This is a genomic window from Achromobacter sp. JCM 18799 (assembly GCF_055395645.1).
Genome location: NZ_AP043866.1, coordinates 1,119,929 through 1,174,410 on the forward strand (window position 1 = coordinate 1,119,929; position 54,482 = coordinate 1,174,410).

General features: G+C 67.7%; 53 protein-coding genes (2 of these 53 running past the window's edge). 31 read left to right on the forward strand and 22 right to left on the reverse strand.

All coding sequences use genetic code 11. The annotated features are described in order from the left end of the window. Positions 1–1,072 carry the 3' portion of an FUSC family protein gene (locus ACZ5YA_RS05350; RefSeq protein WP_118932435.1) on the forward strand. The gene continues 1,055 nt to the left of window position 1, outside the view, so only the last 1,072 of its 2,127 coding nucleotides appear in the window; its start codon lies off the left edge, out of view; it ends in the stop codon at positions 1,070–1,072. Positions 1,073–1,185: 113 nt separating this feature from the next. Continuing rightward, positions 1,186–2,019 (forward strand): universal stress protein, encoded by an 834-nt coding sequence (locus ACZ5YA_RS05355; RefSeq protein ID WP_464092834.1) that lies wholly within the window; start codon positions 1,186–1,188, stop codon positions 2,017–2,019. 10 nt (positions 2,020–2,029) lie between these two features. Here the strand turns inward: ACZ5YA_RS05355 and ACZ5YA_RS05360 are convergent, their stop codons facing one another. The 3 genes from ACZ5YA_RS05360 to ACZ5YA_RS05370 all read right to left on the reverse strand — a co-directional run bounded on the left by ACZ5YA_RS05360 (position 2,030) and on the right by ACZ5YA_RS05370 (position 3,504). Further along, positions 2,030–2,971 (reverse strand): 2-hydroxyacid dehydrogenase, encoded by a 942-nt coding sequence (locus tag ACZ5YA_RS05360; RefSeq protein WP_306632639.1) that lies wholly within the window; start codon positions 2,969–2,971, stop codon positions 2,030–2,032. A 164-nt stretch (positions 2,972–3,135) separates the two neighbouring features. Continuing rightward, positions 3,136–3,288: a DUF3309 family protein gene (locus ACZ5YA_RS05365; protein WP_013393887.1), complete on the reverse strand. Its 153-nt coding sequence runs from the start codon at positions 3,286–3,288 to the stop codon at positions 3,136–3,138. Positions 3,289–3,336: 48 nt separating this feature from the next. Next, complete coding sequence (locus tag ACZ5YA_RS05370) at positions 3,337–3,504, reverse strand: hypothetical protein (protein WP_013393888.1); 168 nt, start codon at positions 3,502–3,504, stop codon at positions 3,337–3,339. Between the two features lie 124 nt (positions 3,505–3,628). Here ACZ5YA_RS05370 and ACZ5YA_RS05375 point away from each other — a divergent pair, with 124 nt between their 5' ends. After that, complete coding sequence (locus tag ACZ5YA_RS05375; protein WP_464092164.1) at positions 3,629–4,699, forward strand: DNA topoisomerase IB; 1,071 nt, start codon at positions 3,629–3,631, stop codon at positions 4,697–4,699. Here ACZ5YA_RS05375 and ACZ5YA_RS05380 read toward each other — a convergent pair. Continuing rightward, complete coding sequence (locus tag ACZ5YA_RS05380; protein WP_118932438.1) at positions 4,685–4,936, reverse strand: hypothetical protein; 252 nt, start codon at positions 4,934–4,936, stop codon at positions 4,685–4,687. The genes ACZ5YA_RS05375 and ACZ5YA_RS05380 overlap by 15 nt on opposite strands. 161 nt (positions 4,937–5,097) lie before the next feature. Here ACZ5YA_RS05380 and ACZ5YA_RS05385 point away from each other — a divergent pair, with 161 nt between their 5' ends. The 3 genes from ACZ5YA_RS05385 to ACZ5YA_RS05395 all read left to right on the forward strand — a co-directional run bounded on the left by ACZ5YA_RS05385 (position 5,098) and on the right by ACZ5YA_RS05395 (position 6,817). Further along, positions 5,098–5,427: a four-helix bundle copper-binding protein gene (locus ACZ5YA_RS05385; protein WP_059376006.1), complete on the forward strand. Its 330-nt coding sequence runs from the start codon at positions 5,098–5,100 to the stop codon at positions 5,425–5,427. Between the two features lie 77 nt (positions 5,428–5,504). Further along, positions 5,505–5,846, forward strand: coding sequence for an ElaB/YgaM/YqjD family protein (locus ACZ5YA_RS05390; RefSeq protein ID WP_054454257.1), 342 nt, complete (start codon positions 5,505–5,507; stop codon positions 5,844–5,846). Positions 5,847–5,929: 83 nt separating this feature from the next. Continuing rightward, positions 5,930–6,817, forward strand: coding sequence for an SDR family oxidoreductase (locus ACZ5YA_RS05395; RefSeq protein ID WP_464092165.1), 888 nt, complete (start codon positions 5,930–5,932; stop codon positions 6,815–6,817). Positions 6,818–6,832: 15 nt separating this feature from the next. Here ACZ5YA_RS05395 and ACZ5YA_RS05400 read toward each other — a convergent pair whose 3' ends face one another. Further along, on the reverse strand, positions 6,833–7,453 hold the full coding sequence (locus ACZ5YA_RS05400) for a DUF4142 domain-containing protein (RefSeq protein ID WP_059376001.1): 621 nt from the start codon (positions 7,451–7,453) through the stop codon (positions 6,833–6,835). Between the two features lie 16 nt (positions 7,454–7,469). Further along, entirely contained in the window at positions 7,470–8,060 is a 591-nt protein-coding gene (locus ACZ5YA_RS05405; RefSeq protein ID WP_059376000.1) for a hypothetical protein, read from the reverse strand. Between the two features lie 317 nt (positions 8,061–8,377). On the opposite strand from ACZ5YA_RS05405, the gene ACZ5YA_RS05410 reads away from it, so the two are divergent. Then, positions 8,378–8,545, forward strand: coding sequence for a hypothetical protein (locus ACZ5YA_RS05410; RefSeq protein ID WP_464092166.1), 168 nt, complete (start codon positions 8,378–8,380; stop codon positions 8,543–8,545). 15 nt (positions 8,546–8,560) lie between these two features. On the opposite strand, the gene ACZ5YA_RS05415 is transcribed toward ACZ5YA_RS05410, so the two are convergent. Then, on the reverse strand, positions 8,561–8,794 hold the full coding sequence (locus ACZ5YA_RS05415; RefSeq protein ID WP_059375995.1) for a hypothetical protein: 234 nt from the start codon (positions 8,792–8,794) through the stop codon (positions 8,561–8,563). A gap of 166 nt (positions 8,795–8,960) precedes the next feature. Between ACZ5YA_RS05415 and ACZ5YA_RS05420 the strand changes: the two genes are divergently transcribed. After that, on the forward strand, positions 8,961–9,344 hold the full coding sequence (locus ACZ5YA_RS05420; protein ID WP_059375993.1) for a hypothetical protein: 384 nt from the start codon (positions 8,961–8,963) through the stop codon (positions 9,342–9,344). 2 nt (positions 9,345–9,346) lie between these two features. Here ACZ5YA_RS05420 and ACZ5YA_RS05425 read toward each other — a convergent pair whose 3' ends face one another. Beyond that, positions 9,347–10,717, reverse strand: a complete 1,371-nt coding sequence (locus ACZ5YA_RS05425) for a sigma-54-dependent transcriptional regulator (RefSeq protein ID WP_118932440.1) — start codon at positions 10,715–10,717, stop codon at positions 9,347–9,349. A 273-nt stretch (positions 10,718–10,990) separates the two neighbouring features. Between ACZ5YA_RS05425 and ACZ5YA_RS05430 the strand changes: the two genes are divergently transcribed. Then, a complete protein-coding gene (locus ACZ5YA_RS05430; protein WP_165867826.1) occupies positions 10,991–11,893 on the forward strand; it encodes a sigma-54 interaction domain-containing protein in 903 nt (300 codons plus the stop codon). Between the two features lie 184 nt (positions 11,894–12,077). After that, positions 12,078–13,517: an RNA polymerase factor sigma-54 gene (locus ACZ5YA_RS05435; protein ID WP_444861181.1), complete on the forward strand. Its 1,440-nt coding sequence runs from the start codon at positions 12,078–12,080 to the stop codon at positions 13,515–13,517. 11 nt (positions 13,518–13,528) lie between these two features. On the opposite strand, the gene ACZ5YA_RS05440 is transcribed toward ACZ5YA_RS05435, so the two are convergent. From ACZ5YA_RS05440 to ACZ5YA_RS05450, 3 genes are all read right to left on the reverse strand, one after another. After that, on the reverse strand, positions 13,529–16,537 hold the full coding sequence (locus ACZ5YA_RS05440) for a GAF domain-containing protein (RefSeq protein ID WP_059375986.1): 3,009 nt from the start codon (positions 16,535–16,537) through the stop codon (positions 13,529–13,531). 84 nt (positions 16,538–16,621) lie between these two features. Next, positions 16,622–17,332 (reverse strand): DUF2325 domain-containing protein, encoded by a 711-nt coding sequence (locus ACZ5YA_RS05445; protein ID WP_464092167.1) that lies wholly within the window; start codon positions 17,330–17,332, stop codon positions 16,622–16,624. An 82-nt stretch (positions 17,333–17,414) separates the two neighbouring features. Further along, positions 17,415–18,722, reverse strand: a complete 1,308-nt coding sequence (locus ACZ5YA_RS05450; protein ID WP_118932445.1) for an MFS transporter — start codon at positions 18,720–18,722, stop codon at positions 17,415–17,417. A 104-nt stretch (positions 18,723–18,826) separates the two neighbouring features. On the opposite strand from ACZ5YA_RS05450, the gene ACZ5YA_RS05455 reads away from it, so the two are divergent. Continuing rightward, positions 18,827–19,717, forward strand: a complete 891-nt coding sequence (locus tag ACZ5YA_RS05455; protein ID WP_118932446.1) for a LysR family transcriptional regulator — start codon at positions 18,827–18,829, stop codon at positions 19,715–19,717. Positions 19,718–19,862: 145 nt separating this feature from the next. Continuing rightward, positions 19,863–21,518 carry a mucoidy inhibitor MuiA family protein gene (locus ACZ5YA_RS05460; protein WP_464092168.1) on the forward strand — a complete coding sequence of 552 codons (1,656 nt, stop codon included), beginning with the start codon at positions 19,863–19,865 and terminating at the stop codon, positions 21,516–21,518. A 5-nt stretch (positions 21,519–21,523) separates the two neighbouring features. Here the strand turns inward: ACZ5YA_RS05460 and ACZ5YA_RS05465 are convergent, their stop codons facing one another. Next, a complete protein-coding gene (locus ACZ5YA_RS05465) occupies positions 21,524–22,834 on the reverse strand; it encodes a ferredoxin reductase family protein (RefSeq protein WP_118932448.1) in 1,311 nt (436 codons plus the stop codon). 189 nt (positions 22,835–23,023) lie between these two features. Then, positions 23,024–24,250 carry an EAL domain-containing response regulator gene (locus ACZ5YA_RS05470; protein ID WP_059375971.1) on the reverse strand — a complete coding sequence of 409 codons (1,227 nt, stop codon included), beginning with the start codon at positions 24,248–24,250 and terminating at the stop codon, positions 23,024–23,026. 241 nt (positions 24,251–24,491) lie between these two features. On the opposite strand from ACZ5YA_RS05470, the gene ACZ5YA_RS05475 reads away from it, so the two are divergent. After that, positions 24,492–25,625 (forward strand): 3-deoxy-7-phosphoheptulonate synthase, encoded by a 1,134-nt coding sequence (locus ACZ5YA_RS05475; RefSeq protein WP_419343407.1) that lies wholly within the window; start codon positions 24,492–24,494, stop codon positions 25,623–25,625. Positions 25,626–25,661: 36 nt separating this feature from the next. On the opposite strand, the gene ACZ5YA_RS05480 is transcribed toward ACZ5YA_RS05475, so the two are convergent. Next, positions 25,662–26,894, reverse strand: coding sequence for an NAD(P)/FAD-dependent oxidoreductase (locus ACZ5YA_RS05480; RefSeq protein WP_464092169.1), 1,233 nt, complete (start codon positions 26,892–26,894; stop codon positions 25,662–25,664). Positions 26,895–27,002: 108 nt separating this feature from the next. On the opposite strand from ACZ5YA_RS05480, the gene ACZ5YA_RS05485 reads away from it, so the two are divergent. The 6 genes from ACZ5YA_RS05485 (at position 27,003) to ACZ5YA_RS05510 (ending at position 32,950) form a co-directional block, all read left to right on the forward strand. Then, positions 27,003–27,602, forward strand: coding sequence for a GNAT family N-acetyltransferase (locus ACZ5YA_RS05485; RefSeq protein ID WP_306632631.1), 600 nt, complete (start codon positions 27,003–27,005; stop codon positions 27,600–27,602). A gap of 69 nt (positions 27,603–27,671) precedes the next feature. Beyond that, a complete protein-coding gene (locus ACZ5YA_RS05490) occupies positions 27,672–28,142 on the forward strand; it encodes a hypothetical protein (RefSeq protein WP_059375963.1) in 471 nt (156 codons plus the stop codon). Between the two features lie 320 nt (positions 28,143–28,462). Next, positions 28,463–29,182 carry a response regulator transcription factor gene (locus ACZ5YA_RS05495; RefSeq protein WP_251880033.1) on the forward strand — a complete coding sequence of 240 codons (720 nt, stop codon included), beginning with the start codon at positions 28,463–28,465 and terminating at the stop codon, positions 29,180–29,182. Between the two features lie 4 nt (positions 29,183–29,186). Then, positions 29,187–30,062, forward strand: a complete 876-nt coding sequence (locus ACZ5YA_RS05500; RefSeq protein WP_118932450.1) for an HpcH/HpaI aldolase/citrate lyase family protein — start codon at positions 29,187–29,189, stop codon at positions 30,060–30,062. 91 nt (positions 30,063–30,153) lie between these two features. Next, positions 30,154–31,149 carry a serine hydrolase gene (locus tag ACZ5YA_RS05505; RefSeq protein ID WP_118932451.1) on the forward strand — a complete coding sequence of 332 codons (996 nt, stop codon included), beginning with the start codon at positions 30,154–30,156 and terminating at the stop codon, positions 31,147–31,149. Positions 31,150–31,318: 169 nt separating this feature from the next. Beyond that, on the forward strand, positions 31,319–32,950 hold the full coding sequence (locus ACZ5YA_RS05510) for an ATP-binding cassette domain-containing protein (RefSeq protein WP_464092170.1): 1,632 nt from the start codon (positions 31,319–31,321) through the stop codon (positions 32,948–32,950). A gap of 31 nt (positions 32,951–32,981) precedes the next feature. Here the strand turns inward: ACZ5YA_RS05510 and ACZ5YA_RS05515 are convergent, their stop codons facing one another. Both ACZ5YA_RS05515 and ACZ5YA_RS05520 read right to left on the reverse strand, forming a co-directional pair. Then, positions 32,982–34,574 (reverse strand): sulfatase family protein, encoded by a 1,593-nt coding sequence (locus tag ACZ5YA_RS05515; protein ID WP_464092171.1) that lies wholly within the window; start codon positions 34,572–34,574, stop codon positions 32,982–32,984. Beyond that, entirely contained in the window at positions 34,571–35,530 is a 960-nt protein-coding gene (locus ACZ5YA_RS05520; protein ID WP_280016167.1) for a Bug family tripartite tricarboxylate transporter substrate binding protein, read from the reverse strand. The genes ACZ5YA_RS05515 and ACZ5YA_RS05520 overlap by 4 nt, the downstream gene beginning before the upstream one ends. Before the next feature lie 142 nt (positions 35,531–35,672). Here ACZ5YA_RS05520 and ACZ5YA_RS05525 point away from each other — a divergent pair, with 142 nt between their 5' ends. The 3 genes from ACZ5YA_RS05525 to ACZ5YA_RS05535 are packed head-to-tail and all read left to right on the forward strand — an operon-like array spanning position 35,673 to position 37,336. Further along, positions 35,673–36,629 (forward strand): LysR substrate-binding domain-containing protein, encoded by a 957-nt coding sequence (locus tag ACZ5YA_RS05525; RefSeq protein WP_464092172.1) that lies wholly within the window; start codon positions 35,673–35,675, stop codon positions 36,627–36,629. Between the two features lie 54 nt (positions 36,630–36,683). Further along, complete coding sequence (locus ACZ5YA_RS05530) at positions 36,684–36,974, forward strand: nucleotidyltransferase family protein (RefSeq protein ID WP_464092173.1); 291 nt, start codon at positions 36,684–36,686, stop codon at positions 36,972–36,974. After that, the gene (locus ACZ5YA_RS05535; protein WP_464092174.1) at positions 36,971–37,336 is read left to right on the forward strand and encodes a HepT-like ribonuclease domain-containing protein; all 366 of its coding nucleotides are present in this window, start codon (positions 36,971–36,973) and stop codon (positions 37,334–37,336) included. The genes ACZ5YA_RS05530 and ACZ5YA_RS05535 overlap by 4 nt, the downstream gene beginning before the upstream one ends. On the opposite strand, the gene ACZ5YA_RS05540 is transcribed toward ACZ5YA_RS05535, so the two are convergent. After that, positions 37,333–38,169 (reverse strand): IclR family transcriptional regulator, encoded by an 837-nt coding sequence (locus ACZ5YA_RS05540; RefSeq protein ID WP_306632622.1) that lies wholly within the window; start codon positions 38,167–38,169, stop codon positions 37,333–37,335. The two genes, ACZ5YA_RS05535 and ACZ5YA_RS05540, sit on opposite strands and share 4 nt — an antisense overlap. A gap of 125 nt (positions 38,170–38,294) precedes the next feature. On the opposite strand from ACZ5YA_RS05540, the gene ACZ5YA_RS05545 reads away from it, so the two are divergent. From ACZ5YA_RS05545 to ACZ5YA_RS05560, 4 genes are all read left to right on the forward strand, one after another. Further along, positions 38,295–40,649 carry a cytochrome P450 gene (locus ACZ5YA_RS05545; protein ID WP_464092175.1) on the forward strand — a complete coding sequence of 785 codons (2,355 nt, stop codon included), beginning with the start codon at positions 38,295–38,297 and terminating at the stop codon, positions 40,647–40,649. 233 nt (positions 40,650–40,882) lie between these two features. Next, positions 40,883–41,746, forward strand: coding sequence for an archaetidylserine decarboxylase (asd, locus tag ACZ5YA_RS05550; RefSeq protein ID WP_059375944.1), 864 nt, complete (start codon positions 40,883–40,885; stop codon positions 41,744–41,746). 102 nt (positions 41,747–41,848) lie between these two features. Next, positions 41,849–43,075 (forward strand): alpha-hydroxy acid oxidase, encoded by a 1,227-nt coding sequence (locus tag ACZ5YA_RS05555; protein ID WP_059375943.1) that lies wholly within the window; start codon positions 41,849–41,851, stop codon positions 43,073–43,075. 60 nt (positions 43,076–43,135) lie between these two features. Beyond that, complete coding sequence (locus tag ACZ5YA_RS05560; RefSeq protein WP_118932456.1) at positions 43,136–44,296, forward strand: metallophosphoesterase; 1,161 nt, start codon at positions 43,136–43,138, stop codon at positions 44,294–44,296. A gap of 10 nt (positions 44,297–44,306) precedes the next feature. Here the strand turns inward: ACZ5YA_RS05560 and ACZ5YA_RS05565 are convergent, their stop codons facing one another. Beyond that, the gene (locus tag ACZ5YA_RS05565; protein ID WP_054454198.1) at positions 44,307–44,762 is read right to left on the reverse strand and encodes an Lrp/AsnC family transcriptional regulator; all 456 of its coding nucleotides are present in this window, start codon (positions 44,760–44,762) and stop codon (positions 44,307–44,309) included. 91 nt (positions 44,763–44,853) lie between these two features. On the opposite strand from ACZ5YA_RS05565, the gene ACZ5YA_RS05570 reads away from it, so the two are divergent. Further along, positions 44,854–46,050 (forward strand): MFS transporter, encoded by a 1,197-nt coding sequence (locus ACZ5YA_RS05570; protein ID WP_464092176.1) that lies wholly within the window; start codon positions 44,854–44,856, stop codon positions 46,048–46,050. A gap of 7 nt (positions 46,051–46,057) precedes the next feature. On the opposite strand, the gene ACZ5YA_RS05575 is transcribed toward ACZ5YA_RS05570, so the two are convergent. Both ACZ5YA_RS05575 and ACZ5YA_RS05580 read right to left on the reverse strand, forming a co-directional pair. After that, positions 46,058–47,506 (reverse strand): sensor domain-containing diguanylate cyclase, encoded by a 1,449-nt coding sequence (locus tag ACZ5YA_RS05575; protein WP_464092177.1) that lies wholly within the window; start codon positions 47,504–47,506, stop codon positions 46,058–46,060. Positions 47,507–47,619: 113 nt separating this feature from the next. Next, on the reverse strand, positions 47,620–48,441 hold the full coding sequence (locus ACZ5YA_RS05580) for a MetQ/NlpA family ABC transporter substrate-binding protein (RefSeq protein ID WP_059375936.1): 822 nt from the start codon (positions 48,439–48,441) through the stop codon (positions 47,620–47,622). Positions 48,442–48,600: 159 nt separating this feature from the next. On the opposite strand from ACZ5YA_RS05580, the gene rocD reads away from it, so the two are divergent. Then, positions 48,601–49,836, forward strand: a complete 1,236-nt coding sequence (gene rocD, locus ACZ5YA_RS05585; protein WP_059375934.1) for an ornithine--oxo-acid transaminase — start codon at positions 48,601–48,603, stop codon at positions 49,834–49,836. Continuing rightward, positions 49,836–50,798 carry an arginase gene (gene rocF / locus ACZ5YA_RS05590; RefSeq protein ID WP_464092178.1) on the forward strand — a complete coding sequence of 321 codons (963 nt, stop codon included), beginning with the start codon at positions 49,836–49,838 and terminating at the stop codon, positions 50,796–50,798. Before rocD ends, rocF begins: the two co-directional genes overlap by 1 nt. A 16-nt stretch (positions 50,799–50,814) precedes the next feature. Here rocF and ACZ5YA_RS05595 read toward each other — a convergent pair whose 3' ends face one another. Further along, positions 50,815–51,555 (reverse strand): IclR family transcriptional regulator, encoded by a 741-nt coding sequence (locus ACZ5YA_RS05595; protein WP_118932459.1) that lies wholly within the window; start codon positions 51,553–51,555, stop codon positions 50,815–50,817. 231 nt (positions 51,556–51,786) lie between these two features. Between ACZ5YA_RS05595 and ACZ5YA_RS05600 the strand changes: the two genes are divergently transcribed. Further along, on the forward strand, positions 51,787–52,995 hold the full coding sequence (locus tag ACZ5YA_RS05600) for an ABC transporter substrate-binding protein (RefSeq protein ID WP_464092179.1): 1,209 nt from the start codon (positions 51,787–51,789) through the stop codon (positions 52,993–52,995). A 62-nt stretch (positions 52,996–53,057) separates the two neighbouring features. Further along, positions 53,058–54,116, forward strand: a complete 1,059-nt coding sequence (locus ACZ5YA_RS05605; protein ID WP_464092180.1) for an alcohol dehydrogenase — start codon at positions 53,058–53,060, stop codon at positions 54,114–54,116. A gap of 1 nt (position 54,117) precedes the next feature. On the opposite strand, the gene ACZ5YA_RS05610 is transcribed toward ACZ5YA_RS05605, so the two are convergent. After that, a protein-coding gene (locus ACZ5YA_RS05610; RefSeq protein ID WP_059375918.1) for an RES family NAD+ phosphorylase crosses the window boundary here: on the reverse strand, positions 54,118–54,482 show its 3' portion. It continues 151 nt past the right edge of the window; only the last 365 of its 516 coding nucleotides appear in the window; its start codon lies off the right edge, out of view; it ends in the stop codon at positions 54,118–54,120.

A 54,482-nucleotide genomic window follows, 5' to 3' on the forward strand; every position in this document is an offset into this window, starting at 1 on the left:
CCTGTTCGACCAGGGGCAAGCCCCGGCGGCGCCCACGCGCGACCGCCGCGCAGCCAACCCTGCGCAAGACGCCTGGCGCGCACTGCGCCAGAACCTGAGCTTCGAATCCGACGCCTTCCGCCATGCGCTGCGGGTAGGCGTGGGCGCCACCATCGCCGTGGCGCTGTCCAAGACCTTCGCCGTCAACCATGGCTACTGGATGTCGCTGACGCTGGTCTTCATCCTGCAGCCTTACTTCGCGACCACCTGGCAGCGCACGCTGGAACGCGTGGCCGGCAGCGTGGCCGGCGCCATCGGCGCTTCGTTGCTGGGCCTGTTCCTGAGCACGCCCTTGTCCGTGGCCCTGGCGGTCCTGCCCATCGCGCTGGGCACCTTCGCCGCGCGCACGATTCATTACGCGCTGTTCACGTTCTTCCTGACTTCGCAGTTCGTGCTGGTCACCCACATCCAGCAGCCCGAGATCCAGGAGCCGATGCTCGCGGCCCTGCGCGCGTTCAACAGCGTGCTGGGCGGCGTCCTGGCCCTGCTGGTGGGCTTTCTGGTCTGGCCCGAAAAGGAGCCGCGGCAACTGGCCGGCGCCCTCAGCCTGGCGCTGGAGCGTCACGCCGCCTATGCGCGCGCCCTGTTGCGGGCCAAGAGCGGCGATGCCGGCGATGGGCAGGACCTGGTGGCGCTGCGCCGCATGGCCTGCCTTTCCGCCGACAATGCGCAGGCGTCCTTGCAGCGGCTGCAGCAGAATCCGGTGCATCGCGACCGCAATGTCGGTACGGCGGAAAACCTGCTCAACGCCATGCGCCGCGTCACGGCGGCGGGTACGGTGCTGGAGCTGCAGCCGGCCCCGCCCGCCGGATCGCCCGCGGCCCAAGCGCTCTCCGAGTACGGTCCGGCCCTGGCGCATGCGCTGCATCCGCAGCAGCCCGCGCCCCGCGCAAGCGACCGCCAACTGGCCGTGCCGCCTGCGGTGGCCGCGGGCTATCCGGAACTGGCAGCCCCGCTGGACCGCATCGCGCAACAGGCGCGTCAATTGCGCCAATTGCGCGAACGCGTGGAACGGACTCCCCCCGCGCCATAGCCTGCCGTTTGCGCTCGCCCCGGCGAACTGCCGCGGGCTTGACGCGCATCAAGGGCGAGAAGGCCGGAAAGCGTAACCATATGCACATGGCACGCTTAAACAAGGAGGCCTTCATGTACCGCCGCATTTCCGTCCACCTGGACCACGGATTCGACTGCAAACGCCGCATTGAAGCTGCCCTGGCCCTGGCCAAGCGGCACAAGGCCGAGCTGGTCGGCATCTACGCCAACGCCGCGCCGCCGCAGTATTACTACGGCGAGTCCGTGCTCATGTCGCGTTCGCTGGGCATCATCAAGGAGTTGCAGGCGCAAAGCCGCGACGCGGTGGAAACCGCCTTTCTGGAGGCCGCGGCCGAAGCGGACGTGCCCGCATTCATGCGCGCGGGTACCTCCTCGCCCAGCGAGACCGTGGCGCTGCTGGGCCGCACCACCGACCTGATCGTGGTCAGCCAGGAAAACCGCGAGGACGTCGAGGCCGCGCACGAGATCGAGTTCGTCGAACAGACCCTGCTGACGGCGGGCCGGCCGGTGCTGGCGATTCCGTCCAGCGGCGAATTTCCGGTCATCGGCGACCGCGTGCTGTGCTGCTGGGACGGCAGCCGCGAAGCCGGCCGCGCGCTGGCCGATGCGGCACCGATATTGCGCCTGGCCTCGCACATGGTCGTGCTGACCATGGACGAAGGCGCCGCCAGCCCCAAGCATGAAGCGCCGTTCGAGGACCTGGCCACCTATTGCGTGGCGCAGGGCATGCCGGCGCCCGAGCATGTGCGCCGCGACATCAAGGGCGTAGGCGTGGGCAGCACCATCCTGAACGCCGCCGCCGACCATAGCGCGGACCTGATCGTCATGGGCGCCTATGGCCACAGCAAGCTGCGCCAGTGGGCGCTGGGCGGGGCGACGGCGTCCATCCTGAAGAGCATGACCGTGCCGGTCATGTTCTCGCACTAGCCTTGGCCTGCTAGCCCCGGCGCACCGGGGTCAGCACCGGCCTGCCGCCGAAGTGCGCCGTGGCGTTGTCCAGGAACAGCGCCACGGTGGCATGCACCGCTTCCGGCGAGCGCCCCGCGCTGTGCGGGGTCAACACCACATTGTCGAGCTCGATCAGTGCCTTGGGTACGTCGGGCTCGCCGTCCACCACGTCCAGGCCCGCGCCCGCAATGCGGCGCTCGGCCAAGGCCGCGATCAGCGCCTGCGTGTCTACCACGCTGCCGCGCGCGATGTTCACCAGATAGCCTTCCGGCCCCAGCGCTTCCAATACCTGCGCGTCCACCAGGTGGCGCGTGTCCGTTCCGCCCGGCGTCGCCACCACCAGGAAATCCGATGCCGCGGCCAGCGCGCGCGGGCTGTCGAAATAGGCATAGCCCGATTCCGGGCGAACGCTGCGGCTGTAATAGCCCACGCTCATGCCGAAGCCGTTGGCGCCGCGCCGCGCGATTTCCAATCCGATGGTGCCCAGGCCCAAAATCCCCAGCCGCTTGCCGGTGACCTGCGGTCCCATGAAGCCGCTCCAATGGCCCTGGCGCACCGACGCATCCGCTTGCGGCAGGCGCCGCGCCGCGCCCAGCAGCAGGGCCATGGCATGGTCCGCCACCGATACCGCGTTCGCGCCCGGACCATGGGTCACGACGATCCCGCGCTCGGCCGCAGCGGCCAGATCGATGTTTTCGTAGCCCACGCCCAGCGAGCAGGCGATTTCCAGCTTGGGCATCGCCGCCATTTCCTGCGCGTACAAGCCGGTGGCTCCGCGCGTGAGCACGATGCGGATCTCCGGGCCGTGATCACGGATCGCCTGCGCGCGTGAATCGGCGGTAGGCGCAAAAATCGCGCGAAAGCCGCGCGCTTCGATTTCGGGCAGGTAATCCTGCACGCTTTCTATCAAGACAAGCAAGGGGATGGTCATGTCGGGAATGCCGCGGATGGCGGAGGGCTGCACAAAAACCCGGCGATCTTACGCCTGGGCGCAAGCCCGCGCCACCCGCCGGTCCGCCAGACGGCCGCCCGGCGCTCGGACCGATGCGCGAGCCGTCCGACACGGCTCGCGCCTTCATGACCGCATTGGACCTGCTAGAGCCGGCCGGTCAACAGCATCACAATCAGGACGATCAGCAATATGCCCAGTATGCCGCTGGGGTAATAGCCCCAACCGCGGCTATGGGGCCAGGCCGGCACGGCGCCGACCAGGAGCAGGATAAGAATAATCAGCAGGATGGTCGACATGGCGACTCCTCGGTTCTTGTTGGGATCAGGGAAAAGCCACAGCCCGCGTCAGGGGCTGGGCGGCGTGATCTCCTTGCCGGGCGGCGACAAGGGCGGCAGGTCCACGTCCGGCTCGTCGGTATCCGGATCAACAGGCAGGTCGCCGGGCGGCGAACCTGGCGGGATCGGATCTGGCTTGGGCGGAACGTGCAGGTAGTACGAGTACGCGATGTGCATGGCTGTCTCCGGGGAAAATCCACTCCTCCGTCAGCAAGCCGCGTGCCCAGCCCCTTCGTCGAGGATCGCGGGCACGCCGCATGCTGATGGCAGCGTCCCTGTCCCCCTGTTTGCCGCAGACGACATGAACCCAAGTTCCCGAATGGCGCCCGCCCGCGGCGGCGCAGCGCTGGTCTACTACGACGACAGCCAGGCAGGCTATGCCCGGGTCCGTGTCAACGGCAGCGCCTTCCACTACCTGGACGCCCAAGGCAGACGCATACGCAGCGCGCGGGAAATCAAGCGCATCGACGCCCTGGCAATACCGCCGGCATACGAAGAAGTGTGGATCTGCCCTACCCCGCTCGGGCATCTGCAGGCCACCGGGCGCGATGCCCGAGGACGCAAGCAGTACCGCTACCACTCCGATTGGACCGCAGTGCGCGATGCGAGCAAGTACCAAAGCCTTGCAGCCTTCGGCCAGACGCTCCCGCGCATACGGCGGCAGGTCGAGCGCGATCTCCGTACCGCCGGGTTGTCCCAGAACAAGGTGATAGCCGTACTGGTACGTTTGCTGGAGACGACGCTGGTGCGCATCGGCGCGCGCGAGTACGCCCGAACCAACAAGTCCTATGGCCTGACCACGCTCAAGCGGCGGCACGCCAGCGTGACGGGCGACAAGTTCCGCTTCCGCTTCCAGGGCAAGAGCGGCGTGACCCACGACGTCAGCGCCGCGGACCGGCGCGTGGCGCGCATCATCAAGCGCTGCCTGGACATACCCGGCCAGCAACTGTTCCAGTATCTGGACGCGGACGGCGGCAGCCATCCCGTCGATTCGGGCGCGGTCAACGGCTATCTGCGCGCAGCCGGCGCGGGCGACTTCACGGCGAAACACTACCGTACCTGGGCGGGCTCCGTCATGGCCTATGCCGCCCTTCAGGCGAACCCGCACGAGAGCGCCGCCCAGGCGCAGAAGACGGTGGTGGACGTGGTCAAGCAGGTCGCCCGGCGCCTGGCCAATACGCCAGCCGTATGCCGCGCCTGCTATGTGCATCCGGCCATTCTGGCCGCCTATCTGGACGGCACGCTACCCGCGCGCTCAGCGGCGCCGCGGGGGCCCCGTGGACTGAGTGCGGACGAACGCCGCCTGCTTGCCTTCCTGGGCGGAGAGGCCGCTGCGGCAGCGAACGCCAAGCAAGCGTCAAAGGATCGATGAGCGCGCGTTCTTGGCCCGCGGTTGCGGCGCGGAACCGTCCGCCCAGTTCGACTCGGTGCGCGTGTCGGCCACGACGCGCTTGTCGCGCGCGGCCTCGTCCGGGGTCGAGGCGTCTGGTTTATCCGGTCTGCGCGGCACATCGACGAGAGCGCGCGGCGGCAGTATCTTAGCGTTGTCTTCCGCCCGCTTGCCGGCTTGCGCCGGCTTCGCGGATCCGGGTATGGATGCTGGCTTCATGCGTGGCTCCTGCTGTGGCTCCCCCGTAGGGAATACGGTTCCCATGCTAGAGCTCCAGGCCGCTGCGGTCATCGCAGCGCGGCATCAAATTGCAAGCGGATGTGGCCCGGCCCCCAGGCATGCCCGTTGCTGCGCGTACCGGGCGCACACAAGGAGAGGCAATGCGAGACCAAAATTTCGAGCAATGTGTGCAAGCCTGCTATGAATGCGCCGTCGCCTGCGATGTTTGCGCGTCCGCCTGCCTGCGCGAGAACCCGGCGCACATGCGGCGATGCATTGCGCTGTGCACCGATTGCGGCGCGGTTTGCCGGCTTTGCGCGGCCATGCTGGCACGCGACGGCGAGTTCGCCAATGCGCTTTGCACCTTGTGCGCATTGATATGCGATGCGTGCGCGCGCGAATGCTCATCGCACGAGGCAGAGCATTGCCAGGTGTGCGCAGGCGCGTGCCTGAGCTGCACCCTGGCCTGCCGCGACATGCTGGAGGCCTGAAACCTTCCGATCCGCTGCGCGGCCGCCCGGGCCGGTCCGCGCAGGCGCATTTCCCGCCCGACAGCCAGGAGCTACCGATGGCCTCTACCAACACCCCCCTGCCCTCAGACTTTCCGGAAAACGGCCCGGACAACCGCGGCGCGCACAGGCGAGCACGGCATCCCGAGGCCTGGATCGACGATCTGGAAGCCACGCTCAGCGATGCCTCGGCGACCGATCTTGAGGCGCTCAAGGCGCGCCTGTCCGAACAGCTGCACGCCACGCGGCGCAGCTTGCGAGACGCTTCCGACCACGCCGGCGACCTGATGCGCGAGACCATAGACTGCACCGAGGAGTACATCCACGCCCGGCCCTGGCAGGCCATCGGCCTGGTGGCCGGCGCAGCTTTCCTTTTTGGCGTGGTGGTGGGACGGCAGTAGCCCCGGCGCGCGCGGCGGGCCAGGCATGGCATTTGCTCGGCAATGGGGAGGCGCCTGTAGCGCCTGCCCACCAGGAGGCCCACATGAGCAAGCCCGATCAAGCCGACACCGGCGCCCGCCCGCATCCCACACCGCCCATGCCGGCCCAGCACCTGGAAAAGCCGGGGCAGGAAGCCGACATGGAGCTCAAGCCACAGTACCAGGCGCCGCAGTACAAGGGCAGCGGCAAGCTCGAGGGCATGGTTGCGCTGGTGACAGGCGGCGATTCCGGCATAGGCCGCGCGGTCTGCCTGCTGTATGCGCGCGAAGGCGCCGACGTAGCGGTCGTCTATCTCAACGAGCAAGAGGACGCTGAAGACACCCGGCGCGCCGTGGAAAGCGAAGGCCGCCGTTGCCTGCTGATCGCAGGCGACGTACAGGAACCCGCGTTTTGCGAACAGGCGGTGGCACAGACGATCCGGGCGTACGGCAAGCTCGACGTCCTGGTGAACAACGCCGCCTATCAGCAGCACACGGATACGCTGCCCGAGATCAGCGACGAAAAGTGGGACAAGACGCTGCGCACCAATATCACCGCCTACTTCCAGATGGCGCGCGCGGCGCTGCCGCATCTGCGCGCGGGCGCCTCCATCATCAATACCGGATCGGTCACGGGCCTGCGCGGCAGCGCCAGGCTGTTGGACTACTCCACCACCAAGGGCGCGATCCATGCCTTTACGCGATCGCTGGCCGCCAACCTCGCCGCCAAGGGCGTGCGTGTGAACGCAGTGGCGCCGGGACCCGTATGGACGCCGCTGAATCCTGCGGATCAAAGTCCGGAGAAAATCACGGAATTCGGCAAGCACACGGACTTGGGGCGGCCGGCGCAGCCCGAGGAAATCTCTCCGGCCTATGTCTTCCTGGCTTCGCCCGTGTGCGCCAGCTACATCACCGGCATCGTCCTGCCCATTACCGGCAGCGCGGGCGATTGAGGCCTGCGCGGCCCGTTACTTTGCCGGCGCGATCGATGCGGGCGCTTCGCGCGACGCGGGTGAAACCGCCGGCGCTTCGCCCTTTGTTGCCGGCTGGATCTTGTCCGCATCGGCGGGCGGCGTGCGTTGCAGCTTGCGGCCCATTGCCAGATGCTCGGCCAGCATGGGCAGCGCGCGCACGGCGAAATCGCGCACCTGCGGATCCTTGGACTCGCGCGCAGCCGTCTCGAACAGGCGGTTGGCGGTAGTATGCGCGTCCACGGCCGCCTTTTCGATATAGAGCGCGTCGAAGTCGGGGCCTGTCCTGTTGCCCAGCTGTTGCAGGGTGTCGCGGTCGGGTTCGGACGGTTCCGCTGGCAGCTTCACCTGCTTGCGTCCGGCCAGGGTCTTCAGCTGGGCGTTCATGGCGCCATGCTGCTCCAGCATCCGCGCGGCGTATGCTTTCACGTCGCGGTCCCCCGCAAGCTTCTTCGCCAGCTCCGCCGCCTCCACCTCGAACATGCCTGAGCCCGCCGCCGCCTGCAGGAAGCGCGCTTCCGGCTCCGCCAGCTCCTGCGCCTGCACCCCGCCCAGCACGCCGGGCGCGGCCAGCAGGCATAGCGCGACGACGCCGCAGAGCCATAAGGTCTTTTTCATGTCCGTCTCCCTCGGCCTAGTTCGCCATCGTCGACGCTTCCACATGCCGCGGCGGCGTCAAGGGGTCGAAGTCTTCCCATTTGCCATTCAACCAGCGGCCCTGTGCGCGCTCGATGTCCGTGCCGCCAGCCTGCGTCAGCACGGTTCTTGCCAACGCATCGCGGTCCGGTGATATGTGCAGCGCCAGCATCACGCCCGCCTGGCGTACGGCGGGATGCGCGTCACGGGCGACGGACGCCGCCGGATGCCTGCGCCGTCCGCGCCCGATCACCCATAGCGCGCCGGCCAGCGCGCCCAGATAAGCGCCTACCCCCGCAGCGGCAATGACGATCAAGACCGAAGCCCCGACCCGGGCGGCGATCAAGCCGCCCAGCAGCGCAAACACCAGACCCAGCGCGGAAGCGCCCGCCACCGCGCCGAAATGGCCGCCCCGGGCGTCGGGGTCGGCCACGCGGTCGCCGCCTATCGGAAAGCGCGCGTGTTCACCCGCCGTGTTGATGTAGAAGGTATGGATGTCGTCTTCGGTGAATCCTTCGGCGCACAGCTTGCGCGCCGCCTCGGCGGCGTGGTCGAAAGTGTCGAAACGGGCGGCAACGATCAGGGACATTGTGCTCTCCATCGGGAATCTTTCGCTCGTTGCCAGCAACCGCCGTGCCCGCCCTCGGGCATGGCAGTTGCTGTGGCGCTGGCGAGCGGCCTGGTCCGGCAGGTTCAGAGGCCGTCCGCCCGCAGTCCCGCCTACCCGCATTCTGCGTAAGGACTTCCACATGGACATGCCCGGCAACCAAGAAGATTTTTCCGAACTGGAAGAAGATCCTGCTCCTCCCCCGGTTCCTCCCGAGGCCCGCGGCCTCTCCCTCCTGGACTGGTCGGCGTTGATCGCGGTGGTCGCGGGGGGGGCTGAACTGCGGCCTGATCGCGGCGGTGAACCTGGATGTCTTCGCGAAGGTGCTGCCGTCGGCCGCCGCGACGCGCGGCGTCTACGGCCTGATCGGACTGGCCGCGCTATACAGCGTGGTGCTGCTGTTCCGGCTGGGCGAACAAGAGACGAACGTAAACGCGGACGAACAGCCGGAACAAGCTGCGGACTGAACCCGCCGCGAACGGCTACTTTGAGCCGGGCCGCTTGCCCGGATACTGGCCGCCTTCCTCGTACTCGGCGCCCTTGTCATTGGGCTTCTTGTCCGACTCGCGTTTGGGCGCTGCGGGCGGCTTGCCGAAGTCCGGCTTGTCCGTCCCGAACTGGCCGCTGCGATGCGCGGCTTCAGTTTGCGTGCGCGGCGCATTGGCCTTGCCTTGCTCCGTGTCCGCCTTTTCGTGATCTGCGCGCTTGGTTTGCATGTTCGTATTCCCGTGGTCGTTCAATGAATGCTTGCAGCGTGCGCATGGGCAGCGCCTGCGGCAAGGTGCCGGAGCAAGCGGCGTGCCCGCCAGGCCCGGGAACGCCGCTTGCTTGCACATGCGGCCAGGCCCGGGCGATGCCGGGTCCCCACCCTAGGAGTCAGCCATGAATCTGTCCCGAGTCGTTTTCCCCGCCGTCGCCCTGAGCCTTTCCGCCCTGGCGTTTCAGGCCCAGGCGCAAACCGCGCAAACCAGCGCCGGCCCCGTGCGCAGCAACGCCCAGATCGATGACCAGTACAAGCTGGACAAAAAACACTGCGACGGCATGAAAGGCAACCAGAAGGACGTCTGCCAGCAGCAGGCCGAAGCCACGCGCGACAAGGCCCGGGCCGACGCCAAGGCAGGCAAGGAAAAAGCCGAGGCCTCGCACGACGCGGCGAAGGTGCGCAACGACGCCGACTACAAGGTTGGCAAGGAGAAGTGCGACGCCATGTCCGGCAACGCCAAGGACGCGTGCATGGCCGACCTGAAGACCCGGTACGGCAAATGAAGTCAGGGCCGGTCCTGTTTCCGGCCAGGCGCCGCGGCGGCGCCTTCCGCGTCCGCCGCGGCGTACTCCTCGAGCCGGTTGTACAGCGTCTTGGGGCTGATGCCGAGTACCGCCGCGGCCTGCTTTTTCACGCCGTTGCAGCGCTCCAGCGTCGCCAGGATCAGGCGGCGGTCCGCTTCCGCCAAGGTTTCTCCCACAGGCACGCTGACCTGGCCGCCCTCGCCCGCCGGCGACACCCGCGGCGTCAGCATGTCCACTTCCAGCGTGTCGCCGTCCGCCATGATGAAGGCGCGGCGCACGTAGTTCTTGAGTTCGCGCACATTCCCCGGCCATGCATACTGCTGCAGCGCGGCCAGCGCGCGCGGCGAGAATTCCTTGCTCTTGCCGGATTCCTGGTTCAAGCCTTGCAGGAAGCGATTCGCAAGGAACAGGATGTCGTCGCCGCGCTCGCGCAGCGCCGGCAACTTGATGGGGAAGACGCTCAGCCGGTAATAAAGATCCTCGCGCAGTTTGCCTTCCTTCACTGCTTGCTCGGGATCGCGGTTGGTCGCGGCGACGATCCGGATATCGCAGGCGATCTCCCGATTGGTGCCCACGCGCATGAACTGCCCGGTCTCCAGGACCCGCAAGAGCTTGACCTGCAGGTCAAGCGGCATTTCGGTCACTTCGTCCAGGAACAGGGTGCCGCCGTCGGCGCGCTCGAAGTAGCCCTTGTGCTGGCGGTCCGCGCCGGTAAAGCTGCCGCGCTCGTGCCCGAACATTTCGCTTTCGATCAGGTTGGGCGAGATTGCGCCGCAGTTCACCGCGATCAGCGGCCGCTGGCGGCGCGCGCTGAGTTCATGGATGGCGTGCGCGGCCAGTTCCTTGCCCGTGCCGCTTTCGCCGATCAGCAAGGTCGTCACATTGGTCTTGGCCACGCGGCCGAGCTGCCGATAGAGCTCTTGCATGCAGTCCGACGCACCGTACATCTTGCCGTAGCGTCCCGGCTCTTCGAATGGGGCGCCCGAAAGCTCGCTGCCCGAATTCGCATTCACTCGCGCGAAGATGCCATTCAAGCGCTCCATGCAGATCGGCTTGACCAGGTAATCGGTGGCCCCAAGTCGCAAGGCCTGCACCGCGTTGTCGACGGTGCCGTGCCCCGTCATCACGACGACCTCCGCGCTGGCGGCGGCCTCGCTCTTGAAGATCTCCATGCCGCTGCCCTCGGGCAGGCGGATGTCGGTCAACACCAAGTCGGGCGCATGGCGCTCCAGCTGGATCAGCGCATCCTTGACGCTCGCTGCCAAGGCCACGGAAAAACCGCTTTCGCGTCCGATCTCGGCCAGCGTTTCGCGTATCGTGGGGTCGTCATCAACGATCAGCAGATGAGGCATGCTTGCTCCGTATCGCGGATGTTGTTGTAAGTCCTTCAGCATAGCGACTACAGGTGGGCCGGGGGTAAATGTTCGATACTTTCCACCAAGATTTTCGAATACTTGCAAATCGTCGCATCCTGCCCTGGTCCAGTTCACTAGCATGGGTTGTGACGTTCACGGTCCGTGCAGGACCCAGGAATCAGCATGCCGAATCGCACCCCGAACGCCGCGCGCGCGCCGGCGCAGGCGTCCCCGGACGTACTGACCGACGCGTCGGGCCTGTCGCCCGTGATGCAGAAGCTCGGCGTCCAACTGCAGTTGGCTGCGGCCACCGACGCCAGCGTCTTCATCGTGGGCGAAAGCGGCACGGGCAAGGAAATCGTGGCGCGCGCCATCCACGACGCCAGCGAACGCCGGGAACAGCCCTTTGTGGCCGTGAACTGTGGCGCCATCAGCGGCAGCCTGGCGCATGCCGAATTGTTCGGCCATGAAAAAGGCAGCTTCACCGGCGCTGTGGCGCAGAGCGCCGGCTACTTCGAGTACGCCAGCGGCGGCACGCTGTTCCTGGACGAAGTGACCGAAATGCCGCCGGACCTGCAGGTCAACTTCCTGCGCGTGCTGGAGGCCGGCACTTATCAGCGCGTGGGCGGCTCGGACCTGCTGCGCGCCAATGTCCGCATCATCTGTGCCAGCAACCGCGATCCCTTCGCCTCCGTCGCGCAAGGCCGCCTGCGCCAGGACTTCCTGCACCGGCTGCTGGTGATTCCGTTGCGCGTGCCGCCGTTGCGCGAGCGCGGCGACGATGCGCTGGTGCTGGCGCACTGGTTCCTGAATACCCTGAACACCGCCAACGGTACGCAGAAGACCTTCTCCGCGCAGATGCTGGATGCGATCTCCCTGCATGATTGGCCAGGCAATGTCCGCGAGCTGCGCAACGCCGTGCAGCGCGCGTTCATCCTGGCCGACGGCGAGCTCGAGGACGAGCTGTTGCCGCGGAACCGCGGCGGGCGGCATGCCATGCTGCGCGACGGCGCGTTGACGTTGCCCATCGGCATGTCGCTGGGCCAGGCACAGCGCGCATTCATCCTGGCGACGCTGGCCCATCACGCGGGCGACAAGCGCAGCGCCGCCGAGACTCTGGGCTTGAGTCTGAAGACGCTCTACAACCGGCTCGACGACTACGAGAAGGACTAGCGGGATCCCGCCGGCACGTGAGCATCCGGACCGCGCGGGGAAGCATTTCTTACCGCTTCCTTGTAATACTGGGCCGGCGCCGCACGCGCGCCGGACGCCCCCCGCCCGCTGGGGCACCTGGCATGGTCTTTGCTTGAGTTTCAGGATGAGCTGCCCGTCGGCAGCCGCTGTCCAGGAGACTCGATTGGTCTACCCCTCGCAAGAATTGCGCCTGCGTCAGCAGATGACGCTGGCGCCCCGCCTGCAGCAATCCGTCAAGCTGCTGCAGATGACCGCCCTGGAGTTCACCACCGCGGTCGAGCAGGCCCTGGCCAGCAATCCCTTCCTGGAAGACGTCGATGAGCAGGAGGCCGAAGCAGGCCCCGCCGTTGCGGTCTTTCCTCCTTTGGCGGACGGCGCCGATCCGGCTCCGCCGGAACCCGTCCCGCAGGAAGAACCGCCGCTGCCGGACGCGCCGGCCTACTCCGGCGACTATCCGACACGCGGCCAGGGCGACGGCCCCGAGCGTGACCAGGGCCTATGGGCCGCGTCCACGCTGTCCATGAGCCAACGGCTGTCGCTGGAGCTGGGCAACTATCAGTTGGCGCCGCGCGACCGGCTGTTGGCGGAGTACATCATCGATGCACTGGATGACGACGGCTACCTGCGGGTGCCGCTCGCCAGCCTGTGGGGCGATGCGCGCCGCGGCGCCGAAGCCGTCCCCGACGAAGGCGAATGGATGACCGCGCTGCGCCTGGTCCAACAGCTGGATGCGCCTGGACTGGCTGCGCGCGACCTGGCCGAATGCCTGTTGCTGCAATTGGCGGCAGCGACCGGCATCGGCGACGCGCTACGCGCCCTGTCCATGCGCATCGTGGCCGAGCAGCTCGAGCGGCTGGCCCGCAACGACTGCGCCGGCCTGCGCCAGCAGCTGGGCTGTTCTGAAGAGGCCTTGCGCGAGGCTTGCGCGCTGATCCGCAGCCTGGACCCGAAACCGGGAGGCCGCTACAGCGCCGAAGCGCCCGTCTACGTCGTGCCCGACGTGTTCGTCGACAAATGGCAATCGCGCTGGCGCGTGCTGCCCAACCGCAACGCCATGCCCCAGGCGAGGCTGCACCAGACCTATGCCGAACTGTTCCGGCGCGCCCGCCTGGACGATCGCAGCCCCATGGCCCAGGAGCTGCAGGAAGCCCGCTGGCTGGTGCGCAACGTCGAACAGCGCTACATCACGATCCAGCGCGTGGCCGAAGCCATCGTCAAGCGCCAGCAGACCTTTTTCGAATATGGCGACGTGGCCTTGCGGCCGTTGATGCTGCGCGAGGTCGCCGATGACCTGGACATGCACGAATCCACGGTGTCGCGCGCCACTGTCGGCAAGTACATGGTGACGCCGCGCGGGGTGTTCGAATTCCGTCACTTCTTTTCCCGCGAACTGGCCACCGACACTGGCGGGTCCTGCTCCGCCACGGCCGTGCGGGCCCTGATCAAGGAAATGGTCGAGGCCGAGGACCCGGCGATGCCGCTGTCGGATGTGGCCTTGACCCAGCAACTGGCGGCCAACGGCATCCTGCTGGCGCGGCGAACGGTCTCGAAGTACCGCGGGCAATTGCGCATGCCGCCCGCGGAATTGCGCCGCCGCCATTAGGCCGTCGCAGGTCAGGGCCGGGCCTGCTGCCCCGGCCTGCCCGGCGCACTGTCCAGCATGCCTTGCACGCGTTCGGACAGCTTGTCGAGCTGGAAGGGTTTGACGATCAGCTCCAGCCCCTGTTCAAGAAAGCCCTGGCCGCGCGCCGCGCTTTCCGCGTATCCGGTCATCAAGAGTACGCGCAGGCCTGGACGCGCCACGCGCGCGGCGTCGGCCAATTGCCTGCCATTGAGTCCCGGCAGCCCCACATCGGTCACCAGCAGGTCGATGCTGCGCGCGGACTGCAACACCTCCAGTCCGGCCTCGCCGTCCACGGCAGTCAACACCTCCAGGCCGAGTTCGGCCAGGCATTCGCGCACCATCTCGCGCACGTTCGCATCGTCTTCCACCACCAGCACGACTTCCTTGCGCGCCGCGCCGCGCGTAGCGGCCGCCGGGAGTTCGCCGTGCTGCACGCTTTCGGGCGCGCCGTCATGGCGCGGCAGGAACAGCCTGACCGTAGTGCCCACGTCCACCGTGCTCTCCAGGCTGGCCGCGCCGCCAGCCTGCTTGGCGAAGCCATAGATCATGGACAGGCCCAGCCCAGTGCCCTGGCCCAAGGGCTTGGTGGTGAAGAACGGGTCGAACGCGTGCGCCAGCACGTCCGGCGGCATGCCGCAGCCCACGTCCTTCACCGATACTTCCACGTAGCGTCCCGCATGCTCCCCGGCGCATTGCGACAGGAGCGGATCATCCGGCTCCACGTTGCGCGCGGCAACCGTCAGCGCGCCGCCGTTGGGCATGGCGTCGCAGGCGTTGATCACCAGGTTCAACATGGCGTTCTCGAACTGGTTCTTGTCACAGCAGACCGTCCACAGTTCCGGCTGCAGGTCCAGTCGCAGCGCCACGCGTTCGCCGGTATAGCGGTGGAACAGCGCCACCATGGATTGCAGTGCGGACGCCGCGCAGAACGGCTTGGGGTCGATGGGCTGGCGGCGCGAGAACGTCAGGAGCCGCTGCGTCAGGTGCGCGGCCCGGTTCGCGGAATCCATGGCGACGTCGACGAAGCGCAGCGCCTGTTCCGGCGCGCCCGCCGTGATCTTGCGCTCCACCAGGTAGAGCGCGCCCGAGATCCCCTGCAGCATGTTGTTGAAATCATGGGCGATGCCGCCCGTCAGGCGCCCCACCGCTTCCATTTTCTGCGACTGCCGCAGCGCGTTCTCGGTGTCGTGCAAGGCCTCGGCCTGCAGCTTGAGGTCGGTATCGTCCCGGCCGGTCATGTACAGGCTGTCCTGGGTCCAGGACATGCTCCAGGTTATCCAGCAATAGCCACCCTCGCGCTTGAGCAGGCGGTTCTCGAGATGCTTCGCACCAGGACGCGGGCCGGCGTCGCCGGACGCCCAGCTCCACGCCGCCAGCGTCGCCGCCAAATCCTCCGGATGGATCAGGTCGCGCAGCGCCATCGACATGAATTGCTCGGGAGTCCAGCCCAGGATGGGCCGCACCGCGGGGTTGACGCTGGCGAAGCGCCCTTGGCGGTCGATCACCGCGAGCAGCTCCGGGGAAAGACGCCAAATGCGGTCACGCTCCGCGATCGCATCCTCGACGCGCTGTTCCAGCGTCCGTGCGTACTGCGAGCGCTCGACCGCGGCGCACATGCGCTCGGCCACTTCCTCGATGAACGCGATGTCGCTGCTCTTGAGCCTGCTGCCCGACCCGGGACATGCCAGCATCGCGCCTGCATGCCGGCCCCAGCGCCGCAGCGGCACGACGATGGCCCATGGGCGGATCTCGCCGCCCGCTTCCCCAAGCAGCGGCGCCAGGTAGGTCGTGCGTCCCAGCCGCAAGGCCGCATGATAGTCGTCGCCCAAGGCATCCAGCGTATGCGGCGGCTGGCCGAGGAGCGCGGACCCCGGGGGCCAGACCGAGGAAATGACCGGGGTATGATCCTCGCCCCGCGTATCCAGCACCGCCATCTGCCCAAGCGCCAGATGCTGGCACAGCCCTTCGCAGGCGGCCTGCTCTATCTCTTCCTCGCGATGCAGTTCGCGCATGCGGTCGCCCAGCGCAGCCAGGTAATTCTTGCGGTGCTGCCCTTCCCACAGTTCAGCCTCGGCCGATTTGCGCGCGGTCACGTCCAGGAACAGCGCCATCATCCGGCCGGCGCCATCCTTGCGCGCGCGCGCCTCGTACCAGGCTTCCTTGGGCGCCGGCACCATGAACTCGAACTGGATAGGCTCGCCGGTCTCGACCACCTGGGCGAAGGTGTCCATGATCTGCCCGGGCACGCCCGGGATCATCTCGCGCAGCGTGTGGCCCAGCGTATCGCCTTCCTTCATGCCGGTCTGGCGCTCGAACGCGGGGTTCACCTCCAGGAAGCGGAAATCGACGATGCGGCCGACATCGTCGCGCAGCGCCTCGCTGAGAAAGAACGCCTCCTGCATGCCGGCGAACATCGCACGCCAGCGTTCGCCGCTTTGGCGCAGCGCCAGTTCCGTCAGATGCCGTTCGATCGCCAGGGCGGCGCTGCGCGTCACCAGCGCGATCGCGTCGATATCGTGCGCCGATGGCGAGCGCACCACCGCGTAGTAATTGGAAAACACGCCCAGCAGGCGGCCATCGGGCGCCTTGATCGGCGTGGACCAGCAGGCCCGCAAACCGTGCGACAGGGCCAGGTCGCGCCAGCGCTCCCAACCCGGATTCAGGGCGATGTCTTCCACATAGACCGGGCTGCCGGTGTAGGCCGCCTCGCCCCAGGACGCGCTGCCGGGGCCGATGACGGCCTTATGCACCGCGGTGTTGTAGGCCACCGGCAGGCTGGGCGCTGCGCCGTGCAGCAGGAAGCCGCCAGTTTCGTCCACCAGTGCGATGGATGTGCGCAGCTCCACGCTGGATTGCGCCTCAATGGCATGCAGCACGTGCTCCAGCACTTCGGCCAATGGCATGCCGGCGGCTATGCGCTGCAACATGATGCGCTCGTCTTCCAGGCGGGCAAGCGTGTCCGTCCAGGGTAGCGCCACTCGGTCCCGCTTGGTCAGCATGTCGGCCCCCCTTGCCCCTCGACTGTATTGCGCCTGTGGGCGCGCAGCCGAAACGCTAGGTAACGCGACGCTACGGTTCCCGGCTCAGTTGCCCGTCTTCAGCGGCTGACGTTCCAGCCGCAGCGCCTGCAAGGCTTCGGGCTTGTCGACCAGCACGCACTGTTTACCGGTGCGGGTGCAATGGTCCTTGACGCGCCAGTAAGCGCCGTGGCTGACGCAGCCGGTCTGGCAGATCACCAGGTCCGCGGCCACCAGGCTGGCTTCCAGCGTTTCGCCATCGGCATCCGCGCCGCCGTCATGGCCGAGATAGCGCCCGCCGGCCAGTTCGACCATCTTGCGGGTCAGCGCCAGTGCCATCGCGTCCTCGCCCACGCACAGCACCGCCTTCTCGCGCAGCACCACCGCGGACGGCGCGGGACGCCAGGCAGGCGGTTCCGCAAGCGTCTCGAGTTCACGCGCGCCAGCGCCGGCCCTGCCCTGCCAGGCCAAGCGCTCGCGCATGAGCGTCTGCACGCGCTCCATCAACTGGGCGACGCGGCGCGCCAGCGCCACGCGTTTGGGCAGCCCTGGAATGGAAGTCTCCAGCGTATTGCGGTCTTCACGCGCCCAGGCCAGCGCCGTGTCGCGCTGGATGACGGCTGCGCGCAGGCGCATGGCTTCGCTCTCCAGATACAGGATGCGCGCGGCCTGGGCCGCCAGGAGCCGGCTGCAATGCGCTTGCGCCTGTCCGTAGGCGGCAAGCAGCGCGGCATGCTCGCGCTGCAGGTTCTGGCTGTCGGGAGAAATAGGATTCATCGCGGCCCTCGGATCTGGATGGGATGGCGCTCACCGAGCGTGCCGCAAATTATAAATGAGAATTAATATCTTTTATGGCATTCTAGGAGACGCCTCGCCCCACCGCGGCCGATGCCGGCACGCGGCCAGTGCGCTTGTACAGGCCCGCGCTGATGGCCAGCGCCAAAGTCAGCAGTCCGCCCGCCATCGCGGCCACGCCGGCCCACTGGCCCGTGGTCCAGAAGTGTCCGCCCAGGGATCCGAGCACGCTGGAACCCACGTAGTACACCAGCAGATAGAGCGACGCCGCCAACGCCTTGTAGCCGCGCGCCATCTGTCCGACCCAGCCGCTGGCGACGGCATGGGCCGCGAAAAAGCCGAAAGTGAACACCACGATCCCGGCGATCAGCAGCGGCAGCCAGTTGGACAGCGTCAGCAGCAGCCCCGCCAGCGCCATTCCGGTGGCGGCCGACAGCATCGCGCCGCGCCCATGGCGGTCGGCCAGGCGGCCGAACCAGGTCGACGCGAAGATGCCGACCAGATAGACCACGAAGATGAAGCCGATGAAGGTCTGGCTCAGCGAAAATGGCGGCAGCAGCAGGCGAAAGCCCACGTAGTTGTAGACCGTGACGAACGCGCCCATCAGCAGGCCGCCCAGCGCGAACAGCCCGCACAGGGGACCATTCTTCAGGTGCGAGGCGGCGCCTGCGCGCACATCGCCCCACACGCCAGCCCAGCCCCTGCCCCGCTGCGGCGCAAACCGGCGCGACGCGGGCAGCAGCCACACGAACAGCACCGCCGCCACGATGCCCAGGAGGCCCAGCGTGCCCAGCGCGGCGCGCCAGCCGAAATGATCCGACACCAGGCCGGTGATGACGCGGCCGGACAGGCCGCCGAACGCGCTGCCGCCGATGTACAGGCCCATGGCGAAGCCCAGGGTGCCGGGTTCGACCTCCTCGGCCAGGTAGGCCATGGCCAGCGCCGGCACGCCGCCCATCGCCAGCCCTTGCAACGCGCGCAGCGCCAGCAGGCTGTGCCAGTCGGGCGCGGCGGCGGCGATGGTGCCCAGCAAGGCGGACGCGAACAGCGACAGCGCCATGGCGCGCTTGCGCGGCACGGCTTGCGAAAACAAGCCCACGAAGAAGATGGCGACAGCCAGGAAGCCGGTACACAGCGATAGCACCAGGCTGCTCTGCGCGGGCGACACGCCGAACGCATGGGTGAACAGCGGCATCAGCGGCTGCACGCAATACAGCAGGGAAAAAGTGGAAAAGCCGGCCGCGAACAAGGCCCACTGGGCGCGCCGCAACCCGGGGGTGCCGCGGGCGAGATGATCGGTAGGCGCAGAGACGGGTTCCGCCGGCGCGGACGCGGCGATTGGGGACGAGGGACTGGCTAAGGGGGCAGACATCGGGATTCTCGAAAACGGCGGGCATGCAGCCCACGTAATCAAAGTAGACTTTTCCCCTGCATATGTCCAATATATGAAAGTCACCCCGACCATATGTAATAACGATGGAATTGCGCCACCTGCGGTATTTCACCGCCGTCGCCGAAGAGCTGCACTTCACGCGCGCCGCCGCCAGGCTGGGCATAGGCCAGCCGCCGCTGAGCCAGCAGATCCAGCAGCTGGAACGCGAAATCGGCACCCCGCTGTTCCTGCGCCTGCCGCGGGGCATCGCGCTGACCGAGGCCGGCGCCCAGTTCCTGGAGGACGCCCGCGCCATCCTCGCCAGCGCCGATCGCGCCATCGACACGGCCCGCCGGCTGGGCCGCGGCGAGCGCGGGGCGATCACCGTGGGGTTCACGGCCTCGGCGGTGTTCCACCCCTACCTGCCACGGGCCATCCGCGCGTACCGGGACCGCTATCCCGACGTGCGCGTCACGCTTACCGAGAGCAATACGGTCACGCTGCTGCGCGGCCTGCGCGCGGGCGACGTCGACGTCGCCTTCGTGCGGCCGCCCTACGTACTGGACCCGGAGTTCGAGTCCGAGCGCGTGCTGGACGAACCCATGCTGGTGGCGCTGCCGCCAGACCATGCGTTGAGCCGCAAGCGCAGCGTGCCCATCGCCGCGTTGGCCGACGAGGACTTCGTGCTGTATCCGCGCCCCATCGGGGCCGGCTTGTACGACGCCATCATGTCGGCCTGCCAACGCGCCGGCTTCGTGCCTCGGGTCATCCAGGAAGCGCCGCAGATGGCTTCCATCGTCAGCCTGGTGGCGGCCGGCGTGGGTATTTCCATCGTGCCGGCGGCGATGCGGCACATGGGCGCGCAAGGCATCGAATACCGGCCCATCAAGGGCGACGCGCCGCATGCCTTGCTGGACATGGCCTACCGCCGCCACGACCGCTCGACGGCGGCGGGCAACGCCGTGGACATGCTGCGCGCGCTGGCCCATCCCTGAGGGCCGCGCGGTATCGCCCTGTCGCGTTTGTCATCTTCTGTAAAACCAGCGCCCAGGCCACAATGTAAATTTGGCGCGCGCGGCGGGCCGTCCCTGTCCAAAGGACACGGCGTCGCGCGATTCCAACCTGTCTAAAGGTGAAATAGTGCGACGTACCCTTCTGGCCTTGGCCATTGCGACGATCCCCGGCCTGGCCGCAGCCGCCGGGCTGCCTTCCTCCATCGGTTCCGTGACCGTCTACCAGGACCGCGCCGTCGTGACGCGCGCCGCCAGCAGCGAGCTGGCCGCGGGCGAACACGAACTGGTGCTGGAGAAACTGCCGGCCAGCCTGCAGGAGAATTCGCTGCAAGTCTCTGCCAAGAGCACCGGCCAGGCGACGTTGCTGGATGTGAAGGTGCGCGACGCCTATCAGGCCGACACCGCCAACGAACGCGTCAAGCAGCTGGAGGAACAGGTACGCAAGCTGCAGGGCCAGCAGGCGCTGCTGGACGACGAAGCGGCAGTGCTGGACAACCAGCGTGAGCTGGTGCTGATGATGCAGCGCGGCGCCACCGAGCCCTCGAAGGACGGCGCGCGCCTGACGCTGGACGAACTGAAGGCGATCCAGTCCCTGAGCGCGGACTCCCTGGCCAAGTCGCTGGCCGGACTGCGCCGGGTGGCCGAACAGAAAGAGGCGCTGGAGCGCGAACTGACCGCATTGCAAGACCAACTGGGCCAGCTGCAAAGTTCGCTCAACCGCCGCACCAAGACCGTCACCCTGCGCGTCAACCTGGCGCGCGCGGGCAAGCTGGATCTGAACGTTTCCTACGCCGTGGCCGGCGCCCGCTGGACGCCCGCCTACGATGCGCGCCTGCGCCCTGCCGATCGCAGCGTGGACCTGGGCTACTTCGGCGTCATCCGCCAGAACACCGGCGAAGACTGGAATAACGTCAAGCTCACGCTGTCCACCGCGCGCCCCTCGCTGGGCGGCGGCGCGCCCGCGCTGCAGCCCTGGATCGTCGACGTGGCCGCCCCGCCTCCTCCGCCCCGTCCGCGCCCCAGCCCGGCGCCGGTCGCCGCGGCCAGGCAAGAAGCCGAAGCCAAGATGTCGCGCCAGCGCGTCCAGTCCTTCGAGGACGCCGCCGCGCCGGTTGCCGAGATAAGGCCGGAACCGCTGGAGCAGGCGACCGCCGAGGTGCAGGCCGAAGCGACCAGCGCATCGTTCCAGATCAAGAATCCGGCCACGCTGCTGTCCGACAATTCTTCGCAGCGCGTGGCCATCGCCACGGCCAAGCTGCCTGCCACGCTGCAGTACCAGTCCACGCCGGCCCTGCGCGAAGCCATGTTCCTGACCGCGCACGCCAGCAACAACACGGATTTCCCCTTCCTGGCCGGTTCGCTGAACACCTTCCTGGACGACGCCTTCGTCGCGGCCAGCTCCATGAAGGCGGTGATGCCCGGCGAGAAGCTCGAGTTGGCGCTGGGCGCCGACGATGGCATCTCGATCAAGCGCCAGCTGGTCAACCGCTATACCGAAAGCACCGGCTTTTCGGGCAGCGGCAAGCGCGTGACCTACGAGTACAAGATCACGGTCAAGAACAGCAAGGCCACCAAGGAGCAGGTGTCGTTCAAGGACCGCCTGCCCATTTCGCGCAACGAGAAGATCGTGGTCAAGCTGCTGTCGCCGGCAGACCGCGAGATCAAGCGCGAGGAAGACGGCAAGCTGGTGTGGGACTGGGAAATGGAGCCCGGCAAGTCGCGCGAAACGGTGTTGAAGTTTTCGGTCGACTATCCGGGCGACATCGAGGTGTCCGGCATCTGATGCGCTCAGCGCATCTGGAACGCCTCCTGGTGAAACAGTTCGCTCACCGGCATGCCGCGCCGGTGCAAGCCGTCCTTCAAGGCATCGGCGAATCCCGTCGGGCCGCAGAACCACACGCTGGGCCATCGCGCGCCCGGCTTGTGGTCCGCGGCCAGCTCGGCGGCCGTCAGCGGCCGCTGGGTATCGCTGTAGCGCACCTGCAGCGTCACGTTCGGCACGCGCGCGCATAGCGCTTTCAGATGGTCCGCGAACGGCGCGTCGCCGGCATTGCGGGCGCAGTAGTACAGGGTCGCGACCGGCGCGGTGTCCGGGTCCGTCTGCAGGGATTCCATCCATGAAATGAACGGCGTGACGCCGATGCCCGCAGCCACCCAGATCTGCGGCCGCCCATCGCCGCGCTGGAAGTCGAAGCAGCCATAAGGGCCTTCGATGATGACGTCCTGCCCCACTTGCAGGCTGCGCTGCAGACGCCGCGTGTAGTCGCCGAGCGCCTTGATGGAGAACTGCACCCGGCCGGTGCCGTCGTCCGCGCCGGACACCGTAAAGGGATGCGCGCCCTCGCGCCGGTCCGCCGTCAGGAACGCGAACTGCCCGGCGCGATGGTGCCAGTTGCCCTCCACCCTACAGGTGAGCGCCAGGATGTCGTCGGAAAGATGATCGATGGCCAGCACCTGCCCCCGGTAGCGGCGGCCGCGTCCGATATTGCCGGTCAGCGCCATGACGGCGCAAACCGTCCCCACCGCGGTGCACAGCGCCACCAGCCAGCCGGCGGGCTGCCACCACCAGGCGGCCGGCGTCAGCACCACGCCATGGAAGGCGACCACCAGGAAGATCACCGCGGCGATGCGGTGGACCTGGCGCCAGATGTGGTACGGAAAGCGCCGCCACAGCGTGAGCAACACCATCGCCGCCAGGATCCACACGGCCCATTCGCCGATGTCCTTGGCGGATCCGCGGAACATGTCCAGCAAGGCGGCCGCGCGCGGCGTCTTGGGCACGGGATCGAACAGCGCCAGCAGCAGCGGTTTGCCCAATTTGATCAGGTAATGCGCCGCCGCCAGCACGGCGGCCAGGATGCCGCTCCACTTGTGCAGCCGGTACATCTTGTCCAGCCCGCCTATGCGCGTTTCCAGCCACATGGGACGCACCGCCAGCAGCATGATCAAGGCCATGAGCGCGTAGGCGCCCAGGCCTGTCAGCAGGATGAGCTGATCGCGCGCGGTCCAGACGTTGAGTTCGGCCGGAGGTTGCGCCCAATAGGCGCCGGCCCAGGCCAGCAGGGAAATCAGCAGTACGGCGGCCAGTATGCGTCGCATCGGTTCATCGCTCCATCGAGGGGACCGCGCCACCGTGCGCAGCCCGCATGAAGCCATGGTAAATCCACCCGTGGGGCCAATTTTCCATGCGCGGGCGCAGTCTTGATCGGGGTCAAGTCCGCCGAAAGTCGGGAGGGTCCGGACGGACCCGGCCTGCGCCAGGATACCCCATCGCGCCGGGCGGATGACTCAATGGCTGCGGCAGAATTCGACGAAGGCGTCGGGTTCCAGCGGCACGGAAATGCCGTAGCCTTGCGCCACGTCGCAGCCCAATTCGCGCAGCAACTCCACGTCGCGCTCGTGCTCCACGCCTTCGGCGACCACGCGCCGGCCCAGCACGCGGCCCATCTCGATGGCGGCGGCGACCACCGCGCGCGACGCGGGCTCGCGATGCATATGGACGATGAAGTCGCGGTCGATCTTCAGTTCGGTGAAGGGCATGGCCGAGAACAGGCGCATGGAGGCGATGCCCGCGCCGAAGTCATCCATTGCCAATTCAAAGCCGCGCACGCGCAGCAGGTTCAGCGCCGAGGACAAGGCCAGCCAATCGGTTACCGGCTCATCCTCGGTCAGTTCGACCTTGATCAACCGGGCCGGCAGGCCGGCCTGCGCAACGCGCTGCTCCAGCAGGCCCGGCAGGTCGCGCGAACACAGCGTGGAGGCCGAGGCGTTGATCGCGATGGGCACGGCGATGTCCTCGGCATGCATGCGCTGCTGCAGCTCCAGCACCTTGTCGGTCACCAAGCAGAACAAGGTCCGGTCCAGCCCCAGCCGGTGCGCGGCAGGCACGAAGTCCGCCGCCGGAATCGCGCCCAGTTCGGGGTGATCCCAGCGCGACAGCGCCTCGGCGGCCAGCACGCGGCCCGTCGACAGGCTCATCTGCGGCTGCAGCACCACGCTCATGCCCTGCCCCGTGATCAGCGCATGGCCCAACGCCGCCTCGATGACGTCGCGCCGCAGCGAGCGCGGCCGGGTCGAGGCGGCATCGTCTTCGTCGATGCTGCGCAACGCCGTCTTGATGGCCTGCTGCATGGCGCTGCGGGACACCGGCTTGGACAAGGCCTGCGCGGAGGGACAGCCGGCCTGCAGGGCCAGCCGCACGTGCGACTGCAACAGTTCATCGCTGAGGCTGCTGATCCAGATGATGGGCGGCATGCTCTTGAGCCGTCCGGCGTCCACCAGGCGCCGCAGTTCGTTGGGCAGCCGCGTGCCGTCGCCCTCGCCCGTGACGATGTCGCTGATAACCACGTCGTAGAACTGGCGCGTCAGCGCGCTGACCGCTTCTATGCTGCTGCCCAGGCCGGCGACCCGGCGGAAACCCAGCGCCAGCAGTACGTTCTGCAGATAGGCGCGTTCGACCGGGTGGTCTTCGACGAGGAGTATCCGTCGGGTTCCGCCGGGTTCCGTTTTAGGCATGGTCTACCGTCCTACTCATATAGGGCGGGCCCCCGCAGGCGGCCGCTGGAAAACTGTGTCCCCCATGCTAAGGCATCCGCGCGCGCGCTGTCGTTATCGCTAACGGGTTAATGCAGCCCCATCGCCGATAGTCGTAGTATTCGCGGCATCAGCCAGACGGAGGCAGCCTTCCGTCGCCCCGCGGCGCGGCCGGTGCCATAATAGATGTCTTTCTTCCCGCATCTACGGCACGGAGCTACCCTTGACCCGCATTGACGACCCCCTGCACGACCGCGAGGTCGGCGCGGCCGACTCCACCCAGGACAACACGCGCACCGACGATACCCGCATCAGCGCGGTGCGCCCCTTGATTTCGCCCGCCCTGCTGCAGGACGAACTGCCGGTTTCGGCCGAGATCCAGACTCTGGTCGAGCAAAGCCGCGTCCAGATCGCCGACGTCCTGCACGGCCGCGACGACCGCCTGGTGCTGGTGGTGGGCCCCTGTTCCATCCACGACCATGGCCAGGCCATGGAATACGCGCGCCTGCTGCGCACCGCCGCCGAACAGCACCAGAAAGACCTGCTCATCGTCATGCGCGTGTACTTCGAGAAGCCGCGCACCACCGTGGGCTGGAAGGGCTACATCAACGATCCGCGCCTGGACGGCAGCTTCCGCATCAACGAAGGCCTGCGCCGCGCGCGCGAACTGCTGCTGGACATCAGCGGCCTGGGCTTGCCGATCGCCACCGAATTCCTGGACCTGCTCAGCCCGCAGTACATTGCCGACCTGATCGCGTGGGGCGCCATCGGCGCGCGCACCACCGAAAGCCCCAGCCACCGCCAGCTGAGTTCCGGCCTGAGCTGCCCGCTGGGCTTCAAGAACGGCACCGACGGCGGCGTGCAGATCGCCGCGGACGCCATGGTCGCCGCCAGCGCCAAGCACGCGTTCATGGGCATGACCAAGATGGGCATGGCCGCCATCTTCGAAACCCGCGGCAACCAGGACACCCACGTCATCCTGCGCGGCGGCAAGCAAGGCCCGAACTACGACGCGGCCAGCGTCGACGCCTGCTGCGCCGCCCTGCGCGCCGCCGGCCAGCGCGAACAGGTCATGATCGACTGCTCGCACGCCAATTCCAACAAGTCGCATCTGCGCCAGGTCGAGGTGGCCAACGATATCGCCGCCCAGATCTCCCAGGGCGACGGCCGCATCACCGGCGTGATGATCGAAAGCCATCTCGAAGAAGGCCGCCAGGACCTGAAGCCCGGCCTGCCGCTGCGCCGCGGCGTGTCCATCACGGACGCCTGCCTGGGCTGGTCGCAGACCGCGCCGGTGCTGGAAACGCTGGCCCTGGCCGTGCGCCAGCGCCGCGAAAAGGCCGCAAAACCGGCCTGAGAACCGCGCTTCTCGCGTCTCTTGCCGCGTACGGCCTCAGCGGCCGACGCGGTAAGGCGCCGGATCCATGTCCGGCGCCTGGCCCGTGATCATGCAGGCCAGCAGCTTGCCCGTCACCGGACCTAGCGTAAAGCCATGATGCGCATGGCCGAACGCCAGCCACAGGCCGGGATGGCGCGGCGCTGGTCCGATGACCGGCCGCATGTCCGGCATGCAGGGCCGGCAACCCATCCACGGTTCGCGCTCCACGGCCTCGCCCAGCGGCAGCAGCTGCCGCGCCAACGCCCGCGTGCGCTCGATCTGGATCGGTGAAGGCGGCGCATCGCGCGCCGCGAACTCGGCGCCCGTGGTCAGGCGCACGCCCAGGGTCATGGGCGTCACGACGAAACCGCTTTCGATGTCCGCCACCGGATGCGACAAGGTCGCCCCCTCTTCCAATGCGTAATGCTGGTGATAGCCGCGCTTGACCGCCATGGGAATGCGATAGCCCAGCGGGCGCAGGATGTCCGGCGACCACGGGCCTAGCGCAACCACCACATCGCGGGCCTCGATCAGCCCTTGTTCTCCCTGCACCTGCCAACCCTGGCCAGATGGCTTGAGGCTGCGCGCGTCGCCGCGCGCGAGCACGCCGCCGCGCCGTTCGAACAAGGCCGCGTAGCCGCGCGTGACGGCGCCCGGGTCCGAAACGTTGACCGGATCCAGCCAATGCACCGCACCGGCCATGCGCGACAGCGAAGGTTCCAGCGCCGCCAGCGCCTGGCGGTCCAATACGCGGTAGTTCAGCCCGTACGGCGCGAGCGCCTGGGCCTCGGCCGCGGCCCGGGCCAGGCCGGCCTCGCTGCGCACGCCATCGATCCAGCCGCTGCGCCGGAACAGGCGCGAGATGCCGGCCTCGTCCTTGAGCGCGTCGTGCTCCGCGACGCAGCGCTCGATCAGCGGCAGCATGGCCTGGGTCGCGCGCGCCAGCCGCGACGGCGCCGAATGCCACCAGTAGCGCAGCAGCCATGGCGCGATGCGCGGCAGAAAGCGCGTGTGGTAGCTGACGTCCGGCGTATTGTTCCTGGCGTAGCGCCACAGGCTGCGCCAGTCGCGCGGGAAGGCATAGGGAATCACGCTGGCCCGTTCGATCAGGCCCGCGTTGCCGTAGCTGGTTTCCTCGCCAGGGCCGCGCCGGTCCAGCAGCACCACTGAACGGCCGCGCGCCGCCAGATGCAGGGCGGTGCTCACCCCGACGATGCCCGCACCCAGGACCAAGGCGTCTGTTTTCATGCGGCGCATTCTGCGCTTGCGTGCGGTATTCGGCAAGGGCGCGCGCGCGTAGAATCCCCTGCTGCACGCCCTGCCCTCCGCGCCCACGCTCCGATCAAGGAATACGTCATGACCAGCCCCCGCCTGCAACCCGTCACGCTCGCTGGCGAGGTCGTGCGCCTTGAACCGCTCACCGCCAGCCATGCCGAGCCGCTCGCGCAGGTGGGCCTGCACCCCGAACTGTGGCGCCTGCAACCCGAACCCGTGCAGACGCTGGACGATATGCAGCGCTATGTCGACCGCGCGCTGGCCGGCCAGCGCGATGGCAACTGCCTGCCATTTGTCATCGTGCGACAGGACAACGGCCAGGTCATCGGCGCAACGCGCTATATGGACATCGCGCTGGCGCACAAGCGCCTGGAGATCGGCGGCACCTGGCTCACGCCTGCAAGCCAGCGTTCCGGCGCCAATACCGAGGCCAAGTTCTTGCTGTTGCAGCACGCCTTTGAAACAATTGGTATCATACGCATCGTATTCAAGACTGAACTGAGCAATATGCAATCGCGCCAGGCCATCCTGCGGATCGGCGGCGTGGAGGAAGGCGTGTTCCGCAAGCACCTGATCGCGCAATCGGGGCGCGCGCGCGACATGGTCTACTTCGCGATCCTCGACGAGGACTGGCCAGCCGTCAAAGCGCGCTTGCTGATGCGCATGCGCCGCGCCGGATAGCGCGCATCGCCCGCTCTTTTCGCAGCTTGTCCGGGCCGCCAGGCCTGCCCCGCACTATTGAAGCCAGTTATGCAACAGACCTACGCCGCGCCAGCGCGTCACACGATATACATCTACACCGAGGAACAGCGCGGCAACCAGCTGGTCGAGTCGCTGGTGATCGGCATGCTGTCCGACATATCGGGGTCCGACAAGCTCGTGGTGGTGCAGGATCCGCACAGCGGCTTGAAGTTCGTCTACCGCATCGATCACGACAGCAGCAATCTGGACGCCGCGGCAATCACCGAACAGGATGCGGCCGTTTTCAATGGCAAGACCTCGGTCCAGATCAACTCCATGACCTATCGCCTTGGCACCGCCGAGAACGCGATGAAATTGCTGCGCGGCAAAAATGAGTGGATACAGGACAAGGGCGCGGTGCTGTCCGTGCTGCTGCAGAACGCCGCTGCCCGCAAGACCCGCTTCGCCCCGCCGCGCATCGAGCGCGACCGCATGCGCAAGGTGCCGCCGGGCGTTGCCGTCGAACACCTGTCTACATAAAAAGCACAGTATCCACAGGGCCGGCCTTATCCACAATTTCTGTGGATAAAAAAGCCTCGAACCCCTGGCTGATGGCCGTTCGGCCGATGCGCAACGGGCTGCTCATTTTTTGACCAGCTGAAAATTGGCCGGCGCCCGGCTGCCATCCTTGATTCTTGACGCGGCGCCGCAGGGGCGATGATGATATTCTCCGCAAGCGCGCGATACGAAAAATATCGCGCCAGCGGACTCCCCCTATACAAGAAGACCCACATACAAGGAGCGGACAGCGTGTTTGCATTCGAAGCTCCCTGCGCGCAACCGCTGACGCCGGAATCGCCGTGACCATCATCATCGTCGACGACCACGGAGACTGGCGCGACACCATCGCTGAATACATCGAGGATCTGGGCCTGGACCGCAGCATCCTCACCGCCGGCTCGCTCGCGGAGCTGGACCAACTGTTGCTCACCGTGACGCCAGGCATCCTCGTGCTGGACGCCATGCTGCCCGACGGGGACGCGCTGACCCGCGTCTCGCACCTGCGGACATCCTTCCCGTCGATGGGCATCATCATGCTCACCGGCCGCCTCTTGAGCGAAGACAAGGTCTCGGGCCTGAGCCTGGGCGCCGACCACTACCTGACCAAACCTGTCAACCTGGCCGAGCTTGGCGCCACGCTGGTGTCGCTGTCGCGCCGCCTGCGGGTGGTGCCGGCGGGCGACGCCGACGCTCCGGAATCCGATGCCTGGCGCTTCGATCCGTCCCGGCGCACGCTGCTGTCGCCGCAGCAGGTCAGCGTGGACATCACCGATACCGAAAGCCGGCTGATCGGCGCGCTGATCCAGGCCGCGCCGCTGCCCCTGTCGCGCGGCCGCCTGATCGAGGCGCTGGGCGCCAGCGTGGAGGCCTACGATACCCACCGGCTGGACGCCCACATGCACCGCCTGCGGCGCAAGCTGCGCGCGCAGGCCGGAGGCGACATGGGCATACGCACGGTGTACGGCGTGGGCTATGTCTGCACCACGCCTGTGCAGATCGTCGGCAACGCCAAGAACTGAAACCATGACTCCTGCCATCCGACCCCGCCGTTCCGTACTCTATATGCCTGGCGCCAACGCGCGCGCGCTGGACAAGGCGCGCAGCCTGGACGCCGATGTCCTGATCCTCGACCTGGAGGATGCCGTCGCGCCCGATGCCAAGGCGCAAGCCCGCGAGCAAGTCGCCGCGGCCCTGCGCGCTGGCGGCTATGGCCGCCGCGAATGCGTGGTGCGCATCAACGCGCTGGACACGGCATGGGGCCTGGACGACGTCAGGGCCATTGCCCAGGCGGGCGCGGACGCGGTGCTGCTGCCCAAGGTGCAGTCCGCCGCCGAGCTCGACGCGCTCGCGCGAGCGCTGGACGCGGCGGGCGCGCCAGCCAGCCTGCCCTTGTGGGCCATGGCCGAAACACCCTTGGGATTTTTGCGGCTGGACGCCATCGCCTCCGGCCATCCGCGGCTGGCGGCCATCGTCGTCGGCACCTCGGACCTGGTGAAGGATCTGCACGCGCGGCATACGCCGTCTCGCGAAGAAACCCTGCTGGCACGCTCGATGGCGGTGATGGCGGCGCGGGCCCACGGCCTGGCGGCGCTGGACGGCGTGCACCTGGACCTGCATGACGACACCGGCCTGGCGGCGGCTTGCAGGCAGGGACGCGACCAGGGCTTCGATGGCAAGACGCTCATCCATCCCAAGCAGATCGCGGCGGCCAACGCCGCCTTTGCGCCCTCGGCAGAAGAACTCGCCGCCGCGCGCAAGCGCCTGGACGCCTGGCGCGCCGCGCAGGCCGCGGGCCTGGGCGTGGCCGTGGTCGACGGCGCGCTGGTGGAAAACCTGCATGCGCGCGAAGCGGAGCGCGTGCTGGCGCTGGCCGAGGCCATCGCAGACGCGCACCAGTGACAACGGCGCCAACCGCAGTAATATCGGCTTTCAAATGCATATTGCCGGTAACGCCCTGCCGGGCGCGTGGCCGGCGTATCGGGGAGCGCTCGTGACGCTGATCTTGCGGCAAATGTCGATCTCATTCTGCGTGGCGGCTTTGTGGGCCGCCACGGCGGCGGGCTTGCCGGCGCCGGCGCGCGCCCAGGCTGCCAATTTCCATCCCTGCAATTCCCAGCCTTCCCTGCCGATGTGCCTGCATGGCTACGGCAAGCGCATCGCCGTGCAGCGCTGGGGCGCGCAGCCCGACCCGCTGGACCCGGACGCGGCCGCCAACGCCTCGCTGGTCACGCGCGACCCGGCCAAGGAAATCGGCAAGCTCAAGTCCAGCACGATCCTGGTGCAGGACATGGACACGTCCGAAGTCCTGTTCGCGCGCAACGAGGACGCCGTGCGGCCCATCGCTTCCATCACCAAGCTCATGGCGGCGCTGACGCTGGTCAAGGCCGGCCTGCCGATGGACGACATCATCACCATCGACGCCAGCGACACCCGCTCCACCAGCGAGCTGCCCTCGCGCCTGACGGCCGGCACCAAACTGAGCCGCGCCGATCTGCTGCGCCTGGCGTTGATCCCTTCCGAAAACAGCGCCGCGCAGGCGCTGGGACGCACCTATACCGGCGGCACGGCGGCTTTCGTCGCGGCGATGAACGCCGAGGCCCGCGCGCTGGGCATGACCGATTCCAGCTTCGCCGAACCTAGCGGCCTGTCCAACGAAAACCAGTCTTCGGCCAGGGATCTGGTCAAGTTGCTCGCGGCGATTTCCGCCCAGCCGCTGTTGCGGCAATACACCGGCGAGACCAGCTACCAGGCCGCCGGCCAGACCTTCCGCAACACCAACATCCTGGTGGGCCGTCCGCAATGGGACATCCTTGTGTCCAAGACCGGCACCACACGCGAAGCCGGCGATTGCCTGGTGATGGCGGTCAAGGTTGGCAAGCGCAACCTGGCCATGGTGCTGCTCAACGCGCAGGGCATCAACGGCTCGCGCTTCGGCGACGCGGTGCGCCTGCGCCGGGTGCTGGACAGCCGGTACGCCTCGCGCTGACGGGCGGCATCGCGCGCCTGGGTCGCCAAGCCCGGTACAATACCCGCCTTTGACGCGGAACGAACGCCCGTTCCGTCCGCCTGCCGCGCTGCCCGAGCGCCCTGCTTCCCCACCTTCTTCTCTGCGCCTGGCCGGCGGGAATCCTGCCGCGTCCCCTGTTGCACCACCCATGATCCGCTTCCAACAAGTTTCACTCATGCGCGGCGTCAAGCCCTTGCTAGACAAGGTCGACCTGCTGCTCAACCCCGGCGACAAGATCGGCCTGATCGGCGCCAATGGCGCCGGCAAGTCCAGCCTGTTCGGTCTCTTGCGCGGCACGCTGCACGCGGACCAGGGCGACCTGGACTATCCGGCCAGCTGGCGCATGGCCTATGTGGCGCAGGAAACGCCCGCGCTGGACCGGCCCGCCATCGAGTACGCCATCGACGGCGACGTCACGCTGCGCAAGCTGGAGGCGGAACTGGCGCAGCTGGAAGCCGAACCCGAAAGCACCGAGAACGGCCTGCGCATGGCCGACATCTACGCTGCGCTGGCCGACGCCGACGCCTACACCGTGCATTCGCGCGCCGAACAGCTGCTGACCGGCCTGGGCTTCACGCAGGCGCAGATGCACCTGCCGCTGACGAGCTTTTCCGGCGGGTGGCGCATGCGCCTGAACCTGGCGCAGGCGCTGATGTGCCCGTCCGACCTGCTGCTGCTGGACGAGCCCACCAACCACCTGGACCTGGACGCCATCATCTGGCTGGAAGACTGGCTCAAGCGCTACCCAGGCACGCTCATCGTCATCTCGCACGACCGCGACTTCCTGGACGGCGTGGTCAACGTCATCGTCCATATCGACGAACGCAAGCTCAAGCGCTATTCGGGCAACTACTCGTCCTTCGAGCGCCAGCGCGCCGCGCAGCTGGAGCTGGCGCAAGGCATGCTGGAAAAGCAGATGCGCCAGCGCTCGCACCTGCAATCCTTCATCGACCGCTTCAAGGCCCAGGCCAGCAAGGCGCGCCAGGCGCAGAGCCGCATCAAGGCGCTGGCCCGCATGGAAGAAGTCGCGCCGCTGCGCGCGGCGGCCGAGTTCTCGTTCGAGTTCCGCGAGCCCTTGCGTGCGCCCAACCCGCTCTTGACCATGGACGCGGTCAGCGCCGGCTATCGCATCGCGGACGAGGAAACGGAAGTCGAGTCCGACAAGATCATCGTGTCGGGCATCAATTTTTCGCTGCAGGCGGGCCAGCGCATCGGCCTGTTGGGCATCAACGGCGCGGGCAAGTCCACCTTCATCAAGACCATCGCGGGTGAACTCGCAACGCTGGCCGGCGAAGCGCAGTTCAACAAGGGGCTGTCCATCGGCTACTTCGCCCAGCACCAGGTGGAGATGCTGCGCCATGACGAATCGCCGCTTTGGCACATGACGAAGATCGCGCCCACCGTGCGCGAGCAGGAGCTGCGCAACTTTCTGGGCAGCTTCAATTTCAACGGCAACATGGCCATCAGTTCCATCGCACCGTTCTCCGGTGGTGAAAAGGCGCGCCTGGCGCTGGCCCTGATCGTCTGGCAGCGTCCCAACCTGCTGCTGCTGGACGAGCCCACCAACCACCTGGACCTGGAAACCCGCGAAGCGCTGACCACCGCGCTGGCGCAGTTCGAAGGCACGCTGATGCTGGTGTCGCACGACCGCCATCTGCTGCGCGCCACCACCGATGAATTCATCATCGTGGCCGACGGCGAGGTCAGCCCCTTCGACGGCGACCTGGACGACTACAAGGACTGGCTCTACAAGACCAAGCTGGCCGCCAAGGCCGCTTGAAGCCAGGCGCGGGCGGCCTGCCCGCGCCACGTCACGCCAGCGCGCTGGGATAGGGGCTGGTGTCGATGTGTTCCAGCATGCCGTAGGCCAGCCGCTCCAGCAGCCGCGCACGGTCGGCGGCGTGCGCCGGATCGTCCCACAGGTTGCGCAGCTCGTGCGGGTCCTGGTTCAGATCGTAGAGCTCACCCCAGCGCGCGCCATCGTAGACCGTAGCGCGAAAGCCGTCGGCCAGCAGCGTGCGGCAGCGGATGCGGCTGTTGAAGCCGAGTATCACGCGCTGCCCTTCTTCCTCGATCATCAGCGCGTCGCGCACGCCGGCCTCGCGTCCGCCGATGAGGCCGGCCATGTCGCGCCCCTGAATGCCGTTGTAGGGCTGCACGCCGGCGCGCGCCAGCACCGTGGGTGCGACGTCGATGGTGCTGAGCAAGGCATCGCTGGCCGCGCCCGCCGTCCGCGCCGCAGCCGGGTCTCGCCAGATGAAAGGCACGCGGGTCAGGCCGCGGTAGTGGATCGGCCCCTTCAGCATCAGCTGATGGTCGCCCAGGTAGTCGCCATGGTCGCTGGTGAAGATCACCACGGTGTTGTCGGCCAGCCCCTGCGCATCGAGTTCGGCCAGTACCCGGCCGATCTGGTTGTCGATGTTGGCGATCGACCCATAGTTCAGCGCCAGCGCTTCGCGCGCCTCGCGCTCGTTGCACGAAAAGATCGCGGGCGTATGCTTGACCGCCGTACCGGCGTCGCGCTGCGCGCGCAGCCAGGCCACGTGCGGCGGCGGCGTGCCCTGGCCGTGGAACGACGCGGGCAGCTCCATGTCCTCGGGCTTGTGCAGATCCCAGAACCGCCCTGGCGGCGTGAAGGGATGGTGCGGATCCGGAAACGAGCATTGCAGGAAGAACGGCTGCCCGGATGCCGCATAGCCGCGCAGCGCTTCGATGCCGCGGTCGGCGATGTAGGCCGTGGGATAGAGTTCTTCGGGCACGCGCGTGCGCCAAGCCTGGCGGATGCGCGTCAGCTCGTATTCCGGCGCGGGGATGGCATGCGCGGGGCCGATCAGCGCCTCGATCTCCGGATGCTCGCGGCGCAGCCAGCGCCGGTAGTGGCCATGCACGTCGTCGCTGTGATCGTCGACCAGGTCCACGCGCTCGAAACCATAATAGGGATAGCTCAGCTCGTGGTCGGCGCGTTCCAGCCACAGCTTGCGCTGCTCCTGGTCGTAGCGGCCGGCGTCCGGTTCGACCGCCTCGCGCGGCAATCTGTCTTCAGCGCGCACCGGCCAGGAAGGCGGAATGTCGGTCATGTTCTGCAAGTGGACCTTGCCGACCAGCGCGGTGCCGTAGCCGGCCTCGCGCATGGCTTCGACGAAGGTGCGGCTGCGCAGCGACAGCGCGATGCCGTTGTGGCGCGCGCCGTGCGCGGACGGATAGCGGCCGGTCATCAGGCTGGCGCGGTTCGGCATGCAGATGGGCGTGGCCACGTGCATGTTGTCGGCGCGCCATCCGGACGCGGCCAGGCGGTCCAGGTTGGGCGTGCGGACCACGCGGTTGCCATAGGCCCCCAGATGGTCGGCGCGGTGCTGGTCGGTAATGAACAGCAGGAAGTTGACGGGCTTCGCAGCGGGCGTCATTGCTTCGCTCCCGACATCTCCACGGCGGAGCGCCAGGCCGGCATGTCGCGCTTGATCATGTCGCCGAAGGCCTGCGGCGTCATGTAGATCGGCACCATGCCCAGGGGCTGCAAGGCCTGCGCGAACGCGCTGTCGGTCAGCACGGCCTCCAAATCCGAGCTCAGCTTCTTCACCACCGCGGGCGGCGTGCCGGCGGGCGCGAACAGGCCGATCCAGGAACGCACGGCGACGCCTGCGGCCACGTCCGAGAACAGCGGCACATCGGGCAGCGCCGCGTACTTTTCAGTATTGGCCACGCCCAGCACCTTGACCTTGCCGGACGCGAGGAACGGAATGGCGGGTGCGATGCCGCCTATCATCAGCGGCACGTGGCCCGCGACCAGGTCGGCCATCGCGGGCGCGGCGCCCTTGTATGGCGCATGCACCACGTCCAGGCCGGCAGCGTGCTTCAACTGTTCCATCGCCAGCTGGTGCACCGTGCCCAGGCCGGGCGAGCCATAGGTGTACTTGCCGGGATTGGCCTTGATCAGTTTGACGGCATCGGCCAGCGTCGATGCCGGAAACTCGGCATTGGCCAGCAACACCACCACGTTGTCCGCCACCAGGCCGACCGGCGCGAAATCGCGCACCGGGTCGTACGGCAGGCTGGAATACAGCGCACTGTTGATGCCGTGCGTATTGGTGGTGCCCATCAGCAGCGTGTAGCCGTCGGGCGCGGCGCGCGCCACCATGGACGCGGCAATGTTGCCGCCCGCGCCCGGCTTGTTCTCCACCACCAGCGTGTAGCCGCGAGGCTCCAGGCGCTGCGCCAGTTGGCGCGCCAGCACGTCCACCGCGCCGCCAGGCGAGAACGGCACCACGATCTGCACGGGCCGCGCCGGGTAGGCATCCGCCGCCGCCGCACCCGCAATGCCACAGGCCCAGCTCGCGGCCAGGGCCATCCAGAACTTCTTCATGAATCGTCTCCATCCCGGCGTCCTTCCCGGCCCAGCCTGGGGAACGCCTGTCTCTCGTAGAGCGGCAAGTATGCCTAGCGCCCGGTGCCGGCGTGAAATGAAATAAACTGAACGATTCATAACCATTTGAATATGAATCGCCATGTCAGAGCGCACCGGCGCCCATCTCAAGCGGCGTCATGCCGAACTGTTGGTCGCGCTCGACGACGAACGCCACCTGGGGCGCGCGGCCGAGCGCCTGCACATGTCCCAGCCCGCCGCGTCCAAGGCGCTGGCGCAGCTGGAGGAACAGGTGGGCTACGCGCTATTCGAGCGCGGAACCCAGGGCACCCTGCCGACAAATGCCGGAATGGTTATGATCCGCCACGCCCGGCACAGCCTGGGCGCGGCCCAGCGCGTGGCGGCCGAACTGCGGGCCGCCGAAGAACGCGGCGCCAGCCTGCTGCGCCTGGGCACCCTGCCCTCGGCCGCGCCCCGGCTCGCGCCGCAGTTGATCGCGCATCTGCTGGGCCTGGCGCCGCGGCTGGAAGTCAAACTGGTGGAAGGCGCGCTTGGCGAACTCATGGACAAGCTGGCGTGCGACGAGCTGGACATCGTGCTGGGCCGCCTGGGCAGCCGCCTGCTGCCTGCGGACTGCGAGGTGATCCGCCTGCACGAAGAACCTATCCTGGTGGTGGCGCGCCCCGGCCATCCGCTGGCCGCAAGCCAGGCACTGGAGGCCGTCGAACTGGCGCGCTGGCCCTGGGTGCTGCCGCTGGAAGCCACCATGATGCGCGAGCGCCTGGACGAGGCTTTCGTGCATGCCGGAGCGCGCCCGCCAGATTCCAGCATCCAATCCAATTCGCTGCTGGCCACCCTCGCCCTGCTGGCCCAGGACGACCGCCTGGCGGCCCTGCCCCAGGCGATTGCGCGCTACTGCGAACGCCAGGGCAGCGTGGCCGTGCTGCCGCTGCGGCTGGACGCCAACTTCGGCGCCATCGGCGCCGTGGTCAACCGCAACACGGCCGGCATGCCGGTGGTGCAGGCGGCAATGGCGTGGCTGCGCGGCTTGCCGGCAGGCGCGAATCAGAATGCGGAAATTCTCCAGGATCGAGCTTGAAGCAATATTCCTGAGTACTATCCTCTCAGCGACGTTTGATAACCGAGGGTGCCCATGCGACCGTCCATTGTGTTCAACATGAAGCGAAACGCCGTGCGCGAGGCAGCCAGCCGCTATCGGGTGGCGAACCCGCGCGTGTTCGGTTCGGTGCTGCATGGCACCGACGCAGAGGATAGCGACCTGGACTTGCTGGTCGATGCCTTGCCCGGCGCAACGCTATTCGACCTGGGCGGCCTGCAGGATGAATTGGAGGCCTTGCTTGGCGTTCGCGTCGAGCTGTTGACGCCCGCAGACCTGCCTGCGAAATTCCGGGCCAAGGTTCTTGCGGAGGCCAAGTCCGTATGAATGAAAACAGACTCCTCGATTACCTCGATCATATGCAGCAAGCGGCGAGCGACGCGTGCAGCTTCGTGGCGGAAACGACCAAGGCCGACTTCCTTCTGGACAAGCGCACCCAGCAAGCCGTCATCATGAGCCTTATTATTATCGGGGAGGCCGCTACCAAGATCATGGAGGGTCATGCCGAGTTCTCACAGGCGCACCCCGAAGTACCTTGGCGAGGCATGCGCGGCATGCGCAATCGTATCGCCCACGGCTACTTCGACATCAACCTGGACGTGGTGTGGGACACGGTTAAAACAGCGTTGCCAGATCTGCTCAGGCAACTGCCCGAAGCCAGCCGGAACGCTGAAACTCCGCCGCGCTAAGTCGCCTGATAACCCAGCAGCACGCTAGCCGCTTCGGCTTCGCGCCGTACCGCCTGCGCGATCGGGCCGTCCGCCGAGGCGTCGAATCCGCCCGTCGCGCCCAGCGCGGTCAGCGCGGCGCAAGGCCGGCCGTTGTGGTCCAGCAGCGGCGCCGACACCGCGCTGATGCCCTTCAAATTAGTGTCGCGCACCGTGGCGCAGCCCTCGGCCAGCACCTGGCGGCGCAGGCGGCCAATCGGGTCGGCGGCGTCCAGCAGCGCCCGCATGTCGGCAGGCGCGCGCGTCAATTCGGCCTCGGCAAGCGCCCGCACCCGCGCATCGTCCTGCATGGCGAGGAACACCCGTCCGGTGGCGGACCAGAGCATGGACAGCACCGAACCCATGCGCACGTTGACCGTCACCGGCAGGCCCGGTTCCTCGAAACGCACGATGGTCGGCCCCTTGTTGCCCATGACCGCGATGAAGCAGGTCACTTCCAGGCCTTCGCGCAGGCGCACCAGGCTGGGCTCGGCCAGGCGGATGGGATCGGCCTGGCGCAGCGCGGCCAGGCCCAGCAGCATCGCTTCCAGCCCCAGGCAGTACTGTTGAGTGGCGGCATCCTGCGCCACCAGCCCTGCTTCCATCAGGCTGACCAGGTAGCGGTGCACCTTGGCGGGGCTTTCGTCCACGTGCGCCGCCAGCAGCGTCAGGCTGGCGCGGCCGCCCAGCCGGCCCAACCCCTTCAGCACCGCCATGCCGGTTTCGGCGGCCTGCACGCGCTGGCGCCGTTCACGCGGACGGGGCGCGTCGGTAGGCTGAACGGGAACGGAGGAAGGTTCGGGAGTCTGGGTCATGGGCGCGGGGTCATGGCGCGATAAGGGATCTGCCTAGCGGCTGCGGATGCAGCCCGGAGATTACCCCAATTGAATAATTACGCAATGCGTATATGATTTACGCAATTGTAATCCGGAGCGACGACATGGGCCACCCAACCACCCCTGCAACCACCGCGCCCGCCAATACTGGCGGCTGTCCGATAGACCACGCCGCGCTGGCGCGCGCCCAGGCCTGTCCGGTCAGCCCTCGCGCCGCGGAATTCGATCCTTTTGGCGACGGCTATCAGCAGGATCCGCCCGAGTACGTGCGCTGGGCGCGCGAACAGGAACCCGTGTTCTACAGCCCCAAACTGGGCTATTGGGTGGTCACCCGCTACGACGACATCAAGGCCGTGTTCCGCGACAACCACACCTACAGCCCCTCGATCGCGCTGGAAAAGATCACGCCCACCGGCCCCGGGGCCAACGCCGTGCTGGCCAGCTACGGCTACGCGATGAACCGCACCCTGGTCAACGAGGACGAGCCGGCCCACATGCCGCGCCGCCGCGTGCTGATGGACCCGTTCACGCCGGACGAGCTCAAGCACCACGAACCCATGGTGCGGCGCCTGACGCGCGAATACGTGGACCGCTTCATCGACGACGGCCGCGCCGACCTGGTCGACCAGATGCTGTGGGAAGTGCCCTTGACGGTTGCCCTGCACTTCCTGGGCGTACCCGAGGAAGACATGGATCTGCTGCGCAAGTACTCCATCGCGCACACCGTCAACACCTGGGGCCGGCCCAAGCCGGAAGAACAGGTGGAAGTGGCGCATGCGGTGGGGAACTTCTGGCAGTTGGCCGGCAAGATCCTGGACAAGATGCGCCAGGATCCCGACGCCCCGGGCTGGATGCAGTACGGCATCCGCAAGCAGAAGGACCACCCCGAGGTCGTCACCGACTCCTACCTGCACTCGATGATGATGGCGGGCATCGTCGCGGCGCATGAGACCACCGCCAACGCCTCGGCCAACGCCATCAAGCTGCTGCTGCAGCACCCCGACGCCTGGCGCGAACTATGCGAGGACCCCGGCCTGCTGCCCAACGCGGTCGAGGAATGCCTGCGCCACAACGGCTCGGTCGCGGCCTGGCGTCGCCTGGCCACGCGCGACACCGAGATCGCCGGCGTGGCGATTCCCGCGGGCGCCAAACTCCTGATCGTGTCGTCGTCGGCCAACCACGACGAGCGCCATTTCGCCGACGCCGATTTCTTCGACATCCGCCGCGACAACGCCAGCGACCAGCTGACCTTCGGCTATGGCGCGCACCAATGCATGGGCAAGAACCTGGCGCGCATGGAGATGCAGATCTTCCTGGAAGAGCTGACGCGCCGCCTGCCGCACATGCGCCTGGCCGAACAGCAGTTCACCTACGTGCCGAACACCTCGTTCCGCGGCCCGGAGCATCTGTGGGTGGAATGGAATCCGGCCGACAACCCCGAGCGCCGCGACGCCGCCCTGCTGGATCAGGTGCAGCCGGTTCGCATCGGCGAGCCTTCCACCCACGCCATCAGCCGCAAGCTGGTCGTGACCGAGGTCACGGCCGCGGCCGACGGCATCGCGCGCATCCGGCTCGAATCGCCCGATGGCAAGCCGCTGCCGCGCTGGACGCCCGGCTCGCACATCGACCTCGAATGCGGCGACACCGGCCTGTCGCGCCAATATTCGCTCTGCGGCGATCCGGCCGCCGCGCATGCGCTGGAGATCGCCGTGCTCAAGGAAACCGCGGGCCGCGGCGGTTCCGCCTGGATCCACCAGCACCTGCGCGCGGGCAGCATCGTCCGCGCACGCGGCCCGCGCAACCATTTCCGCATGGACGAAAGCGCCAAACGCCTGATCCTCATCGCCGGCGGCATAGGCATCACGCCCATCAGCGCCATGGCGCGCCGCGCGCGCGAACTGGGCCAGGATTACGAACTGCACTACAGCGGCCGCTCGCGCGCCAGCATGGCCATGCTGGACGAACTGCAGCAACTGCACGGCGCGCGCCTGCATCTGCACGTCAGCGACGAAGGCAGCCGCAACGACTTCGGCGCCCTGCTGTCCCGCCCCGAGGCCGGCGTCCAGATCTACGCCTGCGGTCCGGAGCGCATGCTGGATGCCCTGCAGGTCGCCTGCGCCGCCTGGCCCGAGGACAGTCTGCGCGTGGAGCACTTCCATTCCACGCTCGCCACGCTGGACCCGTCCAAGGAACATGCCTTCGAGGCCGAGTTGAAGGACTCCGGCATCGTCGTGCAGGTGCCTGCCGACCAGACACTGCTGAGCGCGCTGCGCGGCGCCAATATCGACGTGCAGAGCGACTGCGAGGAAGGACTGTGCGGCTCCTGCGAGGTGCGCGTGCTGGGCGGCGCGGTCGATCACCGCGACGTGGTGCTGACCCGCGCCGAGCGCGAGGCCGGCAACCGCATGATGGCCTGCTGCTCCCGCGCCCAGGGCAAGCGCATCGTGCTGGAGCTGTAGGGGCTGGCGTGCCTGCAATGCCGCGCGCTTGCGCCTGGCGTCGCAGGCACGCATTCATATGCCTGAAGTGCGCCTGAAAGCGGTAGAATTCACCCCTCTGCTCATCACCACGTCGTCCCGCTGCAACGCGGGACGACGTTTTTTGACGCGGCCAGTCCCGGGCTTGAAGGCGGGCCCACTGCGGGCCGGCCCATGCCGCGGCCGGCCGCGGGGTAATTTCTCAGCGCTCCTAGATGCCGATCAAAGACCAACTATTCCTCGCCAGCCAGTATCTCGCCCCTCACCATCTGGTGTCGCGGCTCTTCGGGTACGCATCCGACTGCCGGGAACCCGCGGTCAAGAACTGGATGATCTCGCGCTTCGTCCGCCGCTATGGCGTGGACATGCGCGAAGCGCTGCAGGAAGACCCGCTGGCCTACGATTGCTTCAACGACTTCTTCACGCGGGCATTGAAGGAAGACGCGCGGCCGCTGGACGACGAGCCGGGCTCGGTGGTGTGTCCCGCCGACGGCGCCATCAGCCAGATGGGCGCGATCGAACATGGCCGGATCTTCCAGGCCAAGGGCCACAGCTACGGCCTGGCCGACCTGCTGGGCGGCGACACCGAGCGCGCAGCCCCGTTCCAGGGCGGCGAATTCGCCACCATCTATCTGTCGCCCAAGGATTACCACCGCGTGCACATGCCGGTCGCAGGCACCCTGCGCGAAATGGTCCACGTGCCCGGCCGCCTGTTCTCAGTCAATCCGCTGACCGCCCGCAACGTGCCGCGCCTGTTCGCGCGCAACGAGCGCGTGGTGTGCATCTTCGACACCGAGCACGGCCCGATGGCGGTGGTGCTGGTGGGCGCGATGATCGTCGCCTCCATCGAGACGGTGTGGGCCGGCCTGGTCACGCCGCACAAGCGGCGTGTCAAAGCCACCCGCTACGATGACGCGGCGCGGGCCCCGATCCATCTGGCCAAAGGCGCGGAAATGGGCCGCTTCAAGCTGGGCTCCACCGCTATCGTGCTGTTCGGCCCCAACCAGATCCGCTGGGCGGATACGCCCTCCGTGCTGGGTCCGGTGCGCATGGGCGAACTGATGGCGCTGCCCGCGTAGTTTCCGGGCAGCTCTTCGCTTAAATCGAAATTGGATGTCTGGTTTTATTCGCTTTATGCGATGAATCGGCGTTGCTAGATTACGGGCTTTTGCCGGCCCGCCATGACATCCCTGCTCTCGACCACCGCCAGTCCCCGCGCCGCCTCGGCCGACCGCCCCTTGCCGCGCGCGCTGGCGCGCATGCTGTCGCTGGACGACTTCGAGGCGGCCGCGAAACGCCGCCTGCCGCGGCCGATCTTCGGCTATGTCGCGGGCGCGGCCGAAGACAACCAGTCCCTGCGCGGCAACCGCAACGCCTTTGCGCAGTACGCGTTTTCCCCGCGCGTGCTGGTGGACGTGTCGCGCCGCACGCAGCAAACCGAGCTCTTTGGCCGCCGCTATGCCTCGCCCTTCGGCATTGCCCCGATGGGCATCAGCGCGCTGTCGGCCTACCGCGGCGACATCGTGCTGGCGCGTGCCGCGCGTGAGCAAGGCATACCCGCCATCCTCAGCGGCACCTCGCTTATCCCGTTGGAAGACGTCATCCGCGCAGCGCCCGGCACCTGGTTCCAGGCATATCTGCCGGGAGATCCGCAGCGCATCGACGCGCTGGTCGAACGCGCCCGCCACGCCGGCTACGAAACGCTGGTGCTGACGGTGGACATCCCCGTGTCGGCAAACCGCGAAAACAACGTGCGCACCGGCTTCTCCACGCCGCTCAAGCCCAGCCTGCGCCTGGCCTGGGACGGCCTGACGCGGCCGCGCTGGCTGGCCGGCACGTTCATGCGCACGCTGCTGGCCCATGGCATGCCGCATTTCGAAAACTCCTTCGCGACGCGCGGCGCGCCGATCGTGTCGTCGTCGGTGCTGCGCGACTTCAGCGCGCGCGACCACCTCAGCTGGGAACATGTGGCGCGCATCCGCCGCCAGTGGCCGGGCACGCTCATCATCAAGGGCATCCTGCACCCGCAGGACGCGGCGCTGGCGCGGCAGCATGGCGCCGACGGCATCATCGTGTCGAACCATGGCGGCCGGCAACTGGACGGCGCGGTCTCCCCGCTGCGCGCCCTGCCCGGCGTGGTCGCCGCCGCCGGCAACATGACCGTGATGATGGATAGCGGCGTGCGCCGCGGCAGCGACGTGCTCAAGGCGCTGGCGCTGGGCGCAAGCTTCGTCTTCGTCGGACGACCCTTCAACTACGCTGCGGCGGTCGGCGGCGAAGCTGGCGTAGCGCATGCAATCGGCCTGCTGCGCGCCGAGGTCGACCGCAACATGGCGATGCTGGGCATCAACCATGTGCGGGAGATGGGGCCGGATTTGCTCGTGCGGGAGAATCCGCACGCGGCATAGAATGACGGTTCCCTTGCCACGCGCGCCGCGGCTTTCCGCCCGGCGCGCCCCAGAGTCGCCGTGTCCCTACGCCAATCCTCATTCTTCCTGCGCTTCCTGACCCTGGGCGCCCTGGCTCACGTCTACGTGGGCGCCCGCCTGATCCCCGACGCCCAACTGGGCGGAGCGGGTTCCGCCGCCGCCATCCTTGCCTTGCTGCTGTCCTGCATCCTGATTCCGCTGGGGATGCTGGGGCGTTCTTCCGTGCACCCGCCCTGGGGCGACCGCATCGCCTGGGTCGGGCTGTTCGCGATGGGCCTGTTCTCGTCCCTGTTCGTGCTGACGGTGCTGCGCGACGCGCTGCTGCTGGCGGCGGGGCTGGCGGATCTGCTCATCGGCGCCGGTCTGCCTTGGACCGCGCTGCGCCGGGCCAGCGCCTGGACCGTACCCCTACTGGCTCTCGCCGCGACCTTGGTTGGCCTGTACAACGCCCGCAAGCGGGCGCGCGTGGTCGATGTGGATGTGCCCATCGCCGGGCTCGCGCCCGACCTGGACGGTTTCACCATCGTGCAGATCAGCGACATCCACGTCGGCCCGACCATCAAGAAGCGCTACGTGCAGGCCATCGTCGACGCCGTCAATGAACAGCTGCCGGACATGATTGCGATCACTGGCGATGTGGTCGACGGCAGCGTCGAGCAGCTTTCCGCCCAGGCCAGCCCGCTGGGTCAGCTGCGCGCGACCCACGGGGTTTATCTGGTGACCGGCAACCATGAATACTATTCGGGCGCCACGCCCTGGATCGCCGAGTTCCGCCGCATGGGGCTGCGCGTGCTGATGAATGAACACGTGGTCATCCATCCCGCCGGCCTGCCCGTGGTGGTGGCGGGCATCACCGACTACAGCGCCGGCTCGTTCGATCCGCAGCAGCGCAGCAGCCCCAAGGCGGCGCTGGCGGGCGCGCCCGCCGATGCCATGCCCCGGATACTGCTGGCGCACCAGCCGCGCAGCGCGGCGGCGGCCGAGCCGCTGGGCTATACCCTGCAATTGTCCGGCCATACGCATGGCGGACAATTCTTCCCCTGGGGTTTCTTCGTGCGGTTCCAGCAGCCCTATACGGCCGGCCTGCATCGCCTGGGCAAGATGTGGATCTACATCAGCCGCGGCACGGGCTATTGGGGACCGCCCAAGCGCCTGGGCGCGCCCTCCGAGATCACGCGCCTGCGGCTGCGCGCGGCTTGAGCGGCGCGGCTCAGCCGTTGTCCGGCAAGGGGCCGCGTTCCAGGTAGCTGGTCAGGGCAATGTCGCTGGTCGTGTTTGTGATGCCGTCGATCTGATGGATGCGGGCCAGCAGCGCCTCCAGCGCCTGCGTGTCGCGCACGCGCACTTTCAGCAGCATGGCGCTCTTGCCGGTGATGGTGTGGATCTCTTCCACCTCGGTCAGCTCGGCCAGCCCCAGCACCTGCTGCGTAATGGTCCAGTTGTTGGTGTCCACGTGCACGAAGGCCAGCAGCGGCCGGCCGATGCGCGCGCCATCCAGCTTGGCGGCGATGCCTTTTATCAGGCCGTCGCGCTTCAGACGCTTGACCCTTTCATGCACGGCCGGGGCGGAGAGGTTCAGCATTTTGCCCAGTTCGGCGTAGCTGGGGGAGGCATCGTCGGCCAGCAGCGTTAATAGCTTTCGGTCGCGGTCGTCAAGATCAGGCATTGGAATTGGGTTCTGCCGAACGGCATTCGAACTTTTATGGAATAAGGAAATATAAGCGTTAACCCTTATTTTATTCCAATAAAATTTCGCGATGCAGAACCGTAGCACCCGCAGCGCCCGCCCCGCCTCGTCCGTCCCCGCCCTGATGTTCGCCGTCAGCGTCGTAGGCTCCAACGGTCTGGCGCTCAGCCCCATCCTGAGCGACGTGGCGCGCTCTTTTTCCACTTCCCCGCTGACCATCAGCACCGCCATTTCCGCGTATGGCGCGGGCACCGCCGCCAGCGCCTTCTTCCTGGCCGCCCGCATCGACCGTATCGGCGTGCGCCGCTCGCTGCTGGGCGCGATGGTGGTGCTGATCGCCGCGCTGGTCCTGTCCGCCTGCGCGCCGCACTGGATCGTGCTGACGCTGGCGCAAGCCCTGGCAGGCGCCGCGGCGGGCGTCATCCTGCCAGCGGCCTATGGATCGGCCGCGCTGATCGCGCCGCCCGGCCAGGAGGCGCGCACCCTGGGCCGCGTCATCGCGGGTTGGTCCGTGTCGCTGGTGGCGGGCGTGCCGCTGTCCGCGCTCATCTCCGACGCCGTGGGTTGGCGCGCCACCTACGCCACGCTGGCGCTCTGCGCCGCCATCGCCGTGCTCGGGCTGCGCCAGTTGCCGGAGCGCCGCGCCGAGAATCCCGCGCCGCTGCGCCTGTCGCGCCTGCTGGCGCCGTTGTCCTACCGCGACGTGCCCGCTTTGCTGCTGGGCTGCCTGGCGTTCTCGTCGGCCTTCTATGGCGTGTATGCCTTCCTGGCCGACCATGTGCGCGGCCTGCTGGGGCTATCCGCGGGACAGGTAGGCTTCATCGCTTTCGCCTACGGCGCAGGGTTCCTGCTGGCCGGGGTAGCTGGCGCGCCGCTGATCGAGCGGCTGGGGCCGCGCCGCGCCCTGCCGATGGCGTTGGGCGTGATCGCGCTGGTGTATCTGGGGCTGCTGCCGGCCGCGCATGCGTTGAGCGCGGTGCTTGCCATCGCCACCCTCTGGGGCGCGGCCTCGCAACTGAGCCTGAACCTGCTGGTGCTGCTGCTGTCGCGCGCCCGGCCCGAAGAACGCGGCGCGGTGCTGGGGCTGAATACCTGCACCACCTACCTGGGCGCAAGCGTCGGCACCGCGATCGCCGGCACCATCTACACGCACGCGGGGTTCGAAGCGCTGGGCTTGGCCGCGGCCTGCGCCCTGGCCGCCGCGGCGCTAGGCCTGCATTGGCGCCTGAACGGCCGGCGCGCGGCGGGCGGCCAGGCGGCTGCCTGAGCGCCCCTCAGCTCCGGTACTCTACCGCGCAATCCCTACCCGACCGCTTGGCCTGATATAGCGCGAAATCCGCACGGCGCAGCACGTCCGACGCGGTGGCGTCGCCAGGTAGAAAGCCCGCGATGCCGCCGCTGACCGACAGCGTCACCACCGCCCCGTCGATATCCGCCGGATGCTGCCTCAGGCTGGCGCGCAGGCGCTCGCAGATCGCGCGCGCCACCGCCGCGTCGGCGTCCGCCAGCAGCACCAGGAATTCCTCGCCGCCCAGCCTTCCTGCCGAATCGCCCTCGCGCAGACAGGCGCGCAGTTGATCGCAGAAGTGCCTCAGCGCCACGTCACCCCCCAAGTGCCCATAGCGGTCGTTGACCTGCTTGAAGTAATCCAGGTCCAGCATCAGCGCGGTGGTCGGCCCGCCCGCGCCACGGCGGCCGTCGGCCAGGCGTTCTTCCATGCGCTTGAGGATTTCGGCGCGGTTCCAGCAGCCGGTCAGGCTGTCCACCCGGGCCATGCGCTCCAGCGCGGCTTCCGCGCGCCGGCTTTCAGTGATGTCCATGCCCAGGTTCACGACCTTGCCGTCGGGCAACTTGACGTTGGACCAAAGCACCGACAGTTGCTCGCCGTCGCGTGTGCGCGGCTGCCATTCGCGGAACGAGCGTTCGGGCCGCGCGACGACGCTGTCCATCGCGCGATCCCGTACCGCCGGATCGGGGTAGAACAGCGCAAACGGGTTCGAGCTCAGCTTGATCTCGGCTTCGGACCAGCCGAAGCGCCGCACACAGGCGTCGTTCCACAGCGTGCAGCGGCCGTCCTGGTCGAAGGCGTTGATCAGCACCGGCGCCGACCGGAACAGCGCGCCGAACTGCGCAATGACTTCGTTTTGGCGCGCCAGCTCGCTTTCGCGCGCGGCCGCGCCCAGCACGGCGTGCTGCGCGAAGCTGGCCAGTATGGCTTGCGCGTGGGCGTGGGCTGACGCATCGGCCAGCTCGCGCCTGAAGAGGAAGGCGATGTGGCCGCAGGCGACTCCATTCCCGTCGAAGAGCGTACGCGCCACGCAGGCCCGCACGCCGGCCTCGAGCAGCCAGGGATGGTCTTGCCGCAAGTCTCGCAGACACGCCTGCGAGGTCTGATCCGCCAGCCGCGCATGCAAGGCGTCGCCCGCGCCCGCGGGATCGGCCGCCAGGCCCGCGCCGCAACTGACGCTGGCGATCAGCTCCGTCCCGCCGCCGGCATCGTGCAGCCGCACCCAGGCGTAGTCCACGCCCATGTCCGCGACCGCGCGGTTGACCAGCGTATCGAAAAAACCGGCCTGCGGCCCCGCCGCGAGGATCGCGCTGGCCGCAGCCAGGATGCGGCCGTCATCGACGGGCAGGACCTGGGCATGGGCGGCATCGTCGGGCGATGGAATACGCATGGCTTGGGGCTCGAAAGTAGAGGGCGCGCCCTGCGGAGCAGCCATGGCGGCGCCTGATCTCCGGGCGGGAGGAAAATTGGGGCCAGTATACGAGCTATCTCTGAGCCGAACTGCCAAGAATCGTCAACGCCCGCCCCCCCTCGGCTCGCCGCGCCGCGCTACCAGGGAAAGTCGATCAGGTCGCCATAAAGGCTGCGCAGCTTGGCCTTCACTTCGGCCGAGTTCTGGTAGATCGAAATGAACTTCAGCAGGCGCGGATCCTGCGCGCCGGCCGGCGTGGCCACCCAGCGGATGGCATAGCGCCGCACATTGGCCGGATCGGTGTTGTCAAAGGCCAGGCCGTCCTTCTCGTTCAAGCCGGCCTGCTTGGCGAAGGTGGTGTAGGTGACGGACGCGGTCACGTCGTCGAAGGTGCGCGCGGACTGGGAGCCTTCGATCGGCACGAACTTCAGCTTCTTGGGGTTCGACACCACGTCCTCCAGCGCGGCCTGGTGCGCCACGCCGGGCTTGAGCTTGATCAGGCCGATGGATTCCAGCAACAACAGCGCCCGGCCGGTGTTGACCGGGTCGTTGGGAACCGCAATGGTCGCGCCCTCGGGCATCGCGTCGCCCTTCTTCAGCTTCTTGGAAAACAGGCCAATGGTGGTGGAATAGCCGTAGGCGATGGGCTTGAGGTCAGCGCCGCGGCGCTGGTTGAAGAGTTCCAGGAAGGGTTCATGCTGGAAGAAGTTCGCGTCCACCGAACCGTCGGCGACCGCGATGTTGGGCAACACCCAGTCGTTGAATTCCACCAGCTTGACCTCCAGGCCTTCCTTTTGGGCCTGGGCGATGGCGATCTCGGTGGCGGCATTGGCCACGCTGGGGATCACGCCGATGCGCAGCGGCTTGTCCTGCGCCATGGCGGCGGAGGCGCAGGCCAGCGCCAACCCGGCCGTGGCCGCGCAGCGGGTGAATTTCAGTAGCAGTTTGTGCAACAACATGAGGACCATCCAGGTAGGAAAACAGGGCATCGCCCCGCGCAGCCGCTATTGTGCAGCAGCCCGCGGCATCGCCCGGCAATGGCCTTTGTCACGCAATGGCAATGCCGCGGACCGGATTGCGGCGCTAAGATGGCTGCAATACCTCCTCGGGAGACGCTCATGAGCGCGGTATTGAACACCCAGCCGGGCGCGCAGTCCGCCGCCAGCCACCGCGACCGCGTGGAAGACCAGCTCGGCGCGCACAACTACCATCCGCTTGACGTGGTCATCGCGCGCGGCAGCGGCGTCTGGCTCTACGACGTGGACGGCCGCAAGTACCTGGATTGCCTGTCGGCCTACTCCGCCGTCAACCAGGGGCATTGCCATCCCGCCATCCTGGCCGCCATGGCCGAGCAGGCGCAAAAGCTCACGCTGACCTCGCGCGCCTTCCGCCACGACCAGATGGCGCCGTTCTACGAAGACCTGGCGCGCCTGACCGGAGCGCACAAGATCCTGCCCATGAACAGCGGCGCGGAAGCCGTGGAAACCGCCATCAAGGCCGTGCGCAAATGGGGCTACGAAGTGCGCGGCGTGCCGGAGAACCAGGCCGAGATCATCGTCTGCGCCAACAACTTCCATGGCCGCACGCTGGGCATCGTGGGCTTCTCTACCGACCCCGACGCCTATGGCCACTATGGGCCGTTCGCGCCGGGATTCAAGATTGTTCCCTTCGGCGACTACGAGGCCTTCGACGCCGCCATCACGCCCAACACCGTGGCATTCCTGGTGGAACCGATACAGGGTGAAGCCGGGGTGGTCCTGCCGCCTGCGGGCTATTTCGCGCGGGTGCGCCAGCGCTGCACCGAGCGCGGCATCACGCTGATCCTGGACGAGATCCAGACCGGCCTGGGCCGCACCGGCAAGCTGCTGGCAGAAGAGCATGAAGGCATCGAAGCGGACGTCACCTTGATCGGCAAGGCGCTGTCGGGCGGTTTCTACCCCGTGTCGGCGGTGCTGTCCAACGCCGACGTGCTGGGCGTGTTCCAGCCCGGCCAGCACGGCAGCACCTTCGGCGGCAACCCGCTGGCCTGCGCCATCGCGCGCGCCGCGCTGCGCGTGCTGATCGAGGAAGGCATGATAGAAAACGCGGCCGCCATGGGTTCCTACTTCCTGGACCGCCTGCGCACCCTGCCGGGTCCCGTGCGCGAAGTGCGCGGACGCGGCCTGATGCTGGCTGTGGAACTGGAGCCCGACGCCGGCGGCGCGCGCCTGTGGTGCGAACGCCTGCAGGCACGAGGGATGCTGGTCAAGGATACGCACGGCCACACGCTGCGCCTGTCGCCGCCGCTGATCGTGACGCGCGAACAGATCGACTGGGCCTGCGACCAATTGAGCGCGGTATTATCCGCCACTTAATGCCCCCTACCGGAGTCCGCGATTTGCAGAACACCGCCAACCTGCCCCACCACATCACCCTGATCGGCGCGCCCACCGACATCGGCGCCGGCGCGCGCGGCGCGTCCATGGGGCCTGAAGCCCTGCGCGTGGCGGATCTGGGCCCGGTCATCGAGGCCCAGGGCTTTCAGGTGACCGACCGCGGCAACCTCTACGGCCCCGCCAATCCCTGGCTGCCGCCGGTGGACGGCTATCGCCACCTGGACGAAGTCGCCGCCTGGAACCGCGCGGTGCACGACGCCGTCCATGAGGAATTGAGCCAGGGCCGCCTGCCCATCCTGCTGGGCGGCGACCACTGCCTGGGCATAGGCTCGATCAGCGCGGTCGCGCGCCATTGCCGCACGGCGGGCAAGAAGCTGCGCGTGTTGTGGCTGGACGCCCATGCCGACTTCAATACCAACGCGCTCACCCCCACCGGCAACATCCACGGCATGCCGGTGGCCTGCCTGTGCGGCTACGGCCCGGCGCAGATCACGGGCCTGTCCGGCCAGACGCCCGACATCGAGCCGGGCTGGGTGCGGCAGATCGGCATCCGCAGCGTGGACCAGGGCGAAAAGCGCCTGGTGCATGAGGCCGGGCTGGAAGTCTTCGACATGCGCTACCTGGACGAAATGGGCATGCGCGCCGCCATGGAAGCGGCCCTGTCCGGGCTGGACGCCGATACCCATCTGCACGTGAGCTTCGACGTGGATTTCCTCGACCCGGAAATCGCCCCCGGCGTGGGCACCACCGTCCCCGGCGGCCCCACCTACCGCGAGGCGCAGCTGTGCATGGAAATGATCGCCGACACCGGCCTGATGCGGTCACTGGACGTGGTGGAACTGAACCCTGCCTTCGACGTGCGCAACAAGACCGCGGAACTGGCGGTGGACCTCATTGAAAGCCTGTTCGGCAAGTCCACGCTGATGCGCCGCGGTTCCTGAGCCGCCTGCACAGGCCCTAAGCTTCCCGGCCGAGACGGATCGCTTCCGCCGTCTCGGTCAACAGGCGCAGGTTCTCTGCGCGCCTCTCGGCAACGCGCGACGTGGGTCCCGCCATGCACAGCGCGTACCATTCCCCGCCCAGGTCCAGCGCCACCGCCAGCCCGGTCAGGTCGGCCACGCTTTCGCCGGCGTTTTCGGCCCAGCCCCTGGCCGCCGTCCGCTCCACTTCGTCCAGCAGCGCCTGGCGCGTGACCAGCGTGCGATCCGTATAGCGTTCGTACCCGGCGTCCGCCAGGATGCTCTCGCGCTCGGCCGGCCCCAGGCGCGCAAGAATGGCCTTGGCCACGGCGCTGGTGTGCAAAGGCCGCCGCACCCCGGGCCGGGTCGCGTAGTGCACCGGGTGGGTGGATTCCGCCATGTCCAGGAACAGCACCGCGCCGTCCTGGATCTTGCCCAGCATCACCGTTTCATTGGCCGCATCGCGCAGCGCCGCGAGCTGCGGACGCACCCGCTCCATCCAGGGATCGCCCGATTGGATCGACCCGCACAAGGCATGCAGCTTGGGCGTGGGGTAGTAGCCGGCGCGCCGCCGGACCTCGTACAGATAGCCCCGCGCCACCAGCGTGCGCACCAATGCCAGGCAGCTGGACATGGGCGCGCCCAGGCCCTGCGCCAGCTCGGTCAGCGGCATCGGCCGCCGCTCCTGGGCAAACAGTTCGATCAGTTCCAGCGTTCTTGCGACGAGCTTCACTTCCATGCGTCTACCCCTCGCGCGGCGTCCCTCCAGCCGGCGCGCCCGCGCTTCGACTTGGGAAATTCACTATGTTGACTTTTCATATGTGCGAACCTAAATTCTTGCACAAGAATTTTCTTTCACCAATGTGAAATAATTTTCGGCCAGATGGAGAACTGGCGCCCCGCAAGCAGATACACAGCATCCCAACGAGACACCAATAATTCGGCCCTCATCGGGCCGGGAGGCAAGCAGATGCGTATCAAACCCCTGTTGGCGGCGCTGGCCGCCTCGCTGGCCGCCTGCGCGGCCCAAGCCCAAAACGACGTGGTGCGCCTGGGCGTGTCCAACGACCGTTCGGGCATCTATTCCGACCTGGGCGGGCTGGGCTCCGAGATGGCCGTGCGCATGGCGGTCGAGGACTTTGGCGGCAAGGCCGCCGGCAAGACCGTCGAAGTCATAGGCGCCGACAACCAGAACAAGGCGGACGTGGCCTCGGCCCTGGTTCGCCGCTGGTTCGACACGCAAGGCCTGGTGGCCGTGGTGGACGGCGGCGCCAGCTCCGCAGGGTTGGCCGCGCAGGGCGTGGCGCGCGAAAAAGGCGGAACCGCCCTCATCAGCGGCGGCTTCGCCGGGGACTTCAGCGGCAAGCAGTGCAGCAATCTCAGCACCCAATGGGCGCCCGACACCTATGCCCTGGCCAATGCCGTGGTCAAGAGCGTGGTCGAAAGCGGCGGCAAGTCCTGGTACTTCATCACCACCGATTACGTCTTCGGCAAATCGCTGGAAGCCAACGCCTCGCGCTTCGTGGAGAAGGCCGGCGGCAAGGTGCTGGGCAGCACCCGGCATCCGCTGGGCGCGCTGGATTTCGCTTCGTTCCTGGTGCAGGCCCAATCGTCCAAGGCTGACGTGGTGGGCCTGGCCAGCGCCGGCGGCGATCTGGTCAACCTGATCAAGCAGGCCCAGGAGTTCGGACTGACTGGCGGCAAGCAGCGCATGCTGACCTTCCTGACCTTCATCAACGACGTCCAGGCGATGGGCCTGCCCGTGGCGCAAGGGCTGACTTTCCCGACCGGTTTCTATTGGGACGCGGACGAGGACACCCGGGCCTGGACCCAGCGCTGGCAAAAGAAGATGGGCGTGACGCGCGCGCCGTCCATCGTGCAGGCGCTGAGCTACGTTGCCACGACGCACTATCTGCAAGCCGCCCAGGCCGCCGGCACCTTCGACGGCGCGACCGTCAACCAGAAGATGCGCGAGTTGCCCATCACCACCAAACTGATCAAGAATGCCCGGGTGCGCCCCGAAGACGGCCGCGTCATCATGGATCTGTATCTGGTCGAAGTGAAGAAACCCGCCGAATCCAAGTACCCCGGCGACTTCTACCGCATCCTGTCCACGGTGCCGGGCGAAAAGGTCTTCGTGTCCCTGGCGGACAGTGAATGCCCGACCGTGAAGAAATAGCCTTGCCACGCCGCGCCCGCCTCGCGGGCCGGCCGTAGAAACCACCCAGGAGGAGACATCCCATGAAGTGCTATTGCGTCGTGAACTTCCGCGAGCCCTTGCAGGAAATGAACCAGCCCACGCCCACGCCGCAAGGGTCGCAGGTGCTGCTGAAGGTCCGCGCGGCTGGCGTATGCCACAGCGATATCCACTTGTGGGAAGGCGGTTACGACCTGGGCCAGGGCCGCACGCTGTCGCTGAAGGACCGCGGCGTGTCGCTGCCGCTGACCATGGGCCACGAAACCGTGGGCGCCGTCGTCGCCGCCGGCCCCGACGCCCAGGGACTCTCGGCCGACCGCAACTACCTCGTCTATCCCTGGATCGGCTGCGGCAAGTGCGCACCGTGCCTGGCCGGCATGGAGAACCACTGCTCCGCGCCCGCCTGCCTGGGCGTGCACCGCGCCGGCGGCTATGCCGACCACATCCTGGTGCCGCATCCGCGCTACCTGATCGACATCGGCGACCTCGATCCCGCGCAGATCGCGCCCTATGCCTGCTCGGGGCTCACCACCTATTCCGCGCTGAAGAAGATCGGCCCGGACGTCTACCGTTCGCATCCCGTGGTCATCTTCGGCGCGGGCGGCCTGGGCCTGATGAGCCTGACGCTGATCAAGGCCCTGGGCGGCGCCGGCGCCATCGTCGTCGACATCGACCCGGCCAAGCGCCAGGCCGCGCTGAAAGCCGGCGCGCTCGCCGCCATCGACGGCGCCGCGCCCGATGCCGCGCAGCAGATCATCAAGGCGGCCGGCGGCAAGCCTGTCCAGGCGGCCATCGACCTGGTCGGCGCGCCCGCGACCACCTCGCTCGCCTTCGACTTCCTGACCAAGGGCGGCAAGCTGATCATCGTGGGCCTGTTCGGCGGCGCATCGTCCTGGCCCATCGCGCTGATCCCCATGAAGGCTCTGTCCATCATCGGCAGCTACGTCGGCAACCTGACCGAACTGCAGGAACTGATGGAGCTGGTGCGGGCCGGCAAGGTTCCGCCCATGCCCGTGCATCGCCACGCGCTGGCCGAAGCCGACAGCGTGCTGGCATCGCTGCGGGCCGGCAAGGTCGTGGGCCGCGCGGTGCTGACGGACTGAACTAGACGGGGCGCAGGCGCGGATCGTAGATGAAGCGTTCGCGCCGCACCACCACGATGTGCTCGGCGTCCGGGTGCGCCGGATTGATCAGGAAATTGCAGTCCGGCACACCCCGATAAGGCACGATGGCGCTGGGCAGTTCAAGCAGCGCCGACACGCCGGACTGCACCCAGTTGTCGCCCACGGCCTGCGAGGCTTCGGCGAAAGGCACGGCGTCCCAGAACGGATAATCCTCGTGCAACTGCGTCAGGCTCAGCGCCTGGCGGGCTTCGTGGACGGCGCGCGGCACCGCCAGTTCGATCAGATAGCGGTTGGCCTGCTCGGATGCGCGGGCCGCAAAGTGCACCACCGTTTCCAGCGCCGCCA

Excerpts from the sequence above, each read along its gene's own strand:
- ACZ5YA_RS05355 (WP_464092834.1), top strand. The coding sequence starts at position 1,186 with ATGTACCGCCGCATTTCCGTCCACCTGGACCACGGATTCGACTGCAAA.
- ACZ5YA_RS05360 (WP_306632639.1), bottom strand. The coding sequence starts at position 2,971 with ATGACCATCCCCTTGCTTGTCTTGATAGAAAGCGTGCAGGATTACCTG.
- ACZ5YA_RS05365 (WP_013393887.1), bottom strand. The coding sequence starts at position 3,288 with ATGTCGACCATCCTGCTGATTATTCTTATCCTGCTCCTGGTCGGCGCC.
- ACZ5YA_RS05370 (WP_013393888.1), bottom strand. The coding sequence starts at position 3,504 with ATGCACATCGCGTACTCGTACTACCTGCACGTTCCGCCCAAGCCAGAT.
- ACZ5YA_RS05375 (WP_464092164.1), top strand. The coding sequence starts at position 3,629 with ATGAACCCAAGTTCCCGAATGGCGCCCGCCCGCGGCGGCGCAGCGCTG.
- ACZ5YA_RS05380 (WP_118932438.1), bottom strand. The coding sequence starts at position 4,936 with ATGAAGCCAGCATCCATACCCGGATCCGCGAAGCCGGCGCAAGCCGGC.
- ACZ5YA_RS05385 (WP_059376006.1), top strand. The coding sequence starts at position 5,098 with ATGCGAGACCAAAATTTCGAGCAATGTGTGCAAGCCTGCTATGAATGC.
- ACZ5YA_RS05390 (WP_054454257.1), top strand. The coding sequence starts at position 5,505 with ATGGCCTCTACCAACACCCCCCTGCCCTCAGACTTTCCGGAAAACGGC.
- ACZ5YA_RS05395 (WP_464092165.1), top strand. The coding sequence starts at position 5,930 with ATGAGCAAGCCCGATCAAGCCGACACCGGCGCCCGCCCGCATCCCACA.
- ACZ5YA_RS05400 (WP_059376001.1), bottom strand. The coding sequence starts at position 7,453 with ATGAAAAAGACCTTATGGCTCTGCGGCGTCGTCGCGCTATGCCTGCTG.
- ACZ5YA_RS05405 (WP_059376000.1), bottom strand. The coding sequence starts at position 8,060 with ATGTCCCTGATCGTTGCCGCCCGTTTCGACACTTTCGACCACGCCGCC.
- ACZ5YA_RS05415 (WP_059375995.1), bottom strand. The coding sequence starts at position 8,794 with ATGCAAACCAAGCGCGCAGATCACGAAAAGGCGGACACGGAGCAAGGC.
- ACZ5YA_RS05420 (WP_059375993.1), top strand. The coding sequence starts at position 8,961 with ATGAATCTGTCCCGAGTCGTTTTCCCCGCCGTCGCCCTGAGCCTTTCC.
- ACZ5YA_RS05425 (WP_118932440.1), bottom strand. The coding sequence starts at position 10,717 with ATGCCTCATCTGCTGATCGTTGATGACGACCCCACGATACGCGAAACG.
- ACZ5YA_RS05430 (WP_165867826.1), top strand. The coding sequence starts at position 10,991 with ATGCAGAAGCTCGGCGTCCAACTGCAGTTGGCTGCGGCCACCGACGCC.
- ACZ5YA_RS05440 (WP_059375986.1), bottom strand. The coding sequence starts at position 16,537 with ATGCTGACCAAGCGGGACCGAGTGGCGCTACCCTGGACGGACACGCTT.
- ACZ5YA_RS05445 (WP_464092167.1), bottom strand. The coding sequence starts at position 17,332 with ATGAATCCTATTTCTCCCGACAGCCAGAACCTGCAGCGCGAGCATGCC.
- ACZ5YA_RS05450 (WP_118932445.1), bottom strand. The coding sequence starts at position 18,722 with ATGTCTGCCCCCTTAGCCAGTCCCTCGTCCCCAATCGCCGCGTCCGCG.
- ACZ5YA_RS05455 (WP_118932446.1), top strand. The coding sequence starts at position 18,827 with ATGGAATTGCGCCACCTGCGGTATTTCACCGCCGTCGCCGAAGAGCTG.
- ACZ5YA_RS05465 (WP_118932448.1), bottom strand. The coding sequence starts at position 22,834 with ATGCGACGCATACTGGCCGCCGTACTGCTGATTTCCCTGCTGGCCTGG.
- ACZ5YA_RS05470 (WP_059375971.1), bottom strand. The coding sequence starts at position 24,250 with ATGCCTAAAACGGAACCCGGCGGAACCCGACGGATACTCCTCGTCGAA.
- ACZ5YA_RS05480 (WP_464092169.1), bottom strand. The coding sequence starts at position 26,894 with ATGAAAACAGACGCCTTGGTCCTGGGTGCGGGCATCGTCGGGGTGAGC.
- ACZ5YA_RS05485 (WP_306632631.1), top strand. The coding sequence starts at position 27,003 with ATGACCAGCCCCCGCCTGCAACCCGTCACGCTCGCTGGCGAGGTCGTG.
- ACZ5YA_RS05490 (WP_059375963.1), top strand. The coding sequence starts at position 27,672 with ATGCAACAGACCTACGCCGCGCCAGCGCGTCACACGATATACATCTAC.
- ACZ5YA_RS05500 (WP_118932450.1), top strand. The coding sequence starts at position 29,187 with ATGACTCCTGCCATCCGACCCCGCCGTTCCGTACTCTATATGCCTGGC.
- ACZ5YA_RS05510 (WP_464092170.1), top strand. The coding sequence starts at position 31,319 with ATGATCCGCTTCCAACAAGTTTCACTCATGCGCGGCGTCAAGCCCTTG.
- ACZ5YA_RS05515 (WP_464092171.1), bottom strand. The coding sequence starts at position 34,574 with ATGACGCCCGCTGCGAAGCCCGTCAACTTCCTGCTGTTCATTACCGAC.
- ACZ5YA_RS05520 (WP_280016167.1), bottom strand. The coding sequence starts at position 35,530 with ATGAAGAAGTTCTGGATGGCCCTGGCCGCGAGCTGGGCCTGTGGCATT.
- ACZ5YA_RS05525 (WP_464092172.1), top strand. The coding sequence starts at position 35,673 with ATGTCAGAGCGCACCGGCGCCCATCTCAAGCGGCGTCATGCCGAACTG.
- ACZ5YA_RS05530 (WP_464092173.1), top strand. The coding sequence starts at position 36,684 with ATGCGACCGTCCATTGTGTTCAACATGAAGCGAAACGCCGTGCGCGAG.
- ACZ5YA_RS05535 (WP_464092174.1), top strand. The coding sequence starts at position 36,971 with ATGAATGAAAACAGACTCCTCGATTACCTCGATCATATGCAGCAAGCG.
- ACZ5YA_RS05540 (WP_306632622.1), bottom strand. The coding sequence starts at position 38,169 with ATGACCCAGACTCCCGAACCTTCCTCCGTTCCCGTTCAGCCTACCGAC.
- ACZ5YA_RS05545 (WP_464092175.1), top strand. The coding sequence starts at position 38,295 with ATGGGCCACCCAACCACCCCTGCAACCACCGCGCCCGCCAATACTGGC.
- asd (WP_059375944.1), top strand. The coding sequence starts at position 40,883 with ATGCCGATCAAAGACCAACTATTCCTCGCCAGCCAGTATCTCGCCCCT.
- ACZ5YA_RS05555 (WP_059375943.1), top strand. The coding sequence starts at position 41,849 with ATGACATCCCTGCTCTCGACCACCGCCAGTCCCCGCGCCGCCTCGGCC.
- ACZ5YA_RS05565 (WP_054454198.1), bottom strand. The coding sequence starts at position 44,762 with ATGCCTGATCTTGACGACCGCGACCGAAAGCTATTAACGCTGCTGGCC.
- ACZ5YA_RS05570 (WP_464092176.1), top strand. The coding sequence starts at position 44,854 with ATGCAGAACCGTAGCACCCGCAGCGCCCGCCCCGCCTCGTCCGTCCCC.
- ACZ5YA_RS05575 (WP_464092177.1), bottom strand. The coding sequence starts at position 47,506 with ATGGCTGCTCCGCAGGGCGCGCCCTCTACTTTCGAGCCCCAAGCCATG.
- ACZ5YA_RS05580 (WP_059375936.1), bottom strand. The coding sequence starts at position 48,441 with ATGTTGTTGCACAAACTGCTACTGAAATTCACCCGCTGCGCGGCCACG.
- rocD (WP_059375934.1), top strand. The coding sequence starts at position 48,601 with ATGAGCGCGGTATTGAACACCCAGCCGGGCGCGCAGTCCGCCGCCAGC.
- rocF (WP_464092178.1), top strand. The coding sequence starts at position 49,836 with ATGCCCCCTACCGGAGTCCGCGATTTGCAGAACACCGCCAACCTGCCC.
- ACZ5YA_RS05595 (WP_118932459.1), bottom strand. The coding sequence starts at position 51,555 with ATGGAAGTGAAGCTCGTCGCAAGAACGCTGGAACTGATCGAACTGTTT.
- ACZ5YA_RS05600 (WP_464092179.1), top strand. The coding sequence starts at position 51,787 with ATGCGTATCAAACCCCTGTTGGCGGCGCTGGCCGCCTCGCTGGCCGCC.
- ACZ5YA_RS05605 (WP_464092180.1), top strand. The coding sequence starts at position 53,058 with ATGAAGTGCTATTGCGTCGTGAACTTCCGCGAGCCCTTGCAGGAAATG.